Genomic DNA, 56,547 nt, shown 5'->3' with positions numbered 1-56,547 from the left:
ATGTCGCCCGTGCCGCCCGCGAGGTCGAGAGCGATCTCGCCCGGCCGCGGCGCCGCAAGCGCAACGAAGTCCGATTTCCAGAGCCGGTGAATGCCCATGCTCATGAGGTCGTTCATCAGGTCATAGCGCGGCGCGACCTGTTCGAACGTTCGCCGGATCAGTTCTCGCCGCTTGTCGATGGAGACCTCGGTGGCGCCAAAACTGCGCGCGAGCTTCTCACCGGCGCTCATGTCATCTGGCCAGCATGGAGGCGCGGATGCGGTCGGCAAGTCCGCCTCCGTCGAGGTCGTGCGGGTAGCGGCCGATGACCGTACCGGCGGGGTCGGCAAGGAAGATCGCGGCGGTGTGATCGACCGCATAGGAATTACCGTTCTTGAGCTCGACGCGGGCGTATTTGACGCGCCAAGCCTTGGCCAGGGCCGGGAGCTGCTCGGGATGAGGCGTCAGGCCGATCATGCGCGGGTGGAAGCTGGACACATATTCGGCGAGGACGTCGGGCGTATCCCGCTCCGGATCGACGGTCACGAAAATCGGATTGATACGCTCTCCGATCGGCCCGAGCGCATCGAGAGCCTGGGCCATGCTCTGCAGCGAGATCGGACAGATATCCGGGCAATGGGTGTAGCCAAAATAGACAAGTCTCCAGCCGGGAATGTCGGCAGAGGCGATGTCCCGCCCGTCCTGGCGCGTGCCGACGAGGTCGACTGCACCTGCCAATGAGGGGACGGCCGCGCAAAGCAGCGCGAGCAGAACGACGACGAGCCGGGGAGATGCGATGCCATGCCGGAAGATGCTCATGGCAAACCACAAGCCCCATCCCGGGCTTCACCGCCTTGATGCGAGTCAATTGCGGGCCGCTGCTGGCGGCCGGAGTTTCCGGCGCGTCGGCGGTTCGGAGAAGAGGCTTTACGCCGGTCTTTCGATATGAGCGCGAATGGCGTTTTTGTCGGCGTCGATCCAGCCGTGTTCACGGGCCTTGGCCAGCATGTCATCATAGCCCAGATGCCAGCTGGCATGGTCAGGTCGGCCCTCGAGTGTGGGAACCAGATCGATCGCGACGAGCGCATCGTCATCGCCGAGCAGCGTGATCCCCTTCCACGCGTGGGGATCCAGCGATGCCTTTGCATGCATCACCAGCTTGAACCTGCGAAAGTCGGACGGTTCGGAAAGCCGGACAACACCTCCGTCGAAGCATTCGATGATCATGGTGCCGCTCCCGTTGCGATCCTCGCCGATAAGGACGGTATTGCCGGATCTCGCCCGGCAAATCCAGCTAGCCGCGCGGCAGCGCGTGCAGAGCACCCTGGAAATTGACCAGCGGATCGCCGTGACCGCCCCGCGTCGCCACGATCCTGCCGATGAAGAGACCATGCGTGCCGACCACCTGGTGATGATGCAGCACGCATTCCACGGCGCCGATCGCCGGCTCCAGGAGCGGAACGTCGAGCGTGCCTTGCTCCCATTGCGCCGTTGCGAAGCGCTCGACGCCCTTGACGCTGCCGGCAAAGCGCAGTGCCAGATCCTCCTGCCCAGCACCGAGGAGGCTGACGCCGAAGCGGCCGTTGGCGAGGATGGCGCCATGGGTTTCGGAGCTCGAATTGACACCGACGAGCAGGCTCGGTGGATCCAGGCACAGCGAGGTGACGGAGCTGACCGTCAGCCCGCGCCGTGTTGCGTCCGTTCCCGTCGCCACGATGGCGACGCCGCTCGCGAGATTGCGCATCGCCAACCGAAACTCGGCGGCTTCGACCGAGCGGACATCGGGCATTTGAGGCATCTGACATCCCATCACGGACCTCCGAAGCGCGCGTCTTGCCGCCTACGCCGAAACCGCCTCGCCCGCGACCTTGCGGCCCGACTTCAGTTCCTTCCGGATCGCGGGAATGATCCTGCTGCCCCACAGCTCGATCTGGCGCAGCATCGTGCGCTGATCGAAATCGCCGAGCTGGGTCTGCAGCGCGATGTGGGTCGGCTTGAGGATGCTGATCTCCTCCAGCATGCGGTCGATCACCTGGTTGACACTGCCGACGGGCAAATTGCTCCGCATCGTCTCGAGGCTCATGTCGTTCGGTCCGGCTTCCTCCTTGATCAGGTAGCCGTCGTCGCTCTGGGCGCGGCGAAACTTGAGGCTTTCGGACAGCCGGCGCTGGAAACGCGCATTGTCCAGATAGGACTGGATCTCGCTGTCATTGTCGCTGGCATAGGCGCAGCGCAGGAAGCCGAACCGGGTGTCGTCGATGGAGCGGCCTTCCTTGGCCGCGATCCCTTCGAGACGCTCGCGCAACGCCTTGATGGCATCGAGGCCGTTGAGCAGCGCGGTGACGAACAGATTGTGATTGTCGCGAATGGCGCGGCCGAGCGTCTCGCCGTGGCCGGAGGTGACCCAGATCGGTGGCATCGGCGTCTGCACGGTGCGGACCGCGATCGCGGTCGGCGGCATCTTCAGGTGCTCGCCGGAATAGGAGAAGATGCGCTCCTTCATGCCGGCGTGGAGCACGTCGTAGAATTCGGCGAACAGCGCATGCGAATGGTCGAGGTCGACCCCGAAGCGGTCGAACTCGAACTTCTGATAGCCCGAGCCGATGCCGAGATCGAGACGCCCGTTCGAGACGGTGTCGGCAAAGCCGATTTCGCCCAGCAGGCGGGCCGGATGATACAGCGGCAGCACGCAGACCGCGGTGCCGAGGCGGATGCGCTTGGTGAGGCCGGCGCAATGGGCGACCATCATCAGCGGCGAGGGGCAGAGGCTGTAATTGTTGAAATGATGCTCGGCGTACCAGGCCGTGTCGAAGCCCGCGTGTTCGGCGGCAACCGTCTGCTCGACGGCGTTGTGGATCACCTGCTGCGAGCTCTGATGATAGCCGCGCTGCTGCGCCAGAATGAATACGCCGAATTCCATCGGTTGCGTCCTCCCACGATCGGTCGCTCTTGCGACGCGTTCTCATGACGATAGGGGCTTGAGCATTTTCGAACAATTGGCGTAATCTGAGCATGTCTTTTGCAAAATTTGAAAAGATCGATGAATCGCCTCCAGGCCATGGAATTGTTCGTCAGCGCCGTCCGCGAGGGCAGCTTTTCGGCGGCCGGGCGCCGCGTCGGGCTCTCGCCGGCCTCGGTGTCGCGCTATGTCGGCGAGCTCGAGGCGCAGCTCGGCGTCCAATTGCTGAACCGCAGCACGCGCCACCTCGGCCTGACCGATGCCGGCAAGATCTTCTTCCAGCGCACCGAGCAGGTGCTGCACGGCATCGAGGATGCCGAAGCCGCCGCGCTCGCGCTGCAGACCGCGCCGCGCGGAACGCTGCGGGTGCATTCGCGAACGCTGTTCGGCATCAAGGTGCTTACGCCGCTGATTCCTGGCTTCCAGAAGCTCTATCCGGAGCTGAAGGTGGAGCTGCGCCTGTCGGAGCGACGGCCTCAGCTTCGCGAAGACGAATTCGACATCGACTTTCAGATCCAGGCGCCGACGGATCCCGGTCTGATGCAGCGCCGGCTGCTGCGAAGTGAGCGGATTCTGGTGGCGTCACCGGATTACGTCAGCCGGATGCCGAAGTTGCGCGAGGTGGAGGACATCACGCGCCACAACTGCCTGACCTACTGGATGGGCCCGGAGGACGTGGTCTGGAAGTTCATGCGCCGGAACCGGCTGCGCGAGATCGTGGTGCCGTCGTCTTTCGCCAGCAACAACGGCGTGGTGCTGTGCGATCTCGCCATCGCCGGGCACGGCATCGCTCTGCTCGACGACTACACCGTGGCAGAGGAGTTGAAGAGCAAGCGCCTCGTCCGCCTGCTGCCGGGCTTCCGGGTGACGAATTCGACCTTCGACGAGGGGATCTACGCGGCGTTTCTCCAGAGCAGCTATCTTCCGGAGAAGATCAGGGTCTTCGTGGACTATATGGCGGAACACGTGCCGAAGCAGGTCAAGAGATCCGCGTAGTCGCTGCAAGTCAGTCCGGCGCGTACCGCAATGCCGGCCGCCCGCAAACGCCGAGGCCTTCGACGGCGAACAAGCCGCCGGCATCGGGATGATCGTCGCCGAGCGCGTGGCTGCGCGAGATCGAGGTCACGTAGAGAACGTCGAGATCGGGGCCGCCGAAGCTCACGCTGGTGGGGTGACGGACCGGCATGTCGATGGTCCGCACCAGCGTCCCGTCAGGCGAAAATCGCGCGATCTTGCCGATGCGCACGAGCACCGACCAGAGATGGCCGTCCGCATCGACCGTTGCGCCATCGCAGCCGGAACCAAGCGCCTCCGTGTCGATGAACACGCGCTTGTTCGCGAGGGGCCCATCCGCGCTGTAATCATAGGCCCAGATGATCCGTCTTGCACTGTCAGCGAGGTAGAACGTCCGTCCGTCCGGGCTGAAGCACGGTCCGTTGCTCACGGCGAGGTCGGTCTCCAGCAGCTCCACGGAGCCAGATGCGCCCAGCCGGTAGAGGCCGCCCAGCGGTGTCTCGTCCGGAGCGCGATCGCCGTGCATCGTGCCTGCGAGAAAACGGCCGTGAGGATCGGCCTTGCCGTCGTTCAGCCGCACATTGGGATGGTCGAGCCCGATCGACGGGCCCTCCGTGAGGCGGCGCGCCTCGAAATCGTAATGCCCAAACCCGTTGCGCAGCGCCAGGATGGCGCCGCCGTCGCTCCGCAGGGCCAGGGAGCCGATCGGGGCGGGGACGCTGAATTGCTCGACGACGCCGGTGAAGGGATCGAGCCTGTGGATCGTTCCGGCGAGCGCGTCGATCCAGATAAGGCGCCGCCGCCGCTCGTCCCACACCGGGCTCTCGCCGAGCCGGTCCTTGGTCGCGCCGATACGCCTGATTCGCAGTACGCTCATGAATCCTCGCGGGGCAATCGCCGGGCTTGACCGATCGGTCGGTGAAAACCTAGTTTCATTCCAAAGGCCTCCGGGCCGGCCAACGGATTGCGGAGTTCATGACTGAACTGTCAACGATGAAGGATGGCGTTGCGAACCAGGCCGAGGCCTCGGACCGCGTGCTGCAGATCCTGGCCGAGGCCGGGCGGCTGTTCGCCAGCAAGGGTTTCGAGGGCACCTCGATGCGCGACATCGCGCTCGCCTGCGGCATCTCCAAATCGCTGCTCTATCATCACTTCTCCAACAAGGACGAGATCTACGCGCGCGTCGCGGTCGGCTCCACGCTCGAGCTTTATCTGTTCGTGCGTGACCGCATTCCCGACGGGCCACCTTCGCAGAAGATTCGCGCCTTCATGGTCGCTACGGCGGAGTATTTCCGCCGCTATCGCTGGGCCTGGATCGCGTCCACCACCGCGTTCTGGAACGATCCCGACCGAAGCAGGCACAAGGAGCGGCTGACGCGCCGCGACCGCTTCGAGAATTTTCTGCGGGGCCTGATCCAGGAGGCGATCGACGCCGGCGAGATCCGAAAGGTCGATGTTCCCATGACCGGGCGGCTGATCCTGTCTTCGCTCAACTGGATGCATCGCTGGTACAATCCCAACAAATCCGCGACCCCCGAACAGATCGCGGAGGTCTTCTTCGACATGATCTTCAACGGCCTGCGAAGCGGCGAGCTCGTCGCGCTTCCGTCGCCGGAGCCGCCCAAGAGCGGCCGGCGCAAGTCGCGCTGACCGGCGGACGGCGGCCGCATCTCATTCCAGAACGATGTTCTGCGCCTTGATCACCGGCCCCCACAGCGCCGCATCGCTGGTCAACTGGGCATCGAGCCGTTCCGGCGCGCCGGTATCGACCATCAGGCCGTCGGTCTCGAGCTGCTTGGCGATCTCCGGCTTCTGCATCGCGGCGTTCGCGGCCGCGTTCAGCCGCGCGATAACATCGCGCGGCGTGCCCGCGGGCGCGTGAAGCGCGGTCCAGAACGAGGCCGTGAGGTTGGGATAGCCGGATTCGGCCAAGGTCGGGATGTCCGGGAAGCTTGCCATGCGTTTTTCCGCGGAGAGCGCGAGGATGCGAAGCTGACCGCTGCGCGCATGCTCGATCACGGCGGCAGGCGTTGCGAAGTTGAGATCGCATTCGCCCGACAGCGTCTCCATGATGGAGGCGGGATTGTTGCGATAGGCGACCTCGGTGACGGCGAACCCCATCGACTTGCCCATCATGATCCCGAACAGATGGGTGACGCTGCCCGGACCGAGCGTGGCGTAGAACAGCGGCTTGTCGCGACCCTTGGCGTAGGTGACGAAGCTCTTGACGTCGGTCGCGGGCGTGCGCGCGTTCACGGTCAGCGACAGCGGCCCGTTGCAGAGCATGGCGACGGAGGCGAAGTCCTCCAGCTTGTAGGGCAGGCTCTTGCGCAGCAGCACGTTCAGCGAGATCGGGCCGGTGCCGCCGGCGAGCAGGACCGATCCGTCCTTCGGCGCGCGCGCCACATATTGCGATCCGACGATGCCATTGGCCCCGGGCTTGTTGTCGACCAGCACCGGCTGATCCAGGGTTTCCGCCATGGCCTTCGCGATCGATCGCATCAGGCTGTCGATCGAGCCGCCGGGCGCATAGGGCACGATGATGAAGATCTGCGATCCGCGGGCCCTCACGATGGCGGGCGCACTGAGCGGAGCGGCGAGGGCACCGGCGATCAGAGCTGTCGCCTGGCGTCGGCTGATCCTGGGCATGAGAGTCCTCCTCAAGGTCGTTTTTGCTTGTCTCGAAATTAGTGACTGACCGATCGGTCGGTCAAGAGGGGTACGGTAGGATATTGCAAGGCGCGGGAGTTGGTGCTATCAGCGCAAAAAGCTGACCGATCGGTCAGGCGCAACGATGCGCTCTCAAGCGAGCCAAGCACAAGCCAGGAGGAAACCCCCATGTCAGCAGATATCGTCACCCTCGAAGTGTCCGACAACATCGCGCTGGTGACGCTGAACCGGCCTCCGGTGAACGCGCTCGACCGCGCCATGCGCGACCGCATCGTCGCCGTGTTCGACGAGATCTCCGAACGCACCGACGTCAGGGTTGCGATCCTGACCGGCGCGGGAAAGGTGTTTTGCAGCGGCGCGGATCTGAAGGACCGGCCGGACCCGACCAAGATCGGCGCGTTTCATAGCCACAACCGCATCACGCGTGAGACCGGCAATTGCATTCGCGAATGTTCGAAGCCTGTCATCGCGGCGATCAACGGCGTCGCGCTCGGTGCCGGCGTCGGCCTGATGGCGTCCTGCGACATCTTCTACGCCTGCGAGGAAGCCGTGTTCGGCATGCCCGAGATCAATGTCGGCCTCGCCGGCGGTGCGGCCATGCTGAACACGCTGTTCGGCCGCTCGCTGATGCGCCGCATGTTCTTCACCGGCTACCGCGTGCCTGCCGCCGAGCTCTACCGCCTCGGCATCATCGAGGCTTGTACCACCAAGGAGAACCTCATTCCCGAAGCGATGAAGCTCGCGCGCGAGATCGCCTCGAAGAGCCCGATCGCGATGGAATACGCCAAGAACGCGGCGAACATGGTCGAGCTGATGCCCCCGCGCGATGCGTACCGATTCGAGCAGAACATCACCATGGCGCTGTCCAAGACGGAGGACGCCAAGGAAGCGCGGATGGCGTTCCTGGAGAAGCGCGCACCGGTGTTCAAGGGGCGCTGAGATGCGGCCGGGAGAAGGTCTCGACGCGCTGATGTCGCCGCGCTCGATCGCGATCATCGGCGCCTCGCAGGAGGCGACCAAGATCGGCGGCCGGCCGGTCGACCTATTGCGCCGTCACGGCTATGCGGGCCGGATCTACCCGGTCAATCCCAAGGCCGCGATGGTGCAGGGGCTGCAGGCCTATGCTTCCATCGCCGAGGTGCCGGAGGCGCCGGACCTTGCCATCATCGCGGTCGACGCGGAGCGTGCGGGCGAGGCGGTGGAGCAATGCGCCGCTCGCGGCGTCCGCAGCGTCGTCGTGTTCTCCTCGGGCTTTGCCGAGCTCGGCGAGCAGGGGCGCGCCATGCAGGAGCGGCTGCGCGTTGCCGCACGCAATAGCGGTATGCGCCTGCTCGGGCCGAACTGCCTCGGCGCGGTCAGCGTTGCCGAGAAGAGCATCGCGACGTTCTCGATCGTGCTCGAGCACGGCATGCCGGCCGCCGGCTCGCTCGGCATCGTCTCGCAGAGCGGCAATCTCGGCAGCTACACGATGCGCCTTGCCAGTGAGCGCGGCGTCGGCGTCAGCCGTTTCATCACCACGGGCAACGAGTGCGACATCGACATCGCCGACGGCATCGCCTGGATGGCGCGTGATCCCGCCACCAAGGTGATCCTGTGCTGTCTCGAAGCCTGCCGCGATGCCGGCCGCCTGATCGCCGCGCTGGACCAGGCGCGCGAGGCCGGCAAGCCCGTCATCGCGATGAAGATCGGGACGTCCGCCGCCGGGCAGGCGGCCGCGGCCTCGCACACCGGCGCCATGGCCGGATCGGACGCCGTGTTCGACGCGCTGTTTGACCGCTGCGGCGCCGTGCGCGTGCGCAGCATCGACGAGCTGATCGATCTCGGCCATGCGGCCTCGATCCTGCTGCCGGACCGGCTGCCGAGGGGGCCGGGCATCGCCATCCTCACGGCGTCGGGCGGCTTCGGCGTGCTGCTCGCGGATGCCGCGCAGTCGGTCGGGCTGACGCTGCCTGAGCTCGGCGAGGAGACGCAGCGGAAAATCCTGGAGCTGGTGCCCTTTGCCTCGGCCCGCAATCCCGTCGATGCCACTGCGCAGATGTCGAGCCGCCCGGACCTGCTGGAGAAGATCATGACCGCCGTCGTGGCGGACGCGCGAGCCGACACGGTGATCCTGCCGCTGCCGTTCTCGCTGCATTTGCCGCGCCTGCGCTCGATCTACATGGACACGCTGCGCAACATGCGCGCGCAGTTTCCCGCGCGTCCCATCGTCCTGTGCGTGGACGGGCCGGATGACGCGCTGACCGAGCTGCACGCGCTGGGCTTTCCGACGATCGCTAGTTTCGACGGTTGTTGCGCGACCGTCGCCGCGCTGGTGCGGTTGCAGGCCGCGGCGGAGCGTCCGCAGGACAAGCCCGAGGCTGTTGCGAAAGCAGGGCCGCTCGCGGCCGACGCGTTCCGTCATGAGCTCGGCGCCAAGCGCGCGCTTGCGGAAGCCGGAGTTCCAGTTCTCGCCGAACGTCTCGTCCAGGACGCGGATGCGGCGGCTCGCGCGGCCGGCGAGATCGGCTATCCCGTGGTGCTGAAGATCGCCTCGCCCGATCTGCCGCACAAGACGGAGGTCGGCGGCGTTGTCGTGGGCGTCGGCTCGGAAGCCGATGTCCGGCGCGCCTATGCAAAGATGCGTGATCGCGTCGCCACCAGGGCGCCCAACGCGGCGATCGACGGCGTGATCGTGGCGCCGATGGCCAAGGGCGTCGCCGAGCTGATCCTCGGCAGCCGCATCGATCCGGTGTTCGGACCGGTGGTGATGGTCGGCCTCGGCGGCATCTTTGCGGAGATCCTCCAGGACTCCGCCGTGCAAATGGCGCCCGTCAGCGAGACGCAGGCGATGGCGATGCTGAGATCGCTGAAGGCCTTCGCGGTGCTCGACGGCGCACGGGGGCGGCCACGCGCCGACCTCGAAGCCGGCGCGCGTGCTGTCGCCGCGTTGTCGCGCTTTGCTGCGGCGCATGCCGACACGATCGCGGAGATCGACGTCAACCCGCTGTTGCTCCGCGCGAGCGGCGAGGGCGCCGTGGCGCTCGACGCGCTGCTGATCCCGCACGGTGAGCGGGCGATTCCCAGCCACTGAACCAAACGACAAGAGGCCGCAGAAGCGAGCCCAGAGGAAACGCTGAGAACGGGAGGATGACATGAGAAGACTGACGATCGCGGCGCTCGGCATCATGGCCTTGCTGCTGACGAATGCACCGCTGTCGGCGCAGGGCATCTCCGGCGACGTGATCAAGATCGGGATCATGAACGACCAGAACGGTCCCTATGCCGACAATTGCGGCCTCGGCTCCGTCGCGGCCGCCAAGCTTGCGGTCGCCGATTTCGGCGGCGCGGTTGGCGGCAAGAAGGTCGAACTCGTGATCGCCGACGACCAGAACAAGCCCGATGTCGGCGTCGCCATCGCGATGCGCTGGGTCGACAATGAAGGCGTCGATGCCATCGTCGGCTGCTCGGCCTCGTCGATCGCGCTAGCCGTGCAGGACATCATGAAGAACCGCAAGAAGCCGTACATGCTGGCCGGCACGGCAGGTTCGTTCTTCACCAATGACAAATGCTCGCCGATGACCACGCAATGGGTGGTCGACACCTATGCACAGCCGAAGGCCACGGTGAAGGCGTTGCTCGCGCAGGGCGTCGACAGCTGGTTCTTCCTGACGGTCGATTATGCCTTCGGCAAGGCCTGGCAGGCGGATGCGACGAAGTTCATCGAGGCCGGCGGCGGCAAGGTGGTGGGCTCGGTGCTGCATCCGCTGAATGCGTCGGATCTCTCGTCGTTCCTGCTGACGGCGCAGGCCAGCGGCGCCAAGGCGATTGCGCTGGCCAATTCGGGCGCGGACTTCGCCAATGCGATCAAGCAGGCGCAGGAGTTCGGCCTGACCAAGTCGCAACTGCTCGTCCCGCTCGGTCTCATGATCAGCCAGACCCACGGGATCGGCCTCAAGGATCTGCAGAACGTGCGTCTGACGACGCCGTTCTACTGGGACATGACCCCGGAGAGCAGGGCTTTCGCCAAACGCTATGCCGAGGCGACCAATGGTCAGCTACTCAACGAGGGCAAGTCGGCCACCTATAGCGCCATCACGCATTACCTGAAGGCGGTGGCCGCGGCCGGTTCCGACGATGGCGATGCGGTGATGCGGCAGATGAAGAACACGCCGGTCAATGATTTCGAGATGAAGAATGTCGCGATCCGGGCCGACGGCCAGGTGATGCGCCCGCTCTATGTCGCGCGGATCAAGACGCCCGCGGAATCCAGATACACCTACGACTATTACGAGATCACCGGCACGATCGCGCCCGAGGATGCGTGGCGGCCCGCCTCGGAGAGTGCCTGCGATCTGCTCAAGTCGCAGTGAAGACGGCGGATGTGGCGAGAACGGGAAGCACAATGAGTGTAGTTGAAGCAGTATCGGCGCAATCCACCGCAAGCGAGAACCTGACCGACGAGGCCTATCGCGATGCGATGCATCGCTGGCTTCACGCCAATCTGCCTGCCGGCTTCCGCAGCGACAGCGCCGCCTTCGCGGCGCCCACGCTGCAGCAGTCCGTTGCCTGGGAGGCGGCGATGTACCGCGCCGGCCTCACCGGCATCACCTGGCCGCAGGCCTATGGCGGTCACGGCCGCTCCTTGCGCGAACATCTCATCGCCAATCAGGAGATCGGCCGGCTTGCGATGCCGGAGAGCGTCAACTCGATCGGCAAGGAGCTCGCCGGTCCGATCATCCTGGCGGTCGGCACGGAGGAGCAGAAGCGGCGCTTCCTGCCGGCGATCCTCGAGATGCGCAACATCTGGTGCCAGGGCTTTTCCGAGCCTGAAGCCGGCTCCGATCTTGCAGGGCTGCGGACGCGCGCGACGCGGGACGGTGACGGTTGGCGGATCAACGGCCAGAAGATCTGGACCAGCGGCGCCTACCGGTCGCAGCGCTGTCTCGTGCTCGCCCGCACCGGCGCGCTGGAGGATCGCCATCGCGGCCTCGCGATGTTCGCAGTGCCGCTCGACGCCAAGGGCGTGCGTGTGCGCACCATCAAATCGATCGACGGCCGCGAGAGCTTTTGCGAGGTGTTCTTCGACGAGGTCGAAATTGCCCAGCAGGATGCGATCGGCGCGCCCGACGAGGGCTGGGCCGCGGCCATCCGCGTGCTGGAGATCGAGCGGGCGACCAACCGCATGTATCGCGCCTGGCGGTTCGAGAACGAGCTGCGTCATCTGATCTCGGCCTGCAAGGCGGATCCGGCGCTGTCGGCCATGGTCGCGAACCGACACTACGCGGTCAGGCTCGGCGAGGTCGCGGTCGAGATCGAGGTGCTGAAGGCGCATGTCGAGACTGCCGTGGAGGCGCTGGTCAGAGGTGACAAGATCGGCGCGCGCGGCAGCCTGGCAAAACTCTATTGGAGCGAGTCGCATCAGCGTTTTGCAGCGCTCGCCCTCGAGCTGCTCTCGCAGGCTTCGCTGCCGCAGAAGGCGGCGATCGCGGTGGCGCGACGACGGTTCGAGGCCATCTATCTCCAGGCGCGCGCCGAGACGATCTATGCCGGCACGACCGAGATTCAGCTCGGCATCATCGCCGACCGTATTCTCCAGCTGTCGCGAGGCAAGTGATGGTGTCCGAGGGCCGGAGCCCTCCAGCGGGGCTGCTCAGCAATCGCCTCGTGGTCGTGACGGGCGCGGGACAGGGCATCGGCCGCGCCATCGCCCTGGGCGTTGCCGCTGCCGGGGCCAGGGTCGTCGTGACCGATCAGCGGCAGGACAAGGCAGAGTCGGCCGCGCAAGCGATCAGGGACGCAGGCAAGGAGGCGCTGGCCTATTCGCTCGACGTCACCGATGCTGCCGCGTGCAGTGAGCTGGCGAAGCGTGTGGACGATGAGATCGGCCCGGCGGACGTCCTGGTCAACAATGCCGGCATCATCATTCGCGAGCCGATCGACAGTCCGCGCGCCCATGAGAACTGGCGGCAGGTATTCGACGTCAACGTCAACGGAACCTTCAACGTGATCCATGCCTTCATCCCCGCGCTGCGCCGTACGCGCGGAACCATCATCAACGTCGCTTCCGTTGCGGCCTTTGGCGGCATGAACGGTGCGCTCGGCTATTCGCCCTCCAAGGGCGCGGTGAGGCTGTTCACGCAGGCGCTCGCCCGCGACCTCGCGCCCGACGGCATCCGGGTCAACGCCGTCGCACCGGGCATCATCGCGACCGAGATGAGCGAGACCACCCGCGACAATCCCGCGAGGCTGTCCGGCCTGATGGCGCGCACGCCGATGAAGCGGGTGGGACAGCCGGACGAAATCGCGGGGCCTGTGGTCTTTCTGGCGTCTGCGATGGCGTCCTATGTCAACGGCGTCATCTTGCCGGTGGACGGCGGATATCTCGCCTAGTGAACGATTGAAGGGTTTCGAAGAGGACGATGATGAGCATGGCCGAAGGACTTCAGCCCGACGAGTTCGCGGCAACCGCGGCTCGCGCGGTCACCGCATGTGCGGGCCTGGACGTGCGCGAGCAGGCGCACAATCTCGCAGGCGACGGGCTGCTCGGCGTCGTCGCGGATGAGCAGGTGGGGGGACTGGCCCTGCCGCTCGGCTTCGCGGTGCCGGTGATCGCGGCTGCCCATTCCGGATTGCTCACCTTTCCGCTTCTGGAAACCATCCTCGTCGCCCGGTCACTCCAGTCGTCGCTGACGCGACTTGCCGCCGCGATCGTGTCCGGCAAGACATTGGCGACGATCGCCTGGCAAGGCGAGGCCGGCGCCGCGCGCGACGGCGGGCTGCTGGTGCTGAGCGGCATGGTGGCACGCGCGCCCGGCGCAGCGTGCGCCGATTACATCCTGGTGCGAATGAGCGGCGGCGCCGCGGCGCTGATCCCGACCGATGCCGACGGTGTCGTGGTGGAGGAGGCCGCCGGCCTCGATCTGACGGTGCCGGAGCATACGGTGCGGCTTGAAAAGGTCGAGGTTTCCATCGGCTCGATCCTGCCCGCGGGCACGTGGGATCTGCTCAATTCGGACGCCAACGTGCTGCGCGCCGCGGCGATCCTGGGATCGGCCGAAGCGTGTCTGACGCTCGCGCAGGAACACGCATCGACGCGCCGCCAGTTCGGCCATGCGCTGTCCTACAACCAGGCGATCCGCCATGCGCTGGCGCGCCAGAAGCTGGCATTGGAGAGCATCCGCCATGCGATCACGCGCAGCCTCTCCGGTGAGGGCGGTCCGGTGCAGCGCGATGCCGCGTTCCTGGCAGCGGTGACCTATGGCAGCTCGATCAGCGAGGGCGCGCTGCAGATCCACGGCGGCATGGGCTTTACGTGGGACGTGCCGGTGCATCGCCATCTGCGCCGCATCCGCAGCCTGCAGGCACAGGGTGATGCCAGCGGCCTGATCAGCACGTTCGGCCGCCGTTACGTATCGGAAGTTGCTCCGTTCGCCGAGGCAGGAGCTTGAAGGACAAGAGCTTGAAGGAGATTGCCATGACCGAAACCAGGGATCAGACGCTCACGGGCCGCGTCGCACTCGTCACCGGCGCCGGAAACGGCATCGGCCGCGCGACCGCGCTCAGGCTCGCCGCGCGCGGCGCGATCGTTGGTGTCAACGATCTGAAGCCCGAATTCGTGGAAGGCACGGTGGGCGCCATCAAGGCCGCAGGCGGCAATGCGGTCGCGGTCACGCAGGACGTCTCCAGCCGCGACGGCATGCGGCAGGCGGTGCTCGGATTGGCGCAGCAGCAGGGGCGTCTTGATATCCTCGTCAACAACGCGGCCTGGGTCCGCTATCAATCCGTCCCGGACATCGCGCCGGAAACCGTCGATCGCATGCTCAACATCGGCTTCAAGGCGATCATCTGGGGAATCCAGGCCGCCGCGGAGGTCATGGATGCGGAGCGCGGGGGTGCCATCGTCAACGTTGCGTCTGTCGCGGGTCTGATTTCGGCCAAGAACAGCATCGTCTACAGCGGCATCAAGGCCGGCGTCATGGGCGTGACCCGCGCAGCCGCAGCCGAGCTCGGCGAGCGCAACATCCGCGTCAATGCGGTGGCGCCCTCGGCGATCCCGACCGAGGGAACGATGCGCAACCGCAATGCCGAGCTCGACGCGCGCCGTGTGGCGCGAACGCCGCTCGGGCGGCTCGGGACGGTCGACGACATCGCCAAGGCGATCTGCTTCCTCGCCGGCGACGAGAGCGGCTTTATCACGGCGCAGGTGCTCGCCGTGGATGGCGGCATCGTCGTGACCAACATTGCCTGATGGGATCATCGCGATGTCCGATCTGACGCCGGAACAGCAGGCTCTGAAAGAGGCCTATGTCAGGGCGCGCGGCTATTGGCGGCCTTGGACGGAAGGCCTGTTGCGGTTTGATCCCGAGTTTCTTCAGGCCTACGGCAAGTACGGCGGCTATGCCGCAGAGACCGGACCGCTGTCTCGCAAGATGTGCGAGCTGGTCTACGTCGCGCTCGACGGCTCGTCGACGCATCTGTTCCGCTCCGGCCTCGCGCTGCACCTTCGGCTCGCGCTGCAGGAAGGCGCCACGGCGCGGGAGATCATTGACGTCTTTCGCCTCGCGACGATTCAAGGGCTGGACGGTTGCAACGTCGGCATTGGCATCCTCACTGAGGAGCTGGCGAGCGCCGGAATTCAGGCCGATCGCGTCGAACTTACGAAAGAGCAGCAGGCGTTGCGCGATGTCTACGTCGCGCAATTCGGGGACTGGCCGGAGTTCTGCGAGCAATGGCTGCGCTCCGATCCCGGCTATTTCGCCGTCCTGCTCGATCTCTTGGCGGACCGGCGCGCAGGCGACGGTCTCGACCGGCGCTCGCAGTGCCTGATCTCGCTGGCCTTGAATGCCTGCTTCACCGCGCTCAATCCGCAAGGGCTGCGTGTGCAGATCAAGAGAGCGCTGCGGCTCGGGATCGACCAGCGGGAGATCCGCCAGGTTCTCCAGATGACGGCGCATCTCGGCGTGCACGCCTGCGCGATCGGCGTGCCGGTTCTGATGGAAGCGCTCGAAGAGCGGTCCGCGAAGGTCGGCTCGGACGAGAACGGAGGGCCGGAATGAAGGGATTGGCAATCCGCAATCACAGGGCCTTTGCGTCCGGCGCCCTGTTCGTTGTCTTTGCGGTCTTCTTCTTCGCAACCGCGCTGCAATATCCCGCAGGCTCGGCGGCGAAGATGGGGCCGGGTTATTTCCCGCGCCTGCTCGCGATCGTGCTCGCCGCCATCGGACTTGTCGTGATGTTCGGCGCGATGAAGCCGGCCGCGGACCGGCAGACGCTGCGCAAATGGGACCTCAAGGGGCTCGCCTGGATCACCGGTTCGGTGATCCTGTTCGGCGCCCTCTTGTTTCCGCTCGGTCTGGTCGGCGCGCTGTTCGTGCTGATCGTGGTGTCGAGCAGGGCGAGTGCGGAATTCACCTGGATCGGAGCACTGACCAACGCCGCGGTGCTGATCGTGTTGTGCCTTGCCGTCTTCGTCTACGGTCTCGGGCTGCCATTGCCCGTCTGGCCGTCCCTTCTCAACTGAACGAGCTGGCCGATGGATCTCTTTCATAATCTGGCGATCGGCTTTGCCACGGCGGCCCAGCCCGCCAATCTGCTCTACGCCTTCTTCGGCTGCTTGCTTGGTACCCTGATTGGCGTGCTTCCGGGCCTCGGTCCGCTCGCGACCATCGCGATGCTGCTGCCGATCACCTATGCGCTGCAGCCGGACGCCGCGCTGATCATGCTGGCCGGCATCTATTACGGCGCGCAATATGGCGGTTCGACCACGGCCATCGTGGTCAATCTGCCCGGTGAGTCCTCGTCCGTCGTGACCACGATCGACGGCTACCAGATGGCGAAGCAGGGCCGCGCCGGGGTGGCGCTCGCGACCGCCGCCATCGGCTCCTTCTTCGCCGGATGCGTCGCTACGCTGGCCTTGGCGGCGCTCGCGGGCCCGCTGACCGCAACCGCGCTGCTGTTCGGCCCCAAGGAATTCTTCGCGCTGATGATCCTCGGCCTGATCCTGGCCTCGGTGCTGTCGAGCGGCCCGTTCATCGAGGGCATCGGCATGGTCGTGCTCGGCATGCTCCTGAGCCTCGTCGGCACCGATTTGAACAGCGGCAGCCAGCGCTTTGCCTTCGGCATTCCCCAACTGTTCGACGGGCTCGATTTCGTGCCGCTGGCGATGGGCATCTTCGGCTTTGCCGAGATCGTCAAGAATCTCGAGCAGGACGACAAGCTGTCGCTGGTCACCCAGAAGATCACCAATCTGTTTCCGACCCGCGAGGATTTTCGGCGCATGGTGCCGGCGATGCTGCGCGGCACGGCGCTCGGCACCTTGCTGGGCGTGCTGCCCGGCGGCGGCGCGGTGCTGTCGTCCTTTGCGTCCTATACCCTGGAAAAGAAGCTGTCGCGGCATCCCGAGCAGTTCGGCAAGGGCGCCATCGAGGGCGTCGCCGGCCCGGAGTCCGCGAACAATGCCGGTGCGCAGACCTCGTTCATCCCGCTGCTGACTCTCGGCGTTCCCTCGAACGTCGTGATGGCCCTGATGGTCGGGGCCATGAACATCCACAACATCCATCCCGGCCCGGAGGTGATGACGAAGAACCCGACCCTGTTCTGGGGCCTGATCGCCTCGATGTGGGTCGGCAATCTCATGCTGCTGATCCTCAACCTTCCGCTGGTCGGCCTCTGGGTCAAGCTGCTCACCATTCCCTATCGCTATCTGTTCCCGGCGATCATGGTGTTCTGCTCGATCGGCGTCTATTCCATCAACAGCGGAACGTTCGAGGTCTATGAGGCGGCTGTGTTCTGCGTGTTCGGCTACGCCCTGATCAAGCTGCAGCTGCCGGCGGCACCGCTGCTGCTGGGCCTGGTTCTCGGCCCGGCGATCGAGGAGAATTTCCGCCGCGCCATGGTGCTGTCGCGGGGCGACGCCACCGCGCTGCTGACGTCGCCGATCTCGGCCGGCCTCCTGGCCGCCGCCGCCATCGCGATCCTCCTGATCACGCTGCCCACGATCCGCGCGCGGCGCGAGGAGGCGCTCCAGGAATGACACGGCAGCGTAGCCAGGCCGACGTTCAATTCCACTGGCATGGCGGTCGGAACCGCGCCGACTTGGATCCCTAAATCGATTCCAGCTTCAGAAGGTCGCGGCTAATGCAGCGAGGCGATGATGGGCCCTCTCACGCGCAGCCTCGATCGGCTGTTGCGGCCCGGTGGTCGGGCCGACGGGCACGAAGCTGACATTGCTGATGCCGACAAAGCGCAGGATTTCGCGCAAGTAGGGCGTCGCCATGTCGATGCGTCCGCGATTCATGCCGGTGGAAAAATCGCTGCCGCTGGCGAGAATGACGAGCGTCGGCCGATCCTTCAGCAGCGGGAGATAGCCCAGCGAAGGATCGAATCGAAAGGTCAGCCCGGGCTGGACGATGATGTCGAACCACTGCTTCAGCTTGTAGGGAATGCCAAAATTCCACATCGGCGTGGAGATCAACACCCGATCGGCCAACGAAAAACGCACTGCCATTCGCTCGGCTTCCGCAAAGCTGTCACGTTGCGCCTCGTTGAAGGCCTGAGCGTTCATGCGCGCATATTTGGCCTCAATGATGGGGCCGGTGAATTCCGGCATGCGCTCGCGCCAGATGTCGACGATATCGACGTCCCAATCCGGCCGGGCCTTGCGGAAGCCGTCTAGAAACACGCGTGCGCCGGCGTTCGACTCGGACTCGGCGCGGGGCGAGCAGGACAGATGCAGGAGCTTCGCCACGGCTCATCCCAATGCTCTAATCACGGCATCGGCCCTGGTCACCACCGCAACATTCTGCATGGCGAAATTGATCGAGGCGTTGTGCCAGTCGGCATTCATGGTCGAGCAGCAATCCTCGGGCACGATCATGAAATAGCCCTTGTCGGCGCCTGTCCGCGCTGTGTGCTCGACCGACATGTTGGTCCAGGCGCCGGTGTTGATGATCATGTCGCGGCCGGTCGCCTTGAGGATCGTCTCCAGCCGGGTGCCTTCCCAGGCGCTCATGCGCATCTTCTCGACGACGAAGTCGCCGGGCCGAGGCTCCAGGCCGGAGACCGGCGCGGCACCCCAGCTGCCGCGCACCATCGCCTTGCTGTCGACGAGGCCCTCGAACAGCGGTGCGTTCAGCGTCACGCCGGGCGCGCCGGGCTCCACGACGAACCAGACATGGATGATGACGACGCCGCGAGCCCGCGCGGTCTCTGCCAGGCGCCGGACATTCTCGACGACATGCTGCTGCTGCGCATGTCCGGGCGCGCCGGACTCGGCGAAGGCGCCGCCGTCCATGATGACGTCGTTCTGCAGGTCCTGGATGATCATGGCGCAGCGCTGCGGATCAAGCCGCATGTCGCCGTCAGCGAGGTTGGGCGCCGCCGGCGCGGCGCTGGCCGTCTGGCCACCTCCGCTTCGCCGGCCACTCATATAAGGCTCATGCCGCGGGCCGACCTTGGTCGGGATCGCATAGACCGAATGGGTCGCGGTCAAATACAGCGTGCGGAAATCCGGCCCGCCCCAGGCGAGGTTGGCGACCATCTCGGGCACCCGGACCTTGCCGAGCACTTCGCCGCGCCGCGAATAGACCCAGACCCCGCCGGGCGCGGTGACCCAGACATTGCCATGCTGATCGCATTTCATGCCGTCGGGCAGGCCGGCCTCCAGCTCGGAGCGGATGCCGCTTGCGAAAACCCGCGCATTCGAGAGCGAGCCGTCGGCATTGACGTCGAAGACGCGGATCAGCGCCTGCACGGTGTCGTTGACATAGAGCAGCGTCTCGTCCGGCGAGAAGCAAAGCCCGTTCGGCTGGTCGAACAAATTGCGCTCGACCACGAGCTTCGGCTCGCCCCCGGGCACGACGCGATAGACGCCCTGGAAGCCGAGCTGGCGCGGCCGCTCGACGCCATAGACCGGCATGCGGCCGTACCAGGGGTCCGAGAAATAGATCGCGCCGGAGGAGTGCACGCAGACGTCGTTCGGGCTGTTCAGCTCTTGGCCCTGGAAATGCGAGGCCAGCACCTCGCGCCGCCCGTCCGGCCGCTCGCGGATCAGCGACGAAGTCGCGTGCTCGCAGACGATCAAATTGAGCTCGGCGTCATAGGTCATGCCGTTGCACTTGTTGGAGGGACGCTTGACCTCCACGACTCCGCGCCGCGCATCCCAGCGCCGGCGCACGTCGCCCGGCATGTCCGAGAACAGCAGATAGCGATCGACCGGATGCCAGATCGGCCCCTCCGTGAAGTCGAAGCCGGTGCCGACCTGCGCGACCGGCGCGTAGGGGTCGATCAGGGTTTCGAATTCGCTTCGCAAGGTGACGTGCGTCATCGGTCGATCCCTCAGATCATCTCAGGCCGGGAACCAGTTGCGCGCGGGCAGCGATTGCACGATCGGTCCGGGGACCTGATCGTGCAGGCGCCCGACGACGTTGCCGCCTTCGATCTTGGCGGGGCGGTCGTGCACCGGCAGCAGATAGCGCGAATTGCTCAGCAGCTTCTTGATCGAGGCCTTCTCGGCGCGCTTGCTGGTGCCGTGGTTGCCCGTCGTGCGCGGCTCCCAATCATTGATCTCGTTGAACGGCGTCACGATCTGGTCGTTGAAATCGTAGATCACGTCGCCGCAGATGGTCGCAATTCCATCGGCCGTCTCGACGATGACGTTCATCGAGCCCTCGGTGTGCGCGTTGGCGGCGTCGCAATAGACGCCGGGCATCAGCTCGATCGGGCCGGTGATCTCGAGGTCGAGGAAGCGCAGCGCGCTCTTGGTGTGCAGGCGGTCGATCAGGTGCTTGATGTCGGGTGCGGGATACTGCGGATGCATCAGGCCGGAGACGGAATATTCGAGCTCCTTGCGGTTGAGCACGACGGTCGTGTTCATCGGGAACAGATCGTCCTTGCCGGCATGGTCGATGTGCAGATGGGTGTGGCAGACGAAGCGGACGTCGCCCATGCGCACGCCGTGGCGCGCGAGCTGGTTCTCGATCATGTTCTCGTGATACTGCAAGCCCCGCATGCCCAGCGTTTCCATGATCTGGTTGGAGCGGTAGCCGGTGTCGACCACGACCGGATATTTCCCCCCGAGGATCAAAAAGCCGAGGGTGAGGACGCGGCGGGTGCGGCCGCAATCGCGGCCGAGCACCAGAAAGCTCGATTCCAATTCGATATCACCATAGTCCAGGATCTTGATCTCCAGCGCCATTCGTTTCCCTCCCTCATCCGTTTTCTTGTCTGTCAAAGCCGATAAACACGCGTCGCCGTCGTCCTGAAGATGGCGTCCTGCTGTTCCGCACTGAAGCGCGCGGCGGCGCTGCGAAAGGCCTCCACGAGCTCGCGATAGCTGGTCCACAATTTCTCGATCGGGAAGTTGGAGCCGAACAGGCAGCGCTCGGCGCCGAAGATTGCGACGGTATCGGTGAGCACGGCGGCGATGTGCGCGGGATCGTTGCGATGGATGAAGGTGCCGAGCCCGGATAGCTTTGAGACCACGTTCGGGCAGGCTGCGAGCCGGGCCATCCCACCGCGCCAGGCGGCGCGGCCGGCAGGCGAGAGATCCTCCAGCATGCCGGCATGCTGGAGGATGAAGGTCACGTCGGGGCAGGCTTCGGCCAGCGCTGCGGCGTCTGACATCTGCGGGGTGAACACCTGCAGGTCGAAGCTCCAGCCATAGCCGGCGAGACGCGCGACGTTGCGGCGGATCATCGGGTCGGTGCAGAGGTCCGGGCGGGCGGCGAAGCGATACAGCGGGTTCTCGTGCCAGTGCAGCTGCATGCGCACGCCGCGCACCAGGGAATAGCGCCGCAGGCGATCGAGCTGCGGGCGTACGTCGTCGACGGCAAAATCGGCATAGGCGACGATCGCGTGCGGCCAGCCGTGCTCGTCCGCTGTCTGTTGCACCCAGGCCGCCTCGTCCTCGAAGCGGTCGTTGGCCCAGTTGGTCTGCACATAGACCGAGCGGGTGACGCCGGTGCCCTTGAGGTCGTCGAGATATTCTTGAATCGGATAGTCGCGCCGGATCGGCTCATACGGGCCGAAGATGCGGGGCTGCATGGGGCCGGTCAGCCAGGGCAGGTCGGCCTGCCGCCAGATGTGATGATGGCCGTCGACAATGTCGCTCACGCCGCTCTCCTTCGTCCCAACGCCAGAATATGTGCGACGATCGATGCGCTCGAACCGCCATCCACGAGGTCATCGACGAAGCGCTCGATGGCGACGAGCGCCTCGGTCTGCGGGCGGAATCCGGGGCTTGTCGCCAGCGGCGTCAGCCAGCTCAGGCGCCAGGCCCGGCGCGACAATTTCGCGACGGCGTCGCGAAGTGCGTCCGTCTCGCCGCGCTCCAGTCCGTCCGAGACGACCACTACGGCGGCGCCGCGGGCATAGCCGCCGAAGCGGGGCACGGCGAGGAATGCTTGCAGCGCATCTCCGATGCGGGTGCCGCCGTCCCAGTCGCTGACCAGATGCGCGGCGGCGTTCATGGCCTGCTCGCGGCGCTTCAGCCGCAACGGGCGGGTGATGCGGGTCAGCCGCGTGCCGAAGGTGAACACCTCGACATTGGGCGCAGCCTGCACCAGCGCATGCGCGAGCTTCATGTTCTCCTCGGTGCGGCTCTTCATCGAGCCGGAGACGTCGATCAGCAGCAGCATCTTGCGCGGGCGTTGGCGCCGCTTCATGTGACCCAGCCGCAGGATCTCGCCGTCGCTGCGGACAGAGTCGCGTAGCGTGCGGCGCAGATCGGCAAACGGCCCGCGGCGGGCGCGCATGCGGCGGTGGCCGCGCCGTCGTGGCAGGCGCCGCGAGGCCTCGCGCGTCAGGCGCCGCAGCGCATCGGTCGTGGAAATCTGCGCGAAGCGGCGCTCGACCAGGGCCTCGGTGCGCGTCGCGGTCAGGCCGGACTCGTTGGCGTCGTCGGAGAGCAGGGGCTCCTCGTCGCCGCGGCCTTCCTCCTGCAGGCGGACCGTCTCGTCGTCCTCTCCATCTTCGGCATGCTCGATCGCCTCGCTGCCGCGAAAATGAAGGTCGAACAGCCGGTCGAAGGTGGCGCGGCGCTCGGGCGGCGGAGCCAGCGTCGCCAGGGCAGCCTGCCTGATATGCTCGATGCTGCGCGGGCCGAGCAGCTCGATCGCTGCCAGGAACGTCGTGGTCTGCTCAGGTGCCACCGCAAAGCCGTTCGCGCGCAACAAGGGCACGAAGGCAACGAAGATGCGGGCGGCGCGCGGGAGTTGCGGCTCGGTGGTCATGCGGTCGCCTCCGCGAGCATGGCATCGAGCCGCGGCGAGATGAAGTGCAGATCCTCTTCGTCCTTCAGCGCCACGCCGATCGAGCGCTTGAATGCATCCGGCCAGCGCGCGCCGCCCTTGTGCAGCAGTGTCGCGGCCTCGGCCCAGTCGACGGCCTCGGCAATCCCGGGCGCCTTGCTGAGGGGCTCGCGCCGCAACTTCTCCACGGCTGCGACGACGGCGCGGGCGGTGGCCTCGGCGACGCTGGAAGCGCGCATCATGATGATCCGCGCCTCACGCTCGGCGGTGGGATAGTCGATCCAGTGATAGACGCAGCGGCGGCGCAGGGCTTCGTGCAGATCGCGCGTCCGGTTCGAGGTCAGCACCACGACGGGACGTTCGGCGGCGCGAACCGTGCCGCGCTCGGGAATCGAGATCTGGAAGTCGGAGAGGAATTCGAGCAGGAACGCCTCGAACTCCTGGTCGGCGCGGTCGATCTCGTCGATCAGGAGCACGGTGGAATCGGGCGCGCGGAGCACGGCCAGCATCGGCCGCTCGATCAGGAAAGTCTCGCCATAGATGTCGATGCTCTCGTCGCCGGCCTGGCGGATCGCCAACATCTGGCGCGGGTAGTTCCACTCGTAGAGTGCGGCGGAGGCGTCGATGCCCTCGTAGCATTGCAGGCGGATCAGGCGGCGGCCGAGCACGGCGGCAATGGCTTTGGCCGCTTCCGTCTTGCCCACGCCGGGCGCGCCCTCCAGCAGCAAGGGCTTGCCGAGCGCGAGGCCGAGATAGGCTGCGGTCGCAAGGCCCTCGTCGGCGAGGTAGTAAGCCGCGCGCAGCGCCTTCTCCAGCGCCTCCGGGCTGTCAATGCCGACGATGTTGCTGCGAACCGCCACGGAAAATCCTCTAGCGCCGTGCCTGCGGCCGCGCGCCGCCCTGGGCCTTGATCGCACGCAACACCTTCTCGGGCGTGATCGGCAGATCGTCGATGCGGACGCCGACGGCGTTGAAGATCGCATTCGCAACGGCCGGCAGAACAGGGTTGGCGCACATCTCGCCGGGGCCCTTGGCCCCGAACGGCCCGTCAGGGGCAGGGCGTTCCAGCACCGCGATATCGTGCGGGCAGATGTCGCCGGGGCCGGGCATCAGATATTCGACGAAGTCGCGCGGTCCGTGCACGGGATCGGGATAATACGGCTCTGGTGTCTCGTAGAGCGCGTGGCTGACGCCCATCCAGGCGCCGCCGACCAGCTGCTGCTCGACCAGCCGCGGGTTGAGGGCACGGCCGAGCTCATAGGCAGAGTCCATGCGGACCATCGCGACCTCGCCGGTCTCGTCGTCGACCTCGACCTCGGCGACGAGACAGGCATGGGCGTAACAGGTTGCCGGCGACATCTCGCCGGTCTCCGGATCGACGTTGGAGAGGGGAACGAGAAAGATGCCGCGGCCCGAGATGGTTTTGCCCTGCTTGAACTGCGCGGCAATCGCGACATCCTTGGTCGAGATCGAACGGTGTGGCGCGCCCCTGACGTGGATATTGCCGCGGCCGTCGGTTTCGAGATCGGCGGCGTTGACCTCGAGCTCCTCGGCCGCCGCTTCCATCATCACGCCGCGCGCTTCGCGGGCAGCGGCCATCACGGCGTTGCCGACGCGGTGGGTGCCGCGCGAGGCAAACGAGCCCATGCAGTGCGGACCGGTGTCGGAGTCCGCCGTGTCGACATAGACGTCCTCGACCGGGACGCCCAGCGTCTCCGCGCAGATCTGCCGCGTCACCGATTTCATACCCTGGCCAAGGTCGATCGACGACAGCGCAACCGTGAATTTGCCGCTCGGGTTGGAATGCACCAGCGCCTGGCTGGGATCGCCGCCGAGATTCATGCCGATGGGATAGTTGATCGACGCCATGCCGCGTCCGCGGTGCCTGGTCATCTCAGCGCCTCCTGGTCCCGAACACGGAGGAGAACCGCGTCGCGCCGTGGGACGGCCCGGCCGGGCGCGGCGGAGCAGGCGGCGGCGCGGGTGGGGGCGGATCGCGCGGCGGTTCACGGGTGACGGTGGGCGGAAGACGGTCATAACTCGTGCGCTGCTGGGCCGGCGCGGCTGCCCTCGTGCGCGAGGAGTCTGTCGGCGTCGGCGGGATGGCCGCTCGGCTGCCGCCGCCGTCCTTGCGCGAGGAGGCCCGCTTGAACTCTTCGCGGATCGGCCATTTGGCCTTTTCGGCCGCAACCTGGACGCATTCGATCAGCGCGGTGTTCTTGGCCTCGCGCCGGTGTGCCTTCATGTCGCCATCGCGATAGGCGTTGAGGATGCGAAACTCCATCGGGTCCATGCCGACGAGATTGGCCAGCTTGTCCATCTGGCACTCGATCGCAAAATCCATCGCCGTGACGCCGAAACCACGCATGGCGGTCGCAGGCGTGCGATTGGTGAAGACGCAATAGACGTCGCCATAGACGTTCGGGATGGTGTAGGGACCCGGCAGATGTGCGGCGCACTTCACCGCGGCATAGCTCGACAGCCGCGTATAGGCGCCGCTGTCGAAATAGGCGTGGATCTTGCGGGCGACGATGCGGCCATCGCGCATCACGCCGTCCTTGATGTAGATGCGTTCGGCGCCGCGCGGCGGCCCATACTGCATCTCCTCCTCGCGCCCGAACACGTAGCGCACGGGGCGTCCCGTCAGCATCGCGCCGAGGATGGCGAGCGGCTCGGTCAGCGTATCCACCTTGCCGCCGAAACCGCCGCCGACGGTGCCGCCGATGAAGTGGAACGTGTTGGAGGGCACGTCCAAAATCTTGGCGCAGGTGTCGACCGAAAAGAACAGCGCCTGAGTCGAGGTGTAGACGACGTAGCGGCCGTTGGTGTCGGGCGCTGCAATGGCCCCGTTGGTCTCGGTCGGCGCATGCTCGATCGGCGACATCTGGTAGCGTTGTTCCAGGACGTGATCGGCGCTCGCGAGCGCGGCATCGGCGTCGCCGAAGCGCAGGCGCTGGTGATCGTAGACGTCGTGATAGACGAAGGCGTTCTTCGGATAGGTCTCGTTGACCACGGGCGCGCCGGGCTTCAGCGCGTCTTCGACGTCGAATACGGCCGGGAGCGGCTCGTAGTCGACCTTGACCTTCGCGATGGCCTCGAACGCTTCGCGCTCACTGTCGGCGACGATGGCGAGGATCGGCTCGCCCTTGTAGCGGACCTTGTCGACCGCCAGCGACGGCTCGTCGTCCTTGCCGAAATTGATCAGGCTGAGCAGCGTGTTGAGATTGACCGGCACGTCGGTGCCGCGGATGATCCGGCGCACGCCGGCCGAACGCTCTGCGTCCGTGGTATCGATGCGGCGGATCCTTGCATGCGCCTGTGTCGAGCGCACGACCTTCAGATGCAGCATGCCTTGCAGCTTGTGGTCGTTGAAGTAGCTCGAGGTACCCGTGACATGGCCGAGCATGTCCTGGCGCTGGGTGCCCTTGCCAATTTCCTTTAAGTTGTCGTCGCGCTCGTCGGCGAAGATGTCCTTGCGCAGTTCCAGCATGGTTGACCTCAGGCGCTGACCCGGCCGCTCGCTGCGGCCAGGATGGCATTGATGATCGGCTCGTAGCCGGTGCAGCGGCAGATGTTGCCGGAGATCGCCTCAATGACCTCGTCGCGGGTCGGAGCAGGGTTGCGGTCGAGCAGCGCCTTGGCGGCCATCAGCATGCCCGGCGTGCAATAGCCGCACTGGGCCGCAAAATTGTCGGCGAAGGCCCGCTGCAGCGGGTGCAGGTTCGGGCCTTGCTTCATGCCGTCGAGCGTCTCGATGGACCGGCCGGCGACAGTCTCCGCCAATGTCAGGCAGGAGAGGTGGAGTTCGCCGTCAACAAGCACACTGCAGGCGCCGCAGCCGCCCTGGCCGCAGCCGAATTTCGGTGTCATGTCGCCGATCAGTTCGCGCAGCGCGACCAGCAGATTGGTGCCGCCGTCGACGAAGATCGCGACGTCGCGGCCATTGTGTCGAAACTGCAGGGGTGTCGTCGGCATGGGCTCTATTCCTGTCCCGACAGCAGGCGCCGCAGATGGACGCCGACGATCTCGCGACGATACCAGGCGCTGCCGAGCGCGTTGTCGGATGGCGATGTTCCCTCGGTCACCGCGGATGCGGCGGCCGTAATGGTCGCGGCGTCCAGCGAGCGGCCCTCCAGCGTGCGCTCGGCGGCGCGAGCGCGGATCTGTGTCGGCGCCATCGATCCCAGCGCGATCCGGGCGCCGGCAATCCGTCCGCCGCTGATCGGTAGATGCGCGGCAAGGGTGATCACAGAACCGCCCTTCGGCTTGATCCGCGCGATCTTGCGATAGCGGAACGCCTCGCTGTTTGCCGGCCGGGTGCAGGATACCGACAGCACCAATGTTCCGGCCTGACGCTCGCGCGCCTGCAAGAACTCCTCAATCGGGATGTCGCGTGAACCAAAGCCGCCGGCGACGGCGACGGTGGCGTCGAGCGCCAACAGCGCCACGGTGAAATCGCCATAGGGACTGGGCGCGAAGAGGTTGCCGCCGACCGTGCCCATGTTGCGGACAGCGGGACCGCCGATCGAACGGGCCGGGGCATGCAGGAAGCCGAGGTCCCGTTCGGCGAGGACGCGTGCGAAGGTCACGCCGGCGCCGAGCGTGATGCGAGGCCCCGATGCATCGATCCGGGTCAGCGCCTGGTCGCTCGCACGAACGACCGTCGAGATCGCGACATCACCCTCGTTCAGCGCCCGCATCACCAGCGTGCCGCCGCCGAGATAGCGCGCGCTGCGGTCCGAGGACAGCGCCCCGGCCGCCTCGCTGGCGCTTGCAAATGTCTTGACTGTTACGGCCATGATTATGCGGCCTCCTTCAGATGTCGACGGATCGCCTCGAACCCGGCCTGGTAAATGTCTTCGGCGACCATATGCGTGATGCGGTCGCGATCTTCCGGCTTGGTGGTGAAGCGGGATTCCCAGTGCCAGAAGGTGCGGTCGCCGTCGGTGACCGGCAGCAGCCGGACATGGGCGACATAGTTGAACATCGGAACCGGCGTATCGAGCAGGCAATAGCTGAACGACTGTTCCAGGTCGGACAGCGCCAGCAGTTGCTCGCGCAGCTCCGCACCGTCCTTCAGTCTGAACCGCCTGACACAGCCGATCTTGTCGGAAGATTGCGCACGCTCGATCGAGGAGGTCGCAACAGCCGGATGCCAGCGATCGTGCCCGTTGAAGTCGCGCAGCACGGTCCACACCGCGTCGGTCGGTGCGTCCAGGATCGTGCTCTTGACGATATGCGGCACCGCTAGCCTCCAAACACACGCTTCAGGGCGTCGAAACCACCCTGGAACACGCCGCCGCCGATATTGTTCACGAGCTCGGTCTCCCGCTCCGGCGCGCAGTCGAATTCGGCGGTCCACTCCACAAATGTCTGGTCGCCGTCGGTGACGGGGGTCAGCCGCAGGGTTGCGACGTAGTTCTCGACACCCATCGGGGATTCCAGGATCGAGTAGGTGCAGAACATGTCGTAGTCGGAGAGGCCCAAAAGCTTCTCGCGGATGCGGTCGCCGTTGCGCAGGCGGAAATCCCTAACGCAGCCGATCTTGTCCGAGGGCTCGCCGCCCTCGATGCGGCTTTCGGCGATCGCCGGATGCCAGTTCGGCAAGCCGTTGAAATCGCGCACCCGCGCCCAGACGCGGTCGTTGCGGGCATTGACGACGGTTGAGACATAGACGCGGGCCATGGCGCGACCTCAGCTCTTCTTTCTCGGTCCGCGTTCGGTCGGAGGTTCGCCACCCTCGGCCGCAGGCGGAGAGGCCGCCGGCTTGTCGCCGCCACCTCCGCCTCCGCCACCCTTGCGGGCGGACTCCTTGATTCCCTGCATGTCGCGCGCTTCGCGGATCAGGCCCGGCATCTTGGCGAGGCTGCCGCCTTCGACGCCGATATCGGCCAGGATCGAGTCGATCAGCGGCGCCTGGACGCGATAGCGCAGGGCGGAGTCGATGACCTCGTCGGTGGCGCTGCGGCCGCCATTGCCGCCATGGCCGTTGCCGTTGAGGCCGTCGACCTGGAGGATGCGGATGCCCTCGATCTTCTCCATCGGCTTGACGCTCTCGCGCACGATGCCCTCGATGCGGTCGAGCAGTTTTCGGCGGAACAGCGAGTAGCGGGCCTGGTCGGTCAGCACGTTCTCGGCCTCGTTCAGCATTCTCTGCGCCTCGGCCTCGACGGCGGCGCGCACGCGCTCGGCCTCGGCAGCGATGCGGGTCTCCTCGGCCTGTTTCTCGGCGATCAGGATTTCCACCGTCTTGCGCCGCTTGGCGATCTCGCTCTCGCGCGCGGTGATGACGCGCTCGGTCGCTTCGGTGGCGCGCATCCGCGCTTCCTCGGCCGACGCCTTGGCGGCGGACTCTTCCAGGGATTTCGTGTGGATCGCGATGGCCTTTTCCATCAGGACGGTCTCGACCTCCTTCTCGCGGTTGACTTCGAGCTTGCGCAGCTCGCGCTCGCGGCCGATGCGGGCCTCATCCAGGCCGCGGTCGGAGGCGATGCGGGCGCGCTCGACCTCCTCGCGAGAGGCGATCTCGGCCTCCTGCAGCGATTGGACGCGGGCGACCTCGAGCTGCTCGATGGCACGCCGCCGCTCGATGCGGGCGGCTTCCAGCGCCTGCTCGCGCGAGACGTCGGTGGTCTCGACCTCCTTGCGGGCAACGATCTCGGCCTGCCGGACCTGGCGGTCGGCATCGATCCGTTCGGACTTCTTGGTGGACAGCGCGATGACGCGGTCCTCGTCGGCGATCTCGATCGCCTTCTTCTGCTCGATGTTGAGCACCTCGCGCTTCTTGGAGGAGTTGATCCGCTCGGCCTCCAGCGCCAGATCGACCGTGATGCGCTGGCGCTCGATGGCGTCGCGCCGCTTCAGCTCGGCCGCCTCCAGCACGCCGGTGCGCTCGATTTCGAGCGAGCGGGTGTCGCGCTCGGCCTGGATACGCTCGGCCGCGACCGCCTTCTCCTGGGCGATGCGGGCCGCTTCGATCGCCTCGCGGGAGGCGATGTCGGCTTCCTCGACGGCACGGTTGCGGGCGATCTCCAGCGAGCGCACGCGCTCCTCCTGGGCGATCCGGCTGGCCTCCGTGGTCTCGCGCGCGACGATGCCGGCGACGTCGAGCGCCTGGTTGCGCTCGATCTCCAGCTGCCGGGTGTTCTGCTCGGCGGCGATACGCTCGGCGGCGAGCGTTCGCTCGCGGGCGATGCGGGCGGCCTCGACCGCGCGCTGGGCCTCGATCTCGGCCTCCTGGATGGTACGGACCTGCTGGATCTCCAGCGCGCGGGTGCGCTCGTCGGAGGAGATGCGCTCGACATTGACGATCAGCGTCTGGGCGATACGGGCCTTCTCGGTCGCCTCGCGGGCGGCGATCTCGGCCTCGTCCACGGCGCGGGTGCGCTCGATCTCGCGGCGCCTGGTTTCCTCCTCGTTGGCGATGCGGGCGTCGGTGACGACGCGGTCCTGCTGGATCCTCGCTTTCTCGATCGCTTCGCGTGCGGCGATCTCGGCTTCCTCGACGGTGCGCATCCGCTCGATCTCGCGCTGGCGCACCTCGCGCTCGGAGGCGATGCGGGTCGTGTCGATCGAGCGCTGGTTGGCGATCCTCGTCTTCTCGATCTCCTCGCGCGCCAGCAGCTCCTTTTCCTCGATGGTGCGGGTCCGCTCGATCTCCTTCTGGCGGGTCTCGCGCTCGGAGGCGATGCGGGCCTCGGCGATGGCCTGGTCATTAGCGATACGGGCGCGCTCGATGGTCTCGCGTGCGGAAATCTGTGCCTGTTCGGCCTCGGTTTCGCGCAGCGCCCGTTCGCGGGCGACTTCCGTACGCTGGAGCGCGCGGCGCATCTCGATGTCGCGCTCCTGCTCCAGGCGCGCGGTCTCGCTCTCGCGCTCGATCTCCAGCGCCTGGCGCTCGGCCTCCAGATTGCGGGTGCGGATCTTGATCATCGAGTCCTGCTCGATGTCGTTGCGCAGCTTCCGCTTGGCCTCGATATCCTGCATCAGCTGGGTCAGGCCTTCGGCGTCGAACCGGTTCGAGGGGTTGAAGAATTCGAGGTCGGTCTGGTCGAGATCGGTAATCGCGACCGATTCCAGTTCGAGACCGTTCTGGGCGAGGGCCTCAGTCGCATTGGCCTTGAGGCGGGCGACATACTCGCCGCGCTGCTCGTGCATCTGCTCCAGCGTCATCTCGGAAGCAACCGAGCGGATCGCCGAGATGAACTTGCCGGCCAGGAGAGCGTGGAGCTGCTCGGGCTCCATGGTACGGCGGCCGAGGGTGGCGGCTGCAATCGACACGGCCTCGCGGGTCGCCTGCACGCGGACATAGAAGTCGGCCTCGATGTCGACGCGCATGCGGTCGCGGGTGATCACGGCATCCTGCTTGGAACGCACGATGCCCATCGGCAGCACGTTCATGTTGACCGGCGTGTAATCGTGGATGAACGGCATCACGAAGGCGCCGCCATTGATCACCACGCGTTCGCCGAGAAAACCGGTGCGGACGAACGAGGTCTCCTTGGAAGAGCGGTGATAGAGCCAGTTCACGATGTAGACGCCGACGACGATCACGACGATCGCGACGATCAGCCAGAGGATCAATTCACCGACCAGCATCCCTGACATCTTTCCCTCCTTCGAACCCTCACGGCGTTATCGCGCGCCGATCGCCTTGAATTGACGTACCTGTTCCGTCAGCGCCCGCTCCACGGGAAGGCGTTCCATCGAGGACGCTCCGTAGAAGCCGTGGCAATGGCGGGTGTTCTTCATGATGAAATCGGCGTCGGCGGGATCCGCGATCGGGCCGCCATGCGCCAGCACCAGAATGTCAGGATTGACGCTGAGCGCAGCCGACGCCCAGGTGTCGATCCGCGCCGGACAGTCCTTCAGCTTCGGTGCCGTCTGCGCGCCGATCGAGCCGCCGGTCGTCAGCCCCATGTGGCAGACGACGATGTCGGCGCCGGCGATCGCCATCGCAGCGGCCTCCTTCTCGCTGAACACATAGGGCGTCGTCAGCATGTCCTTGTCGTGCGCCTTGGCGATCATGTCGATCTCGAGCGCATAGGACATGCCGGTCTCTTCGAGATTGGCGCGGAAGGTGCCGTCGATCAGGCCGACGGTCGGAAAGTTCTGGACGCCGGCGAAACCGAGCGCCTTCAGCTGGTCGAGGAAGACGTCCATGTCGCGGAACGGATCGGTGCCGTTGACGCCCGCGAGCACCGGCGTCCTCGTGACCACGGGGAGCACTTCGCCGGCCATTTCCAGCACGATGGCATTGGCATCGCCGTACGCCATGAGACCTGCGAGCGAGCCGCGGCCGGCCATGCGATAGCGGCCGGAATTGTAGATCACGATGAGATCGACGCCGCCGGCCTCCTCGCATTTGGCCGATAGCCCGGTGCCGGCGCCGCCGCCGACGATCGGCTCGCCGCGCTTCGCCATCTCGCGGAATTTCTTCAGCAGTGCTGCGCGTTCAAACCTGGCCATCGGTCACCTCGCTAGTCTCCGCCGCGCGCCGGGTCGCCCGAACAGGGTTCGGAACGCACCGACGATGGCGGCGGCGAAGTCGGGATCGTTGATGTTCTTCGGCGTGCGAATGAGCTGGCGATGACCGGTCTGCCGCACGGTCCGCTCCAGCGCGCGGAACAGCGCGGCGTCCGCATCGGGATCCCAGAACGGCTGGCCGCGGGCATCGAGCGCGGAGACGCCGCCCTCGGGCAGGAAGAAGCGCACGGGTCCGTCCATCTGGTTGAGCCGTTCGCCGATCCAGCGGCCGATGCGCTCGTTCTCCTCCACGGTCGTCCGCATCAACGTCACCTGCGGATTGTGGACGTGGAATTTGCGGCCGCGGTAGCGCTCGGGAATGGTGTCGGGCGCGCCGAAATTGACCATGTCGAGTGCGCCCACCGAGCCGATATAGGGGACGCGCGTGCGGATGATCGCGCCGAGGCGGTCATCGGTTGCGGGAAAAACGCCGCCCATCAGGAGATCGCAGACCTCCGTCGTGGTGAGGTCGATGACGCCTGCGAGCTGGCCGGACTCGACGAGTTTCTCCATGGAGCGGCCGCCGACGCCGGTGGCATGGAAGACCAGGCATTCGAAATCCTCGCGCAAATCGGTGGCGATCTTCTGCACTGCCGGCGTCGTCACGCCGAACATGGTGATGCCGACTGAAGGCAGGGCGGCAGCTGGGCGGGCCGCGCGCTGATCGAGCCTGGCCTTGACCATGCCGGCCAGCGCATTGGCGCCGTTGGCCAGCACCGCGCGCGAGATCGAGTTAAGCCCCTGCACGTCGGTGACGGAGTACATCATGGTGATGTCGGCGGGACCGACATAGGGCCCGACGTCGCCGGACGCGACGGAGGAGACGATCAGCTTGGGCACGCCGATGGGAAGCGTGCGCATGCCGGGGGCAACCAGCGAGGCCGCGCCCGAGCCGCCCGCCGAGATCACGCCGGCGACATTGCCCTGGCGCCGCAGCCAGCTGGCAAACGCATCGGCCATCGCCGTCACGGCCGCGCCGCGGTCGGGGCCGAATACGGCGGAGCCGCCGCGGCCGTGGTTCAGCGCGATCTCCTGCGCCGAGACATCGCAGCTGGAATGCCTGCCGCTGGTGGAGACGTCGACCAGCCGCGTGTGCAGGCCGGCTTCGGCGATGATGTCGCGGATGAAGCGCAGCTCCAGACCTTTGGTGTCGAGCGTGCCGACCACCAGCACGACGGGCGGACCGGCGGTCTGCGCCGCCACCGGTTCACGCTTGCGCCGGGCGGCGTCGTCGAGTCGCGCGACTTGCGTCGAGAGCGTGCGCGCTGCCGCCTCGATGCGGGCGATCGGCACCGGTTGCGACCACCGCGTCGGGAGTACCGGATTGGAGATGTAGATTCTGACGGGTCCGTCGCGGCGCGGCGCCGGGGCCGGCTTCGATTCGGCCGCGGGCGCGGATATATCGATATCGTCTTCGAGTTCGGCGTGAAGCCCGACCCCGAGCAGGCGCTGCTGCAAGTTGCGGTCGGCGGCGAGCCGTGCGGAGTCGATGATGCGGTTGATGCGGCCGTTGACCATGATCGCGACGTTGCGCGAGACCGCGGTGGCGACGCCGATATTCTGCTCGATCACGAGCACGGACATGTCGCCGTCCTCCCCGAGCCGCAGCAGCATCTCCTCGACCTGCGCCACGATGACTGGAGCGAGGCCTTCGGTCGGCTCATCCATGATGAGCAGTTGGGGATTGGTGAGAAGCGCCCGCGCGATCGCCAGCATCTGCTGCTCGCCGCCGGAGAGCTGGCCGCCGCCGTGGTCCTTGCGCTCGGCAAGGCGCGGGAAGGTGTCGTAAATGCGCTCGACGGTCCAGGCGCCGGACCGCAGCCCGCCGGCCAGCCGCAGATGCTCATCGACGCTGAGCGAGCGCCACAGGCGGCGTCCCTGTGGGACATAGCCGACGCCAAGCCGGGCGATCTGGGCGGAAGGCCGCCGCGTGACGTTCTCGCCGCGGACACGGATCGAGCCGCCGCTCACGGCGACCAGCCCCATGATCGCCTTGCACAGCGTGGTCTTGCCCATGCCGTTGCGGCCGACGACGGAGAACACGCCGCTCTCGAGCGTGAGGTCGACGCCTTGCAGCGCGTGGGAGTGACCGTAATAGACGTCGAGCCCGCGGACCTCGAGCGCGGCGGCGGAGCGGCGGGCCTCATTCATGGCCGCCTCCGAGATAAAGCTCCTGCACTTCCGGATCCGACTGGATCTCCTGCGGCACGCCTTCCTTGAAGACACGGCCGTTGTGCATCATCGTGACGCTCTCGACGACGCGCAGCGCCACGTCCATGTCGTGCTCGATGATGATGTAGCCGATATGCGCCGGCAGGGAGGTCAGGATCTCGATCAGCTCGGCGCGCTCCGTCGGCGACAGGCCCGCGGCCGGCTCGTCGAACAGGACGAAGCGCGGCGCGCCGGCGAGCGCCAGCGCGATCTCGAGCTGGCGCTGCTGGCCGTGCGCGAGTTCGGCCACGCGCTGGTCCTTCACGGCGGACAGATGCACGGCCTGGACGAGGTTGTCGGCCGCATGCATCAGGGCATCGTTTTGCCCCGGGCGGAGGAACGAGAAGCGCCCGCGCGAGACGCCGCGGCAGGCAAGATAGACATTGTCCTGCACTGTGAGGCCGGGGAACAGCGCCGAGATCTGGTAGGTCCGGCGCAGCCCGCGGCGGATGCGCTCATAGGGCGGGAAATGCGTGACGTCTTCGCCGAAGAAGCGGATGGTGCCGGAGGAGGGCGCGAAATCTCCGGTGATGCAGTTGAACAGCGTGGTCTTGCCGGCGCCGTTGGAGCCGAGCACGGCGCGGCGCTCGCCGGGGCGCACGGTGATGGTGACGTCGGTCAGCGCCGCGAGGGCGCCGAACAGCCTCGTCACGCCGCGCAGTTCCAGCGCGGCGCCGGCGCCGACGGCCGAGAGGCGTTGCGCGACGCTATCCATGGCCGCGTCCTTCGCCTTGGCGACCGTCTCGGGAACGCTGTCCCTGGCGCCAGCGCTGCCAAAGGCCGATGACGCCGTCCGAGGACCAGAACACGATGGCGAGGAAGCCGAGCCCGATCAGCAGGCGGAAACGGTTGCCGTCGAGGCCGAGCCGGACCAGGAAGTCGAGCGCAAAAGTGCGCAGCAGCACGAAGATCAGCGCACCGATGAAGGGGCCGATCGGGCGCGTGATGCCGCCGACGACGGCGATGATCAGCACGTCGATGCAGGCCCCGACGCTGACCGAACCCGGCGAGATCTGGCGATAGTTCCAGACCTGGAGCACGCCGGCGAGCGCAGCGATGAAGGAGGCGAAAGCATAGGCGGCGACGCGGTGTGCATTGACGTTGAAGCCCAGCGCGGCCATGCGGCGGGGATTGTCGCGCACGCCTTGAAGAGCGAGGCCGAAAGGGGCCCGCGACAGATATTCGACGGCGAAGTAGCAGAGCGCGGCAACCGCGAGCACGACGTAATAGAAAGGAATGTCGGCGCGCCAGTTCACGCCCCAGAAGTGCGGCGTAGCCACGGTGTTGATGCCGGTATGGCCGTTGAAGATCGCCCAGTTCTGATTGGTGAAATAGTAGAAGGCAGCTCCAATCGCGAGCGTGATCATGATGGTGTAGATGCCCTCGGTGCGTACCGCGAGCGCGCCGCCGAGCGTGCCGAAGGCGGTCGCCAGCGCCAGCGCCATGGGGACCGCGAGCCACCATGGCCAGCCCAGGCTGATATTGGCGTTGCCGCTGACGCCGAACACGGCGACCATGTAGGCCGAGAAGCCGGCGATGGTGAGCTGCATCAGGCTGACCATGCCGCCATAGCCGGCGAGGAACATCAGGCTGAGTGCCATGATGCCGAGGATCAGCGTGGTCGCGAAGATCTCGATCAGGAAGAAACCGTTGGCGACCAGCGGCATCACCACGAGGATGGCCGCGACGATCCAGGCGGCGGGGTTGTTGATCTCCGGCCATGTCCGCACGGGGCGCTGCGCGACAGCGGCGGGACGAACGGCAAGGCGGGCATCGTGCGTGAGCGACATGTCAGCGCCTCGCCAGCAGGCCTTGCGGCCGGATCGCCAGCACCAGCACCATGATCAGGAAGGTCACGACGATGGCATAGGTCGGGATGTAGACCGAGCCGAGCTGCTCGGCGAGGCCGATGATCAGCGCGCCGAGCGCGGCGCCGGGGATCGAGCCCATCCCGCCCACGATCACGACGACGAGGGAGGCGAGCAGGAAGCGGATGTCCTCGCCGGGCGACAGCGACTGGAAGGTGCCGCCGACGACGCCGGCGATGCCCGCAAGTCCAGCGCCGAATGCGAACACGCCGACGAAGACGAGCTGGATCCGCACGCCGGTCGCGGCGAGGATATCGCGGTCGTCGACGCCGGCGCGGATGATCATGCCGATGCGGGTGCGGTTGAGCGCGAGCCACATCGCCACGCCGATGACCACGGAGGCCGCGAAGATCACCAGCCGTACCATGGGATATCTGAGATAGACCGGCTCGCCCGAGGATTTCACCGCCGTGATCAGCGGCAGCTCCACGGGGCCGATCAGCCAGTTCGGGGTCTGGACCTGGTAGAAATCGCCGCCGCAGGCCCACAGCATGAGGTCGGCGAACACGATCGAGAGCCCGATCGTCACCATGGTCTGCCTGAGGTCCTGTCCCTCCATCCGGCGGAACACGATCAGCTGGAGCAGGACGCCCACCAGCGCGGTCAGGACGAAGGCGACGATGAAGCTGAGGAGCCAGGAGCCGGTCGCTGTGCTGATGGCATAGCCGACATAGCCGCCGAACAGATAGAGCGAGCCGTGCGCGAGATTGACGTTGCGCATCAAGCCGAAGATCAGCGTGAAGCCGCTGGCGACGAGGAAATAGAGTCCCCCCAGCGTGATGCCGTTGAAGACGGCGTTGAGGAAGACGCGCTTGCGGCCGATGGCTTCTTCGAGGCCCGGCGGCCAGACCGCGAAGATCAGCCAGAGCGCGACGGCAATGGCAATGATGGCGATCAGCGCCCAGGCCGGATGGCGTTCGACAAAGCGGCTCATATGCGTAGCCTGCTCTTCACCTCTGCCCGCAAGCGGGAGGAGGTGGCAGGCCGACCGTCACCGGCTGCTAGCCTCACCATGAACGCACGCTCCCGTCGACTGCGACCCTCTATCGGGATCGCTTTGCCCGCATCCTAGCCCGGCTGCGAGGGTGACGTTTGATCGTGAGTATCTTTTCGTGGCCGGTGCTCAGGCGCGCAAAATCTTGGCCGCGCGACGATAATCGGTCGGGGCCATCCCCACATTCGCGGCGAAGAAGCGGGTGAAACCGCTCTGCGAGGAGAAGCCGAGATCGAAGCCGATATCGGCGATCGGGGTCTCGCTTGCCACCAGCGCTTCGAGCGCCTGTTCCATGATCAGCGTGTTGAGATAGAGATTCGGCGTCACGCCGGTCTGGACGCGGAACAGCCGGTAGAAGTGCGGGCGCGACAGGCCGGATTCCCGTGCGATGGTGTCGAGCTCGATCTCGGCGCCGGGACTTTCCGACATCATCTTGATGCATTTGCGCACGCGAAAATCGGTGACGGAGCCGTTTGCGCGTGGATCGCGCGCGATCTCGGCCTGCTGCCAGCTTTCGTCGTAACAGATATCGATCAGTCTCCGCAGCTCGGAATCGAGGCTGGAGAGCGAGGGGGCGCCGCACACGAGCGCGGCGGTCCGCCTGATGTGCTTGTCGAGTGCCGGCGTGCGCTTGAACTGGGTGCGGCCGAACCGCAGCCGGTGGGTGCCCGATGCATCGGGCGCAAACCATTCGGCATTGACGTAGAGCACGAAGAAGATCGCGCCGCCGTCCAGATCGGCAGGCAGAAAATTGTGCGGCTCCCAGGGATTGACCGCGACGACGGACGTCTCGGTGAGATCGTAGTGCCCCTCGGAGACGTCGATGCATGCGGGCATGCCGCCGACATGGAAGATCAGATGACCTTCACGATGGGCGTGGATATTGAAAGGGCGGTTCAACTGATAAACCGTCGCCCGACCGAACCGGCCGTGGAAGACGGCGAGCGCACGGCTCATGCCTTCCCCTCCCGAATGTTCTTGTCTTTTCGCTCAGCGTTCAACAATGCCGACGAGATTGCAAGAGCGGAGAGCGACCGCGTCAGCAAGTCGCTCCCCGGTTGCGTGTTTGCTGCCGCGATGCGTCAGTACTTCTTACATTCCGGTACGGTGCGGCTCGGCAGCCCGATCTTCGAGAACACCGCGGGATCGTATCCGAGGGTCTGGTTCACGTTCGGGATCACCTTCACGACCTTGCTGAACAGCGCGCCCTTGCCGTCGTCGACGACCTCGGTGACGAAGTTGGTTCCGATCGCCTGGCGGTTGGAGTCGAGCTTGATCTTGCCGTTCGGCGCATCGAGCTCGGTCTTCGCCAGCGCTTCCCTGAATTTCCCCTGGTTGTTGGAGAGGTCGCCGTTGACCTGGCGCAGGGCGAGGATCAGCGCCATGGTTGAATCATAGTAGTTGGTGGCGAGCAGCGACGGGCTCGGGAAGCGCTTGTTGGGTGGGAAGGCGTCCTGATAGGCCTTCACGAATTTCTGCCAGCCCGGATCCTCCCAGGTGTCAGCCTGGCCGCTCGCTGCGATGGTGCCGACCAGGGCGTTCTTGGCGTTGCCCTTGGACGACAGGATGGTCTGGTCGATCATGATGGAACCGCCCATCAGATGCGCCTTGCCGCCCGCCTGCTGATACTGGTTGAGGAAGTTGACGGCGTCGGCGCCGCCGAGGCCGAGATAGATCGCATCAACGTCGTCGGGCAGCGCGGCGATCACCGAGGCGAAATCCTTGGTGCCGAGCGGCACCCATTGCCGGTTGGTGACCTGTCCGCCGGCGCCGCAGAATTCGAGCACGAGGCCGAACACCTGGGTGTAGATGAACGAATAGTCCTCGCCGACGGTTGCGATCTTGCGATACTTCTTCTCCTCATAGGCGTATTTGCCGAGGCCGACCTGCCACTGCGCGCCGTCCATGTTGTAGCGGAAGAAGTTCGGGGCAGGATCGACATAGGTGGTTTCCTGCGCGCCCGAGGCTGCATTGATGAAGGTCAGCTCCGGATGGGTTTTTGCGAAGTTCTTCACCGCAATGCCCTCGTCGCCGGAGAGCGGCGAGAGCAGGATCTGCACCTTGTCCTGCTCGATCAGCTTGCGCACCGCGCGCACTGCCGAATCCGGCGTCGCGTCGGTCGAGGCGACGATGAATTCGAGCTCCTTGTCGCCGATCTTCTTGCCGAGCACGTTGAGCGCCGTCTGGTGGCCGCGCATGCCGTCCTCGCCGAGAACGGTGTAGGTGCCTTCGAGCGTCGCGGTCACGCCCACCTTGATCTTTTCCTGGGCGATCGCGGCGCTTGAAAGAAACAGGCTGCTCAGCGCGAGCAGTCCGATACTGCATTTCGACATTGTGCTCCTCCCTGTGACGTCGATTGTTGCCGCGCCAAAACTGGCGCGACGCCGCTGGCTCTCGAACGGGCCGCAGCTTTGCAGGGAAGCTAGCCGAAGTCGGATGCGGTGCACGCGTGGACGCCTCGTCCGGCTTGACGGGCAGTCTCATTTTTGAATGTTGCGGCGCAAGTGGTTTCGCGGTGCAGCAGGCGCAGGATCACATGTCACACCCAGCCGCCATCGACGATGTAATGTTGGGCCGTGCAGGCCGAGGCTTCGTCGGAGGCGAGAAAGACGGTGAACTTCGCGACCTCGTCGGGGACGAGCTTGCGCTTAAGGCATTGCCTCTGCATCAACTCGATCTCGCCCTGCGGCGTCATCCATTTCTCGAGCTGGCGCTCGGTCATGATCCAGCCCGGCGCGATTGCGTTCACGCGGATATTGTAGGGGCCGTAGTCGCGCGCCAGGGAACGCGTGAGGCCGATCACGCCCGATTTGCTGGCGGTGTAGGCGGCCATGCCGCCTTGTCCGGCGATCCATGACACGGAGCCGAAATTGACGATCGCGCCGGCATTCGCCGCCCTCATGTCGGGCAAGACGGCTTGCGCAGCGAAGAACTGGTGCTTCAGGTTCACCGCGATGCGGTCGTCCCAATATTCCGGCGTCATCTCCTCGGTCGGGTGCCGTTCGTCATGCGCGGCATTGTTGACGAGGATGTTGATCGCGCCGTGCGCCTCTCGCGCCTGTGCGATGCCGGCGCGCAGGGCCGCGATGTCGGTGAGGTCGACGCGCTGGAAATGTGCGCCGAACCCGTGATCCGACAATTCGCGTGCAAGGCGCTGGCCTTCGTCGGCCTTGATGTCGAAGAACACGACCTTGCTCTTCTGCTGCGCGAAGCGCCGCACGATCGCAGCACCAATTCCCGATGCGCCACCGGTGACGAGAACGACCTTGCCGGCGAGGTCAGAATAAAGGGCAGCCATGGACACCTCTCGACTTGCTTGCGGGCGGTGCGAAGCGCCGTCCGTTTTCGTCGCGAAGCTTAGTCATTTCCGGCGTGAGGGTCATAGATCAGAATTTCAGTTGCGTACCTCAAAAATTGAAGGCAGGATTGCAGCCAAAGAATAGAAGCCGGTTGGGAGGAATGTGATGAGGCTGCTCGGGAAGCTGGGACTCGCCGTTGCCGCATGCCTGCTCGGGGCCAATTGGGCCGCTGCCGACACCACTGTGAAATGGCTCCACATCGAGGCCAATCCGGCCCAGGTGAAGATCTGGGAGGAGGTCGCGCGCAGCTATGAGGCGTCGCATCCCGGCGTGAAGGTCGAGATGCAGTTCCTCGAGAACGAGGCCTACAAGGCCAAGTTGCCGACCATCCTGCAATCGAAAGATCGGCCGAACATCATCTACAGCTGGGCCGGCGGCGTCCTGAAGACGCAGATCGAGGCCGGCGTGCTCGACGACATCACCGATCAGGTGAAGGGCTATAGCGATAGCCTGACGCCGGCGGCACTCGCGGCCTTCACCAGCAATGGGAAGGTCTACGGCCTGCCGACAGCGCTGTCTCAGGTCGGCTTCCTCTGCAACAGGGAGCTGATGGCCAAGGCGAAGATCGATCCGGCCGCGATCAAGACCTGGGACGATCTGCTGTCCGCAGTGAAGACGCTGAAGGCGGCCGGCGTGACGCCGATCGTGGTCGGCGGTGCCGACAAATGGCCGCTGCATTTCTACTGGACGCATCTTGCAGTGCGCATCGGCGGCAAGGGGGCGTTCGACGCCGCGCTGCGCGGCGAGAACGGCGGCTTCGCCGGCGAGACCTTCCAGAAATCGGGCGAGCTGTTCAAGCAGCTCGTCGATCTCCAGCCGTTCCAGAACGGCTTCCTCGGCTTCAAGAATCCGCAGGCCGTCGGCTATTTCGGCGACGGCAAGGCGGCGATGACGCTTGCGATCAGCACGGTCTATCATCTGCAGCGCGCGCTCGCCGCCGACAAGGCCGGTCTCTCCGAGGACAAGATCTGCTGGTTCGACTTCCCGGTCGTGCCGGGCGGCAAGGGCGCGCCGACGGATACGCTCGGCGGCATCACCGGCTGGCTGATCACCAAGGGCTCGCCGAAGGAGGCTGTCGATTTCCTGAAATACTTCGTCTCCAAGGATGTGCAGACGCGCCTTGCCGCCGGCAATTTCATCATCCCGGTGGTGCAGGGGGCGGATGCCGGCTTCAACAATTCCTTCATGAAGCTGATCGCGGCCAATCTGGCGAAGTCGAACTATCACCAGAACTTCTATGACCAGAGCCTTGGGCCCTCGGTCGGCCGCGTCGTCAACGACGTCACCGCCGAGATCGCCGGCGGCAGCATGAACCCGCAGGATGCGGCGAAAGCGATTGAAGCGGCCTGGAAGCAGGGCAATTGACGGTGGCCCGGCGGATCGCGAGCTCGCCGGCGATCGATGTCGCGGAGACATCGTTCGCGCCGATCGCGGTCCGGGGCCCGCGGTGGGACGGGCGCTTCACGGTGCTGATCCTGTTCCTCCCGCCGGCACTGTTGTTGTTCACGCTGTTCGTGGTGGTGCCGATCGGCGAAGCCGCCTGGTACTCGGCCTTCAACTGGAACGGATTCGGCAAGCCGACCAACTGGATCGGCCTGGACAATTACCGTTTCGTGCTGGAAACGCGCGCATTCTGGCTCGCCTTGCGCAACAACGGCCTGATCATCGCAGTTTCGCTTGCGATCCAGCTGCCGCTCGCGCTCACCCTGGCGCTGATGCTCGCGGAACGCTTTCGTGGTGCGGTGGCGCTGCGCATGCTGTTCTTCATGCCCTATATCCTGGCCGAGATCGCGACCGGGCTGATCTTCTCGTTCGTCTATGACGGCGATTATGGCCTGGTCGCTTCGGTCTGGCGCACCTTCGGCGCCGAGCCGCCGCATCTGCTGGCCTCGACCGACACCGCGATGCTGGCGGTGCTGATCGTCGTCGTCTGGAAATATTTCGGCTTCCACATGATGCTGTTCATCGCGGCCCTGCAGAGCCTCGACAAGAGCCTGGTCGAAGCCGCCCGCATCGACGGTGCGACGCGGACGCAGACCCTGCGTCACGTCGTCGTCCCCTTGCTCTACCCGACCATCCGTCTCTCGGTGTTCTTCGCCATCATCGGCTCGCTGCAGCTATTCGACCTGGTGATGCCGTTGACGCGCGGAGGACCTGCGGATTCCTCCAACACGATGGTGAGCTTCCTCTACAACAACGGCATCTCCCGGATGCGGGTCGGCTATGGCAGCGCCATCGGCGTCATTCTGTTCATGATCTGCCTAACCTTTGCCTTCACCTACAAGCGATGGTTCATGCGCGATGAGTAGCACCGGGACCTCCCGCGCTCCGTTCGATCCGGCGGCCCTGTTCAAGGCGCTGTTCCTCGCGGCCGTCGCGGTCTTCGTGCTCGTGCCGCTGCTGGCGACCGTGCTCGGCGGCTTCAAATCGCTCGGGGAGTTGCGCGTCAACCCGTTCGGCCTGCCGCAGCGCTGGGAGTGGCAGAATTACGCGGACATCCTGCTCTCCGCGCGCTACTGGCAGCTGTTGCGCAACTCGCTGGTCATCTCGACGCTGGCGGTGACGTTGACCCTGATCGTGGCCTCGATGGCGGCGTTCGCCTTCGCTCATGTCAGGTTCTACGGCAGCTCGATGCTGCTCAGCTATTTGACGCTCGGCCTGCTGTTTCCTGCCGCGACCGCGGTGCTGCCGCTCTTCATCAAGGTGCGCGATCTCGGGCTGCTCGATACCTATTTTGGCGTTGCGCTGCCGCAAGTGGCCTTCAGCCTCGCGATGAGCGTGCTGCTGCTGCGGCGCTTCTTCAAGGACATTCCCTACGAGCTGCTCGAAGCGGCGCTGGTGGATGGCTGCAGCTACATCAAGTTCTTCCGCTACGTGACGTTGCCGCTGTCGCGGCCGATCCTGGCGACCGTCGGGACCATCACCTTCGTCAACAGCTGGAACGCCTATCTGTTGCCGCTGGTGATGCTCAACACCGATGCGCTCTATCCCTGGCCGCTCGGCATCATGGTGTATCAGGGCGAGTATTCGTCCGAATGGCATCTGATCCTGGCTTTCATCACGCTGACCATCCTGCCGACGATCATTCTCTTCCTTCTGGCTCAGAAGCATATCGTCGCCGGTCTTACCGCAGGCGCGGTCAAGGGATGAGCGGACCCTTACGGAGATCACAATGAGAAAAGTGGGTGTCGGAATCATCGGCTGCGGTGTCATCAGCACGGCCTATCTGAAGGCGGCGCAACGTTTCCCGGTCATGGAGGTCAGGGCGCTCGCGGACATGCGCAGCGACGTCGCCGAACGCCAGGGGGCGGCCTTCGGACTGCCGGCGATGCGGGTGGATCAGCTGCTCAAGCGCGATGATGTGGAGATCGTCGTCAACCTCACGGTGCCGCTGGCTCACACTGATGTCAGCCTTGCGGTGCTGAACGCCGGAAAACATGTCCATTCCGAGAAACCGCTCGGCATCAATGTTGGCGAGGCGCGCAAGGTCATGGAGCTCGCCGGCCAGAAGAATTTGCGCGTCGGCTGCGCACCCGACACGTTCCTCGGCGGCGGGCATCAGACCGCGCGCAAGCTGATCGACGATGGTGCGATCGGCATGCCTGTCGCGGGCAGTGCGTTCTTCGGCTGCCCCGGCCACGAGCGCTGGCATCCGGCACCCGGTTTCTACTACCTGCGCGGTGGCGGGCCGATGCTCGACATGGGGCCGTATTACATCACCGATCTGGTGCAGCTGCTTGGACCGGTCGCCAGCGTGATGGGTTCGACCGCGCGGCCGCGATCCGAGCGCCTGGTCACCAGCCAGCCGATGAACGGCTCCCTGATCCCGGTCGAAGTCTCGACCCATGTCGCGGGCACCCTCGAATTCGAGAGCGGGGCGGTGGTCTCGATCACGATGAGCTTTGACGTGCCGAAGCACCGGCACGCGCCGATCGAGATCTATGGCGACAAGGGCAGCATGCTGGTGCCGGACCCGAACCGCTTCGGCGGCGAGGTGCAGGTCGCCAAGACCGGCGGCGAGTGGGAGACGGTGCCGCTCACGCACGGTCACGTCGAGGGCGAGTTCCGTTCCATCGGTGTTGCCGACATGGCTTCTGCGATCCTGGCGAACCGGCCGCATCGCGCCAGCGGCGCGCTGGCGTTCCATGTGTTGGAGGTGATGGAGGCGTTCCAGACCTCGGCCGACGAAGGGCGGCGCGTCAGAATCGAGAGCCGCGTCGAGCGGCCGGCAATGCTGCCGGCCGGACGCGAAACCGGACAGATCGACTGAGGACATGACCATGCGCAAGGCAATGATTGTTTGGGGCGGCTGGCCGGGTCACGATCCTGATCTCTGTGCGTCGATGATCCGCGGCTGGTTGAGGGCTGAGGGCTTCGAGGTCCGGATCGAGACCACGACGGCGGCGTTCGCCGATCCGGCGATCCACGATCTGTCGCTGATCATCCCGATCTACACCATGTCGAAGATCGAGAAGGCAGAGGCGCTCAATCTCTGTGCGGCGGTGCGCAGCGGGGTTGGGCTCGCCGGCCACCACGGCGGAATGTGCGATGCGTTCCGCGATTCGGTCGACTACCAGTTCCTGTGCGGCGGGCAGTGGGTTGCCCATCCCGGCAACATCATCGACTACAAGGTCGACTTGACGAAGCCCGATGACCCCATCATGAAGGGTCTGAAGAGTTTCGAGCATCGTTCCGAGCAATACTATATGCATGTCGACCCCGCCAACGAGGTGTTGGCGACGACGACCTTCAGCGGCGAGCACGCGTCCTGGATCGAGGGCGTGGTCATGCCCGTGGTGTGGAAGAAGCGTTACGGCGAGGGCAGGGTGTTTTATTCCTCGCTCGGCCACCGCGCCTACGAGCTCGATGTGCCCGAGATCCGGACGCTGATGACCCGCGGCATGCTGTGGGCGGCGCGCGAATGACAGTGGGCGCGGCCCAGCCGGTCGTTCGCGCCACGCTCGAGGATGTCGCGCGGGCGGCGGGCGTTTCGCTCGCGACCGTGGACCGGGTCGTCAACCGGCGCGACGGTGTGCGCGCCAAGACGGTCGCCCGTGTCGAGGCTGCGGTGGCGAAACTCGGCTATCGCGCCGATGTGGCGGCCGCGCGGCTCGCGCGGGGACAGAGTTTCCGCCTTGCTTTCGTGCTGCCGAGCGGCAGCAACAGTTTCATGACCAACTTGACCGAGCAGGTCCAGCGCACCGCGGAGTGGCTCGCCGGCCAGCGCGGCTTCATCGACATCCTTCATGTCGACGTGTTCGATCCGGACGTGCTGGCGGGAGCGCTGGAGACCCTGTCGCCGGCCTATCAGGGCGTCGCCGTCATCGCACTGGATCATCCCAGGGTGCGCGCCGCGATCGACGAGCTCGCCTCCCGCGGGGTCGCCGTGGTCACTCTCGTCTCGGACGCGCCGAGCGCGCGCCGTCTCCATTACGTCGGCATAGACAATCCGGCCGCGGGCCGGACCGCGGCGACGCTGATGGGACGTTTCCTCGGAGGTCGCGAGGGCACGGTCGCGGTGATCGCGGGGTCGCTGTCGCTGCGCGACCACACCGAGCGGCAGTACGGCTTCCATCAGATCCTCTCCAGCGAGTATCCGAAACTGCGCGCGCTCCCGGTGCTCGAGGGCCGGGACGACAGTGACCGCACGCGCGAGCTGACAGCCGCGCTGCTCGCACGCCACGCCGATCTCCGCGGCATCTATTGTTGCGGTGCCGGGAACCGCGGCATCGCCGATGCGCTCGAAGCCTCCGGCCGCGCCCGCGAGGTGGTCTGGATCACCCATGAGCTGACCCAGCATACGCGACGCTTCCTGGTCCGCGGCACGCTCGATGCGATCATCAACCAGGATGCCGGCCACGAAGCGCGTTCCGCGGCGCGTGTCCTGTTGGCGCATTGTTCGGGCGAGCCCATCAGCCCGGACCAGGAGCGCATCCGCATCGACATTTTTCTGCGCGACAATCTGCCATAGTCCATCCGCCTGATGCCAGGACGTCCGTGCGGCTTCGCTGGCGCAGCGCCGCTTGGGGGCAGCTCAGTCGAGCGTGAAGGCCGAGCGCACCGCGCCGAGCTTGTCGATGCCGAACAGGGCCTGCTCCTCCGCGCTCATCATGTGACGTCGGTCGCTCCTGACGCCGGCAACCAGGAGCATGTCCGGACTGTCGCCATCGAGCTCGAACCCGTCCGCAACGTCCCCCGCGCACCCGTCTGGACCGTAAGGCTGCGGGTCAAACGAAGCGGCTTGCGAAGGGATCATGCTCAAACAATAACCTAAAGCGCGATGACGACTTGGCCCGCTGCATGTCGGCCCCGTGACTGCCTCTGTCGCGAGCGGCGCGGTGGCGCTTTCCGGTTCGACCGGATAAGAGATGAACACCGTATTAGGCTAGAGGAGAGGGTTCGGGTCGGTAGCGGACCCACCACCCGCAACATTCATGCGTCAGCCAGCTTTTTCCCTCTTGCCAGATCTGTATCGGCTCGACAGGCGGCTGGAGCCGCTGCCTTGCCCTGTCTGCAACGCGCGCAAGCCGCTACAGGTGCTGCGCCGCGATCGATATCTCCTGCGCGTCGACCTGTCGATTTGCGAGGAGTGTGGAACGGTCTATCTGGCACGGGGGCTCGCGGGCGACACTGCAACCCATTTCTACGCCGATCTCTATCCCCGGCTTATGGGCGTGGGCGCCTATTCGGCTCCCGTGCTCGGCCAGTCGAGCCTCGCGGCGGGCTATCGCGTCAATGCCATTCGCACCGTTACGGGCGCGGTCGACGACATCGTGGATATCGGTGCCGGTCACGGCTTCTTCCTGGCAGCCTGCCGCGATGCCGGCAGCCGGAATTATTGGGGCGTCGAGCCCGGCCCGCTGCAGCGACGTTATGGCGAAGACAATCTCGGGCTCCGCGGCCACATCCTTGCAGGCGATTTCGCATCGCCGGCCGCTGCACCGTTCCAGCCGCTCATGGTCACCATGTTTCACGTCCTGGAGCACCTCGAGCAACCCGGCGCAACGCTCGATGTGATCGCCGGCTGGTTGCCGCGCGATGGCTGGCTCGTCATCGAGGTTCCCGATCTGGAAGATTGGTCGCAGATCGGACTGCAATATGTCCATGTGTCGCATCGCAGCTATTTCACCGGTGCGACATTGACTGCGCTGTTGGCGCGGCATGGCTTCCGCGTGCACACCATGCAACGGGAGCTCTACGGCATTCACCCGACCAATCTCAGAGTTTTCGCACGCGTTGGCGGCGCCGATCCCGGCATTCCCCGGCCTCCCGATGCGGTTCGGTTGCGGCAGGAGATACGCAAGCAGATGCGGCCATGGCGGCTCACCGACGGTTACCCCAAAACGGCCTGGCGGCTTGGAAAGCTGGCGATCAAGGGGAGCTGACCCCGCCGCCAATCATGTCTTGGCCCGCTCGGCGAGCACGTCGCGGTAAAGATCGATATAGGCGTCGGCCATCGCCTCCGCTCCGAACAGCGTGCGGCAACGTTCGAAAGCACGTTGGCCCATCTGGGCCGCAAGGGGCGGATCGTCGTTGAGGCGGCGCATGGCGGCGGCGAGCGCCTGCGAATCGGCAGGTGGCACGACGAGGCCGGTGATTTCGGCCAGGTTGATGTAGCTCGTGCCGGTGCCGATCGCCGTCGTTACCAAGGGCTTGGCGTGCAACCCGCCCTCAAGCAGCGCGACGCCGAACGCTTCGGCGCGCAGATGAGAGGGAAGCACAAGCGCGCCGCAGAGCGACAGGACGGCCGCCTTGTCCTCTTCGGACAGGCTCCCGAGAAAGACGATGGGAGATCCGCCTTGAGCTTGCTGCCGGAGGCGAAACTCCATCGGCCCGGATCCGACGATCACGGTTGGAAGTCCGGTCAGTTTCGCCGCCTCGATCAGGAACTCGAGGCCCTTATAGTATCGCAGAACGCCGATGAAGAGGAAGAAGCCCTCACCAAGCCGCTCCCGCCACGCTTGCACGACCTGCGGCCTGGGAGAAGGATAGGATTGCCGGTCGATTCCGATCGGGATCACGCGGACCTTGTCCGCATGCCGCTTCAGCACCGCGCTCGTCTGCAGATAATCCGGCGAGGTTGCGACGATGCGGTCGACCTGCCGGAGGAAGCGGTCGGCGAGCGGTCTATAGATCTTGAGCAGGTACTTCTGGCGAATGATGTCGGAGTGATAAGTGACGACGCTCGGCTTGCCCTGCGAAAGCAGCAGATGGATCACGTCCATGAACGGCCACGGATAATGGAAGTGCAGGATGTCGGCGTCTTGCATCAGATGCAGAAAGCGGCGCGGCGCGGCCAGCGAGAAGTCAGTGGAGGCGATCTCGAAGCTCTGGCGGACCCGGTGAATGCGGTAGCCGTTTCGATCCAGTGGCGCGAGCTCGCCGGGTTTGGTCGACAGCGCCAGCAGGTCGACGTCGACACCGCGGCGGGCGAGGCCCGTCGCGAGCTGGTCGATGCAGAGCTGGACACCACCGACCGTGTCGGGGAGGCAGGTCTTGTAGAAGTGCAGAACCTTCACGGCAGACGGCCCGCCATCATACAGCCAGTTCCCGATAGATCGCGCACGTCCCTTGCGCACACCGGTCCCAGCGGAAGCCGGCAGCACGTGTCGGGCCGCGCACTTTCGCCTGGGAACGCCAGGCTTCGTCGTCAAGCGCGCGTTCAATCGCGCGCGCAAGCGCATCGGCGTCTTGCGCGGGTGCGGTCTGTGCGACGTCGCCAACTGCTTCCTTGAGTGCTGCGGCGTCCGAGCAGACGACGGGAACGCCGGAAGCCATTGCCTCGATCGGTGGCAGGCCGAAGCCCTCATAGAGCGACGGATAGACGAACAGGCGTGCGCCGGCGATCAGCGCCGGAAGCTGCGATTCCGGGACGTAGCCGAGATAGGTCAACCATCCCTCACGCACGGCCTTTGCAATGCGCGCATGCAGTTCCGCGCTCTCCCAGCCGCGATAGCCGGCGAGGACCAGCGGACATTGCGAGCGTCGCTGTGCAGGCAGTTGCTCGAAAGCATCCAGCAGCGTCCGTAAATTCTTGCGTGGTTCGATGGTGCCGACATAGAGGCAGTACTTGTCGGGCTGCAGGGCGAACGCGGTCAGCTCCTTGGCCACCTCAGCCGGTTCACGGGGATGGAAATCCACGCCAATGCCGAGCGGGATCACCCTGATGCGATCGGCATCGACTCCCAGAACGCGCGTGATCTCGGCCTTCGAAAACTGTGAGACCGTGACGATGAGTTCGGCGCGCTGCAGGGACAGGGCGACCTCCTTGTGCATGTAGCGGACCCGGTCAGGCCGATGATATTCCGGGCTCGTGAACACGGAGACGTCGTGGATCGTCACGATGCTCCGTCCGGGAAAAGCAGGCAAATAGTAATTGGTTCCGTGCAGCAGCGCGTTGGTTTCGCCACGCAAGGTGCGGGCTCGGCGGTATCCCTGATAGCGGCGATAGATCGACGTGGGCAGGCTGAAGCCGGACAGCAGGTCTCGTACGACAGGGACGAGCGGATGGCCCGATGCCGCTGCGGGAAGCGTGTCGAGAAGGGTGTCGCCTTGCAGGAAGGTGAGCTCGAGTTCGGGAATGGCGGCGAGATGGCGGGCAAGCTCAAGTGTGTAGCGACCGACGCCGGTCAGTGGTTGCCTGATCGCATCGACAGAGAGAATGACCTTCACCTGACAGCTCGCTCGTCCTGGCGTGCGGCCGGCCGTGCGCCTCCGACCTTGAGCGCCGCAGCCTTGCGGATGGCCCAGGACACGGGGCGCAACACGGCATAGGCGAAGGCCAGGTATTTCGGCAGCCGGATCAGCTTGAGATCTTCGCCGCTCGCGAGTGCGAGGAGGGCCTGCGTCCGCCAATGGCGCCAGCCGCGGCCGAGCGCGAAATGGGACAGCCGCACGCGCGTCGTTCCCAGTGCGGTCTCTTCCAGTTCGGTGGTGCCATCTCCGGTCATGATCGTATCGAGCGCAACCTCGCCGAGATTCCGCACCGTACGGTCGCTAGCGAGCGCGTCGCGCGTGGATGCGTCGAGTGGCATGTCCAGCAACTCCGACGCCAGCCAGAGCGCCTGTCCGACCGGTCGCTGCAGACCGACCCGGTCTGCCAGGGCGAGCAGGCGCTGCGGCGCGCCCGGGTCGGCGCTCATCAGGACGTCGATGTCCGCCAGCCATTTCAGGCGGCTCCAGGCGTGGAGCCCGCCGTGCAGGCAAAGATAGGCGGCCAGCAATTCGCCGCTCAGCGTGCGAACAGTTCGTCCGCTGCCGATGTCGGCCGCGCTCCACACGAGCGCGGCGGCGAGCGGGCCGGCCAGTTCGGCATTGGGGCAAAGCCGCCAATGGAGTTCGATCAGCGTTCCGTTCTCATTGTGCCGGAAGTCCCACTGGTTGAGCCGCTGAACCCAGTCGCCGACGTCGTCCACGGCCATGCCGCCGGCCGCGTGGTAATCGAGGCGTTGCAAGACGCCGATCGCCGCGGTGAGGTCTGCGGGATCGACGAACAAATCGAGGTCTCGGCTGTGGCGTCTTCCGATGTCGCCATACAGCTGCATCGAGAGCACCGGTCCCTTGAGAAAGCCGACCTCGATGCCGGCGGTGCGGAACGCCGCGTCCAGCTTGATCGATTCATTCGCCAGCATCAGGCCGGCCCGGGCGATCGCGCTGGCCCGGCGGGCGAGAGTCTCGCGCACGGCATCGGGGATTGGTGCCGCGCTCGCAGCCAGGGCCTGGTGCGCTAGGCCGGCGATGCGGTGACGACGGATCACGCGCAGCACGTGATCCCAGTCCTCGACACGGCGCGCTGCCTGGTCGACCGCTTGCGCGGTCGTCGGGCGATTTGGCGCGCGTGCGCAAGACAGCACCAGATCGAATGCTACGCGTTGGGACGACGGGATCGTCACGAGGGCCATGCCGCGGAGGCTCGAGGAACCGGCACCGTGGCGCGAATCCGCGGCCCTCGGCCTTTGCGGCAGGATGCGTCCGCCGCGGCGGCCTTCCCGGCGACGACCGGCCTTTGCAATCTACAGGTCATCAACGCCACATCACGAGCCGCAAATCGAAAAAACCTGCCACAGAAGGTCGCAAGCAGGCACTTTCTGTGTTTCCGCGAAGCCGCATGCGGGAAAGTGCGCTTGCGCAAGGCCAGTTCATAGGGCAAGGCCGGACGCGGCACAAGCAAAGCAGACTGTCCGCGAAACCCTGTCCGCGGGCCGTGTGCATTGCTGCGACCGCCGAAGTTTTTTCTTGATGCGTCTGTTCAAAGGTTCGATGATAAAGCTGGAAAATCGATGCATGCGTCCAAGTCAGATTTCCCGGCGAGATCGCTGGCGGAACGCCCAGGTCCTGCCGGGCCGCGGCCGGCTTTCCTGCCGCAGTTGCGGGGCGCGGGCGAGTTTGCCGCTTGCGCCGCGATCTATGCGGTAGGCCAGTGCTGCAATTTATTGTTCCAACTGCTTCTGCTGCGGCATTTTGGAGCGGAGGGCTACGGCCGGATCGGGCTCTCGCATCTGGTGTTCCTGCTTGTCAGCTTCGTCGGTGATCTCGGCTACAGCACGTTGTTTCTGCGCGAGCGACCCAGCTCGGCGGGCTGGGACCGGCAATGGCGGCTCGCGCTCGGTCACAGGCTCATGGTGACGGTTGCGCTCTATGCGCTCACTCTCGCCGGCCGGAGCATGCTATATGGGTGGAGCGGCGAGGGGTTCGACTATCTCGCCGCGACCGTTCCGGCGGGCCTCATCGGCCTCGCCAGCCTCGCGTCCGCTCTGCTGGCGCAAGGGCGGCGCATTCCGTCACTGATCGTACAGCAGATGCCTTGGCCGGCCGCGCTTGTTGTCTGGTGGGTCGTCGGCGGTGCCGATGGCTCTGCGGTCCGCGCAGGCCTGATCGTCAGTGCCGGCTTTCTGGTCCAGCCCGTCGTGGCGCTGTGCCTCGGCGGGCGGGCACGGCTGCTGCTTCCCGCCTTCGGTGCCGGCAGTGCGATGTTTGCCGCCGCTCTGAGGTTGTCGGTGATGGGCGTGGCCGGCGCCCTGCATGATCGCCTGACACCCTTCCTCGTCGCGAGGCTCGCGCCGGATTTCCTCCCCGCGATGCTGCTGCTCGGCCATGCCATCAACGGCGCCTCCGGCGTCCTCATGCAGATCAACAGGCTGCTGTTGCCGCATTTGGGCACACGAGAGGGCCTCGCGTGGTCGTGTCGTCTGCTGGCGCTGATATCGATTGGCGTCGCCGTTGCGCTTCAGATGCTGTGGCTTGCCATGATGGCCCGTAGCGATGGCGGCGTCGCATTTCATCCGAACCTGCTGCTGCCCTCGCTGATGGCCGGATGCATTTCATTCATAGGCAGTGTGCTGGCGACGGAGCTGATCGGGCGGCACCTCGAGGGGCAATTGACGAGGATCATCCTCACCGGTATTGCCATCAGCACCGCGTTGCAGCTGCTGGGAGCTATTCAATCATCCGCCGATGGTGTGCTCTGGGCGCGCGTGATCGCCGCGGCCGGGATAGCCGCGGCTTGCTTGCGAAGCTGCGGGATCAAGCCGGAAGCGGCGGGTTGGGCCCTTTGCGGTTCACTGGTATCTGCCGCACTTGGTGTCATGAATCAGCTGGCATGGCTCGGCAGCGTATTGCTGCTCGTCGGTGTCGTGATTGCCATGGCCTTTGATCGACCGCTGCTTCGTCGCCAGCCGGCGATCGCCGTGGAGCCCTTGCCGTGACGCGAGACTGCGCGCGGAAGCATCCGGTCCCTGCCGTGCGGAGGAACCGATGTGCGGGTTGATCGCAGTCCGCGGCCACCATGGTGACGCGGCGATGATCGTTGCCCGGCGTGGTCTGGATGCGATCGCGCATCGCGGCCCGGATGGCGAAGGTCTGCACGCCTGTGATAGAGATGCCGTGACGGTCTTCGGACATCGCCGGCTGTCGATCCTCGACCTCAGTCCGGCGGCGGCGCAGCCCATGACCTGCTCCGAGACCGGCAACGTCGTCGTCTTCAATGGCGAGATCTACAATTTCCTCGAGCTGCGCGAGCAATTGGAGGCGAAGGGCCATTGCTTCCATGGCAACGGCGATACGGAAGTCCTTCTCGCTGGGTGGCGCGTCTGGGGCCGCGAGCTGTTCGCGCGTTGCAATGGCATGTGGGCGCTTGCGATCTGGGAGCGCGCCTCCGGCGACTTGATCGCCTGTCGAGACAGGCTTGGCGTGAAGCCGCTCTATATCCACCGGACCCGAGACGGCTTGATGCTGGCGAGCGAGATCCGGGCGATCGCAGCGATGCGACGCAGCTATCCCGAGCCGAATCCGGACGCCATCTTCGATTTCATGACGCTCGGCCAGTCGGAGCATGCGTCGCAGACGTTCTTCCGGGACATCGATGCGGTGACGCCGGGACAGGTGTGGCGCATCGCGCAGGATGGCACGACCACGACCTGGCCATATCATCGCTGGCCTGGTGCAGGCGCGGCGCAGACGCTCGAGGCTAAGGATGTGCGTGAGCTGGTTCGTGACGCGACCGCGTTGCGGCTGCGCTCCGACGTTCCGACCGTTTCGCTGCTCTCGGGCGGACTCGACAGCTCGATTCTGACGGCGACCGGGCTCGCCTGTGATGGCGGGCCACGCGTCGCATTCGCGGGCGCATTCACCTATGGCTATGCGGACGAAGAGTCCGCGCGCTTCGATGAGACGGCTTCAGCGATCGATTTGATGCGCGAGCTGGGCGCGGCAGGCCGCCATCATGTCCATAAGGCGCGGGCGCTTCCGGAGGCGGATGAGCTCGACGATCTCGTCCGGGTCCAGGAGGAGCCGTTCAATACACCATCGATCCTTGCCAGCTACCGCACATATCGCGCGGTGCGCGAAGCGGGATACAAGGTCGTGATATCAGGCGAAGGATCGGACGAGACGTTCGGTGGCTATCCATCGCGCTATCAGGCGCTAGCCATTCGCGAGGCGCTGCGGGCGGGGCGATTGCCGTCGGCGCTGCGCCTGCTGGCTCGCAGCGGCGTCGGACCCTCGCGCGTTGCCAACAGACTGGCCTGGGATCTGCCTCTGCCCGTGCTGGCGAAGCTCTTGCGCCGGCGTCGCCCGAGCGTCGGTCTGATTTCGGATGCACTATGGGCCGCGTCACGGAGACGGCTCGCCGCGCTCCAGGACGATATGCGCTCGGGCGTCCGTGAGAGGCTTCGCCGCGATGTGTTGACGACCAGTCTTCCCCATATTCTTCGCATGACCGACCGGAATTCCATGCGGTTCGGCGTGGAAGTGCGCTCGCCCTTTCTCGACTATCGCCTCGTCGAGCGCGCGCTGCTGACACCGGTTCAGCGGCTGATGGATGACACGCACGGCAAAGTCTTGTTGAGGCAGGCCTTTGCGCGCGACCTTCCCGAGCGCGTGGCGTGGCAGCCCAAGACCAGGGGCTTTGGCCATGCCGAGCAGTTCCTGGTGTCCCGCATGCCGCTACGCGAGATGCTCGATGAGGTCCCGGAGAGCATCGGTGCCTATCTCGACATCGCGCGGCTGCGGCGCGACGCCGCCTTCGGCGATCTGCATACAACGTTCTGGCTGGCCGTGTCGGTCGCCCTTTGGTATCGAAGCATCTATGCCTGAGGTCTTCCGTCGCTTGTCATCTCGCCTGGTCTCCCCCGTGCGGCTCGCGCTGGCGATGGATACCGGTCGGTGCCGGTCGTGCGGAGCGATCGACCTGCAGCGAACCGTCTGCCGCGAATCATATCTCGGCGGAGGCCAGACGCTGCGCCGTTGCGGCATCTGCGCCGCCGTCTACCTGGCACCCGATTTCACGCCCGAGAGTCTCGACCTCTTCTATCGCGAGCATTATCGAAGGCTGTTTCCGTCCGAGACGATCTGGCGCAGCGAACGACGCTTCTTCGCCTGGCGCGGTGATCGCCCGGTGGCCGAAATTCGGCTCGCGAGGATTGCGCCGCATCTGCCCGCCGGGGCTCATCTGCTGGAAGTGGGTTCGGGCTTCGGTGCCTTCCTCGGGGCCGCCGCGACGTTGCAGGGCGTCCGGCTTTCCGCGGTCGAACCCGATGTCGCCAACCGGCTGCGGCTCCTCGACAGCGCGAACGTGGAATTCGTGTCCGGCATCGAGGCCGCGTCGCCTGATAGCATCGATGTCGTCGTCGCGTTCCACGTGCTGGAGCATCTGGCCGATCCGCTTGCGTCCCTCAGGCACGTCTACGCCGCGCTGAAAGTCGGAGGACGGGCTTTCGTCGAAGTGCCCGACCTCATGCAGGGATCGCTCTCCGCGAGCTACTTCCATCCCGCCCATCTCAGCTATTTCACGGTCTCGACATTGTCACGGCTGGCCTGCGCGGCGGGCTTTCGGATCGCGCATGTCGGTCCACATCCCAATGGCGGGATCCTTGCGGAGAACATCTGGCTCGAAATTGAAAAGCCGTCGACTGCCGCCGTTGCTCCGCCGGCGCTTGCCGCGAAGCCGGAGGAGGTTGCGGCGGTCGACGCGCGGCTCGATGCGGTCGATTGGCAGGCATCGCTGGCGAGGCACGGGCGACGCGCCGCAAAGCATCTCGCACTGGCGATGTTCGGTCCGGGGGCGGTCGGAGAGCTGCAGCGCTTTCGGCAGTGGCGGGAGCTGCGTCGGGTCGGCTGGATCTGAACGATGCGCTTTGCCGATTTCGTCGCTGAGCTTCGGGATCGCTATGGTGAGGAAGCCTTGGGCGCCCGCCACGAGATCTTCTTCACGTGCGCGCGGCCGTCACCGCTCTGGCCGGCCGTG

The 56,547-nt window shown here is 65.7% G+C and carries 54 protein-coding genes (2 of these 54 cut by a window edge); 23 read left to right on the top strand and 31 right to left on the bottom strand.

The features are described 5' to 3' along the window. The 5 genes from CO669_RS07210 to CO669_RS07190 all read right to left on the bottom strand — a co-directional run. Nucleotides 1-230, bottom strand: partial view of a class I SAM-dependent methyltransferase gene (locus CO669_RS07210; RefSeq protein ID WP_097659084.1) — the start only. The gene continues 508 nt to the left of window position 1, outside the view; the window shows 230 of its 738 coding nt (coding positions 1-230); its start codon is at nt 228-230; its stop codon lies off the left edge, out of view. Between the two features lies 1 nt (nt 231). Next, nucleotides 232-798, bottom strand: coding sequence for an SCO family protein (locus CO669_RS07205; RefSeq protein WP_097659083.1), 567 nt, complete (start codon nt 796-798; stop codon nt 232-234). Between the two features lie 108 nt (nt 799-906). Next, the gene (locus tag CO669_RS07200) at nt 907-1,206 is read right to left on the bottom strand and encodes a hypothetical protein (protein ID WP_097659082.1); all 300 of its coding nucleotides are present in this window, start codon (nt 1,204-1,206) and stop codon (nt 907-909) included. A gap of 67 nt (nt 1,207-1,273) precedes the next feature. Beyond that, nucleotides 1,274-1,777 carry a flavin reductase family protein gene (locus CO669_RS07195; RefSeq protein WP_245444212.1) on the bottom strand — a complete coding sequence of 168 codons (504 nt, stop codon included), beginning with the start codon at nt 1,775-1,777 and terminating at the stop codon, nt 1,274-1,276. Between the two features lie 42 nt (nt 1,778-1,819). After that, complete coding sequence (locus CO669_RS07190) at nt 1,820-2,899, bottom strand: LLM class flavin-dependent oxidoreductase (RefSeq protein WP_097659080.1); 1,080 nt, start codon at nt 2,897-2,899, stop codon at nt 1,820-1,822. Between the two features lie 120 nt (nt 2,900-3,019). Between CO669_RS07190 and CO669_RS07185 the strand changes: the two genes are divergently transcribed. Next, the gene (locus CO669_RS07185; RefSeq protein ID WP_097659079.1) at nt 3,020-3,934 is read left to right on the top strand and encodes a LysR family transcriptional regulator; all 915 of its coding nucleotides are present in this window, start codon (nt 3,020-3,022) and stop codon (nt 3,932-3,934) included. Between the two features lie 10 nt (nt 3,935-3,944). Here CO669_RS07185 and CO669_RS07180 read toward each other — a convergent pair whose 3' ends face one another. Next, nucleotides 3,945-4,829, bottom strand: a complete 885-nt coding sequence (locus CO669_RS07180; RefSeq protein WP_097659078.1) for an SMP-30/gluconolactonase/LRE family protein — start codon at nt 4,827-4,829, stop codon at nt 3,945-3,947. A 98-nt stretch (nt 4,830-4,927) separates the two neighbouring features. On the opposite strand from CO669_RS07180, the gene CO669_RS07175 reads away from it, so the two are divergent. Beyond that, the gene (locus tag CO669_RS07175; RefSeq protein WP_097659077.1) at nt 4,928-5,602 is read left to right on the top strand and encodes a TetR/AcrR family transcriptional regulator; all 675 of its coding nucleotides are present in this window, start codon (nt 4,928-4,930) and stop codon (nt 5,600-5,602) included. A gap of 21 nt (nt 5,603-5,623) precedes the next feature. On the opposite strand, the gene CO669_RS07170 is transcribed toward CO669_RS07175, so the two are convergent. After that, nucleotides 5,624-6,601, bottom strand: coding sequence for a tripartite tricarboxylate transporter substrate binding protein (locus CO669_RS07170; RefSeq protein ID WP_198963883.1), 978 nt, complete (start codon nt 6,599-6,601; stop codon nt 5,624-5,626). Nucleotides 6,602-6,790: 189 nt separating this feature from the next. Between CO669_RS07170 and CO669_RS07165 the strand changes: the two genes are divergently transcribed. From CO669_RS07165 to CO669_RS07120, 10 genes are all read left to right on the top strand, one after another. Continuing rightward, nucleotides 6,791-7,561, top strand: coding sequence for an enoyl-CoA hydratase/isomerase family protein (locus tag CO669_RS07165; RefSeq protein WP_097659075.1), 771 nt, complete (start codon nt 6,791-6,793; stop codon nt 7,559-7,561). Between the two features lies 1 nt (nt 7,562). Then, the gene (locus CO669_RS07160) at nt 7,563-9,692 is read left to right on the top strand and encodes an acetate--CoA ligase family protein (RefSeq protein ID WP_097659074.1); all 2,130 of its coding nucleotides are present in this window, start codon (nt 7,563-7,565) and stop codon (nt 9,690-9,692) included. A gap of 61 nt (nt 9,693-9,753) precedes the next feature. Beyond that, nucleotides 9,754-10,971 carry an ABC transporter substrate-binding protein gene (locus CO669_RS07155; RefSeq protein ID WP_097659073.1) on the top strand — a complete coding sequence of 406 codons (1,218 nt, stop codon included), beginning with the start codon at nt 9,754-9,756 and terminating at the stop codon, nt 10,969-10,971. 32 nt (nt 10,972-11,003) lie between these two features. Continuing rightward, complete coding sequence (locus tag CO669_RS07150) at nt 11,004-12,215, top strand: acyl-CoA dehydrogenase (protein WP_097659072.1); 1,212 nt, start codon at nt 11,004-11,006, stop codon at nt 12,213-12,215. Next, nucleotides 12,215-12,991 carry an SDR family NAD(P)-dependent oxidoreductase gene (locus tag CO669_RS07145; RefSeq protein ID WP_198963882.1) on the top strand — a complete coding sequence of 259 codons (777 nt, stop codon included), beginning with the start codon at nt 12,215-12,217 and terminating at the stop codon, nt 12,989-12,991. Before CO669_RS07150 ends, CO669_RS07145 begins: the two co-directional genes overlap by 1 nt. 113 nt (nt 12,992-13,104) lie before the next feature. Then, nucleotides 13,105-14,049 (top strand): acyl-CoA dehydrogenase family protein, encoded by a 945-nt coding sequence (locus CO669_RS07140; protein WP_245444210.1) that lies wholly within the window; start codon nt 13,105-13,107, stop codon nt 14,047-14,049. A gap of 26 nt (nt 14,050-14,075) precedes the next feature. Continuing rightward, nucleotides 14,076-14,849: an SDR family NAD(P)-dependent oxidoreductase gene (locus CO669_RS07135; protein WP_097659379.1), complete on the top strand. Its 774-nt coding sequence runs from the start codon at nt 14,076-14,078 to the stop codon at nt 14,847-14,849. Nucleotides 14,850-14,862: 13 nt separating this feature from the next. Next, on the top strand, nt 14,863-15,657 hold the full coding sequence (locus CO669_RS07130; RefSeq protein WP_097659070.1) for a carboxymuconolactone decarboxylase family protein: 795 nt from the start codon (nt 14,863-14,865) through the stop codon (nt 15,655-15,657). Next, nucleotides 15,654-16,121, top strand: a complete 468-nt coding sequence (locus CO669_RS07125) for a tripartite tricarboxylate transporter TctB family protein (RefSeq protein ID WP_097659069.1) — start codon at nt 15,654-15,656, stop codon at nt 16,119-16,121. The genes CO669_RS07130 and CO669_RS07125 overlap by 4 nt, the downstream gene beginning before the upstream one ends. A gap of 12 nt (nt 16,122-16,133) precedes the next feature. Beyond that, nucleotides 16,134-17,633, top strand: a complete 1,500-nt coding sequence (locus tag CO669_RS07120; RefSeq protein WP_097659068.1) for a tripartite tricarboxylate transporter permease — start codon at nt 16,134-16,136, stop codon at nt 17,631-17,633. A gap of 87 nt (nt 17,634-17,720) precedes the next feature. Here CO669_RS07120 and CO669_RS07115 read toward each other — a convergent pair whose 3' ends face one another. From CO669_RS07115 to CO669_RS07015, 21 genes are all read right to left on the bottom strand, one after another. Continuing rightward, entirely contained in the window at nt 17,721-18,347 is a 627-nt protein-coding gene (locus CO669_RS07115) for an FMN-dependent NADH-azoreductase (protein WP_097659067.1), read from the bottom strand. A gap of 3 nt (nt 18,348-18,350) precedes the next feature. Then, complete coding sequence (locus CO669_RS07110; RefSeq protein WP_097659066.1) at nt 18,351-19,925, bottom strand: isochorismatase family protein; 1,575 nt, start codon at nt 19,923-19,925, stop codon at nt 18,351-18,353. A 21-nt stretch (nt 19,926-19,946) separates the two neighbouring features. After that, nucleotides 19,947-20,795 carry an N-acyl homoserine lactonase family protein gene (locus CO669_RS07105; RefSeq protein ID WP_094891173.1) on the bottom strand — a complete coding sequence of 283 codons (849 nt, stop codon included), beginning with the start codon at nt 20,793-20,795 and terminating at the stop codon, nt 19,947-19,949. A gap of 32 nt (nt 20,796-20,827) precedes the next feature. Next, on the bottom strand, nt 20,828-21,712 hold the full coding sequence (locus tag CO669_RS07100) for an amidohydrolase family protein (RefSeq protein ID WP_097659065.1): 885 nt from the start codon (nt 21,710-21,712) through the stop codon (nt 20,828-20,830). Beyond that, nucleotides 21,709-22,830, bottom strand: coding sequence for a vWA domain-containing protein (locus CO669_RS07095; RefSeq protein WP_097659064.1), 1,122 nt, complete (start codon nt 22,828-22,830; stop codon nt 21,709-21,711). Before CO669_RS07095 ends, CO669_RS07100 begins: the two co-directional genes overlap by 4 nt. After that, entirely contained in the window at nt 22,827-23,708 is an 882-nt protein-coding gene (locus CO669_RS07090; RefSeq protein WP_097659063.1) for an AAA family ATPase, read from the bottom strand. Before CO669_RS07090 ends, CO669_RS07095 begins: the two co-directional genes overlap by 4 nt. Before the next feature lie 10 nt (nt 23,709-23,718). Further along, a complete protein-coding gene (locus CO669_RS07085) occupies nt 23,719-24,741 on the bottom strand; it encodes a xanthine dehydrogenase family protein molybdopterin-binding subunit (protein WP_097659062.1) in 1,023 nt (340 codons plus the stop codon). Nucleotide 24,742: 1 nt separating this feature from the next. Continuing rightward, a complete protein-coding gene (locus tag CO669_RS07080) occupies nt 24,743-26,338 on the bottom strand; it encodes a xanthine dehydrogenase family protein molybdopterin-binding subunit (protein ID WP_097659061.1) in 1,596 nt (531 codons plus the stop codon). Between the two features lie 8 nt (nt 26,339-26,346). Then, complete coding sequence (locus CO669_RS07075) at nt 26,347-26,823, bottom strand: (2Fe-2S)-binding protein (protein WP_097659060.1); 477 nt, start codon at nt 26,821-26,823, stop codon at nt 26,347-26,349. A 5-nt stretch (nt 26,824-26,828) separates the two neighbouring features. After that, complete coding sequence (locus tag CO669_RS07070; RefSeq protein WP_097659059.1) at nt 26,829-27,647, bottom strand: FAD binding domain-containing protein; 819 nt, start codon at nt 27,645-27,647, stop codon at nt 26,829-26,831. 2 nt (nt 27,648-27,649) lie between these two features. Continuing rightward, the gene (locus tag CO669_RS07065) at nt 27,650-28,093 is read right to left on the bottom strand and encodes an SRPBCC family protein (RefSeq protein ID WP_097659058.1); all 444 of its coding nucleotides are present in this window, start codon (nt 28,091-28,093) and stop codon (nt 27,650-27,652) included. A 2-nt stretch (nt 28,094-28,095) separates the two neighbouring features. After that, nucleotides 28,096-28,533: an SRPBCC family protein gene (locus CO669_RS07060; protein WP_097659057.1), complete on the bottom strand. Its 438-nt coding sequence runs from the start codon at nt 28,531-28,533 to the stop codon at nt 28,096-28,098. A 9-nt stretch (nt 28,534-28,542) separates the two neighbouring features. Continuing rightward, nucleotides 28,543-31,455, bottom strand: a complete 2,913-nt coding sequence (locus CO669_RS07055; protein WP_097659056.1) for a flotillin family protein — start codon at nt 31,453-31,455, stop codon at nt 28,543-28,545. Between the two features lie 27 nt (nt 31,456-31,482). Beyond that, nucleotides 31,483-32,316 carry a phosphoenolpyruvate hydrolase family protein gene (locus tag CO669_RS07050; protein ID WP_097659055.1) on the bottom strand — a complete coding sequence of 278 codons (834 nt, stop codon included), beginning with the start codon at nt 32,314-32,316 and terminating at the stop codon, nt 31,483-31,485. Between the two features lie 3 nt (nt 32,317-32,319). Then, nucleotides 32,320-34,524, bottom strand: a complete 2,205-nt coding sequence (locus CO669_RS07045; protein WP_097659054.1) for an ABC transporter permease — start codon at nt 34,522-34,524, stop codon at nt 32,320-32,322. Next, a complete protein-coding gene (locus CO669_RS07040) occupies nt 34,517-35,299 on the bottom strand; it encodes an ABC transporter ATP-binding protein (protein WP_097659053.1) in 783 nt (260 codons plus the stop codon). The genes CO669_RS07045 and CO669_RS07040 overlap by 8 nt, the downstream gene beginning before the upstream one ends. Then, complete coding sequence (locus CO669_RS07035; RefSeq protein WP_097659052.1) at nt 35,292-36,374, bottom strand: branched-chain amino acid ABC transporter permease; 1,083 nt, start codon at nt 36,372-36,374, stop codon at nt 35,292-35,294. The genes CO669_RS07040 and CO669_RS07035 overlap by 8 nt, the downstream gene beginning before the upstream one ends. Before the next feature lies 1 nt (nt 36,375). Beyond that, on the bottom strand, nt 36,376-37,386 hold the full coding sequence (locus tag CO669_RS07030) for a branched-chain amino acid ABC transporter permease (RefSeq protein ID WP_097659051.1): 1,011 nt from the start codon (nt 37,384-37,386) through the stop codon (nt 36,376-36,378). 189 nt (nt 37,387-37,575) lie between these two features. Next, on the bottom strand, nt 37,576-38,403 hold the full coding sequence (locus CO669_RS07025) for a helix-turn-helix transcriptional regulator (RefSeq protein ID WP_097659050.1): 828 nt from the start codon (nt 38,401-38,403) through the stop codon (nt 37,576-37,578). A 125-nt stretch (nt 38,404-38,528) separates the two neighbouring features. Beyond that, nucleotides 38,529-39,779 (bottom strand): ABC transporter substrate-binding protein, encoded by a 1,251-nt coding sequence (locus CO669_RS07020; protein ID WP_097659049.1) that lies wholly within the window; start codon nt 39,777-39,779, stop codon nt 38,529-38,531. A 206-nt stretch (nt 39,780-39,985) separates the two neighbouring features. Beyond that, nucleotides 39,986-40,744 (bottom strand): SDR family NAD(P)-dependent oxidoreductase, encoded by a 759-nt coding sequence (locus CO669_RS07015; protein ID WP_097659048.1) that lies wholly within the window; start codon nt 40,742-40,744, stop codon nt 39,986-39,988. Between the two features lie 166 nt (nt 40,745-40,910). Here CO669_RS07015 and CO669_RS07010 point away from each other — a divergent pair, with 166 nt between their 5' ends. From CO669_RS07010 to CO669_RS06975, 7 genes are all read left to right on the top strand, one after another. Beyond that, nucleotides 40,911-42,170 carry an extracellular solute-binding protein gene (locus CO669_RS07010; protein WP_097659047.1) on the top strand — a complete coding sequence of 420 codons (1,260 nt, stop codon included), beginning with the start codon at nt 40,911-40,913 and terminating at the stop codon, nt 42,168-42,170. A 2-nt stretch (nt 42,171-42,172) separates the two neighbouring features. Further along, a complete protein-coding gene (locus tag CO669_RS07005) occupies nt 42,173-43,114 on the top strand; it encodes a carbohydrate ABC transporter permease (protein WP_097659046.1) in 942 nt (313 codons plus the stop codon). Beyond that, the gene (locus tag CO669_RS07000) at nt 43,107-43,955 is read left to right on the top strand and encodes a carbohydrate ABC transporter permease (RefSeq protein WP_097659045.1); all 849 of its coding nucleotides are present in this window, start codon (nt 43,107-43,109) and stop codon (nt 43,953-43,955) included. Before CO669_RS07005 ends, CO669_RS07000 begins: the two co-directional genes overlap by 8 nt. Before the next feature lie 22 nt (nt 43,956-43,977). Next, on the top strand, nt 43,978-45,075 hold the full coding sequence (locus CO669_RS06995) for a Gfo/Idh/MocA family protein (RefSeq protein WP_097659044.1): 1,098 nt from the start codon (nt 43,978-43,980) through the stop codon (nt 45,073-45,075). A gap of 10 nt (nt 45,076-45,085) precedes the next feature. Beyond that, nucleotides 45,086-45,730, top strand: coding sequence for a ThuA domain-containing protein (locus CO669_RS06990; RefSeq protein WP_097659377.1), 645 nt, complete (start codon nt 45,086-45,088; stop codon nt 45,728-45,730). Further along, nucleotides 45,727-46,776, top strand: coding sequence for a LacI family DNA-binding transcriptional regulator (locus CO669_RS06985; protein ID WP_097659378.1), 1,050 nt, complete (start codon nt 45,727-45,729; stop codon nt 46,774-46,776). The genes CO669_RS06990 and CO669_RS06985 overlap by 4 nt, the downstream gene beginning before the upstream one ends. 487 nt (nt 46,777-47,263) lie before the next feature. Continuing rightward, nucleotides 47,264-48,190: a class I SAM-dependent methyltransferase gene (locus CO669_RS06975; protein ID WP_158228748.1), complete on the top strand. Its 927-nt coding sequence runs from the start codon at nt 47,264-47,266 to the stop codon at nt 48,188-48,190. 12 nt (nt 48,191-48,202) lie between these two features. On the opposite strand, the gene CO669_RS06970 is transcribed toward CO669_RS06975, so the two are convergent. Genes CO669_RS06970 through CO669_RS06960 form a run of 3 tightly spaced genes read right to left on the bottom strand, consistent with a single transcriptional unit; the run spans nt 48,203 to nt 51,706 of the window. Beyond that, nucleotides 48,203-49,384: a glycosyltransferase gene (locus CO669_RS06970; RefSeq protein WP_245444208.1), complete on the bottom strand. Its 1,182-nt coding sequence runs from the start codon at nt 49,382-49,384 to the stop codon at nt 48,203-48,205. Then, on the bottom strand, nt 49,341-50,477 hold the full coding sequence (locus tag CO669_RS06965) for a glycosyltransferase family 4 protein (RefSeq protein WP_097659040.1): 1,137 nt from the start codon (nt 50,475-50,477) through the stop codon (nt 49,341-49,343). Before CO669_RS06965 ends, CO669_RS06970 begins: the two co-directional genes overlap by 44 nt. Then, on the bottom strand, nt 50,474-51,706 hold the full coding sequence (locus CO669_RS06960; RefSeq protein WP_097659039.1) for a nucleotidyltransferase domain-containing protein: 1,233 nt from the start codon (nt 51,704-51,706) through the stop codon (nt 50,474-50,476). Before CO669_RS06960 ends, CO669_RS06965 begins: the two co-directional genes overlap by 4 nt. Nucleotides 51,707-52,084: 378 nt before the next feature. On the opposite strand from CO669_RS06960, the gene CO669_RS06955 reads away from it, so the two are divergent. The 4 genes in view from CO669_RS06955 to CO669_RS06940 are tightly spaced (at most 49 nt apart) and all read left to right on the top strand, a layout consistent with a single transcriptional unit that may run on beyond the window. Further along, entirely contained in the window at nt 52,085-53,509 is a 1,425-nt protein-coding gene (locus CO669_RS06955; RefSeq protein WP_143278629.1) for a hypothetical protein, read from the top strand. Between the two features lie 49 nt (nt 53,510-53,558). Further along, nucleotides 53,559-55,397 (top strand): asparagine synthase (glutamine-hydrolyzing), encoded by a 1,839-nt coding sequence (gene asnB / locus CO669_RS06950; protein WP_097659037.1) that lies wholly within the window; start codon nt 53,559-53,561, stop codon nt 55,395-55,397. Nucleotides 55,398-55,434: 37 nt separating this feature from the next. After that, on the top strand, nt 55,435-56,427 hold the full coding sequence (locus CO669_RS06945) for a class I SAM-dependent methyltransferase (RefSeq protein ID WP_198963881.1): 993 nt from the start codon (nt 55,435-55,437) through the stop codon (nt 56,425-56,427). A gap of 3 nt (nt 56,428-56,430) precedes the next feature. Beyond that, on the top strand, nt 56,431-56,547 hold the start of the coding sequence (locus CO669_RS06940) for a hypothetical protein (protein WP_097659036.1). Its footprint extends 1,137 nt past the window's final position; only the first 117 of its 1,254 coding nucleotides appear in the window; the start codon lies at nt 56,431-56,433; its stop codon lies beyond the right edge, outside the window.

The organism is Bradyrhizobium sp. Y36 (assembly GCF_002531575.1).
Lineage (GTDB): Bacteria > Pseudomonadota > Alphaproteobacteria > Rhizobiales > Xanthobacteraceae > Bradyrhizobium.
The sequence above is the reverse complement of the archived record's forward strand: the minus strand, read 5'-3'. Positions and strand labels throughout refer to the sequence as shown.

Coding starts and splice junctions, on each gene's coding strand:
- CO669_RS06990 (WP_097659377.1), top strand. CDS start 45,086: ATGCGCAAGGCAATGATTGTTTGGGGCGGCTGGCCGGGTCACGATCCT.
- CO669_RS06985 (WP_097659378.1), top strand. CDS start 45,727: ATGACAGTGGGCGCGGCCCAGCCGGTCGTTCGCGCCACGCTCGAGGAT.
- CO669_RS07045 (WP_097659054.1), bottom strand. CDS start 34,524: ATGAATGAGGCCCGCCGCTCCGCCGCCGCGCTCGAGGTCCGCGGGCTC.
- CO669_RS07025 (WP_097659050.1), bottom strand. CDS start 38,403: ATGAGCCGTGCGCTCGCCGTCTTCCACGGCCGGTTCGGTCGGGCGACG.
- CO669_RS07200 (WP_097659082.1), bottom strand. CDS start 1,206: ATGATCATCGAATGCTTCGACGGAGGTGTTGTCCGGCTTTCCGAACCG.
- CO669_RS07150 (WP_097659072.1), top strand. CDS start 11,004: ATGAGTGTAGTTGAAGCAGTATCGGCGCAATCCACCGCAAGCGAGAAC.
- CO669_RS07190 (WP_097659080.1), bottom strand. CDS start 2,899: ATGGAATTCGGCGTATTCATTCTGGCGCAGCAGCGCGGCTATCATCAG.
- CO669_RS07185 (WP_097659079.1), top strand. CDS start 3,020: ATGAATCGCCTCCAGGCCATGGAATTGTTCGTCAGCGCCGTCCGCGAG.
- CO669_RS07180 (WP_097659078.1), bottom strand. CDS start 4,829: ATGAGCGTACTGCGAATCAGGCGTATCGGCGCGACCAAGGACCGGCTC.
- CO669_RS07050 (WP_097659055.1), bottom strand. CDS start 32,316: ATGGCCAGGTTTGAACGCGCAGCACTGCTGAAGAAATTCCGCGAGATG.
- CO669_RS07170 (WP_198963883.1), bottom strand. CDS start 6,601: ATGCCCAGGATCAGCCGACGCCAGGCGACAGCTCTGATCGCCGGTGCC.
- CO669_RS07130 (WP_097659070.1), top strand. CDS start 14,863: ATGTCCGATCTGACGCCGGAACAGCAGGCTCTGAAAGAGGCCTATGTC.
- CO669_RS07030 (WP_097659051.1), bottom strand. CDS start 37,386: ATGAGCCGCTTTGTCGAACGCCATCCGGCCTGGGCGCTGATCGCCATC.
- CO669_RS07070 (WP_097659059.1), bottom strand. CDS start 27,647: ATGGCCGTAACAGTCAAGACATTTGCAAGCGCCAGCGAGGCGGCCGGG.
- CO669_RS07080 (WP_097659061.1), bottom strand. CDS start 26,338: ATGCTGGAACTGCGCAAGGACATCTTCGCCGACGAGCGCGACGACAAC.
- CO669_RS07020 (WP_097659049.1), bottom strand. CDS start 39,779: ATGTCGAAATGCAGTATCGGACTGCTCGCGCTGAGCAGCCTGTTTCTT.
- CO669_RS07110 (WP_097659066.1), bottom strand. CDS start 19,925: ATGACGCACGTCACCTTGCGAAGCGAATTCGAAACCCTGATCGACCCC.
- CO669_RS07015 (WP_097659048.1), bottom strand. CDS start 40,744: ATGGCTGCCCTTTATTCTGACCTCGCCGGCAAGGTCGTTCTCGTCACC.
- CO669_RS07145 (WP_198963882.1), top strand. CDS start 12,215: ATGGTGTCCGAGGGCCGGAGCCCTCCAGCGGGGCTGCTCAGCAATCGC.
- CO669_RS07120 (WP_097659068.1), top strand. CDS start 16,134: ATGGATCTCTTTCATAATCTGGCGATCGGCTTTGCCACGGCGGCCCAG.
- CO669_RS07035 (WP_097659052.1), bottom strand. CDS start 36,374: ATGTCGCTCACGCACGATGCCCGCCTTGCCGTTCGTCCCGCCGCTGTC.
- CO669_RS07175 (WP_097659077.1), top strand. CDS start 4,928: ATGACTGAACTGTCAACGATGAAGGATGGCGTTGCGAACCAGGCCGAG.
- CO669_RS07165 (WP_097659075.1), top strand. CDS start 6,791: ATGTCAGCAGATATCGTCACCCTCGAAGTGTCCGACAACATCGCGCTG.
- CO669_RS07095 (WP_097659064.1), bottom strand. CDS start 22,830: ATGACCACCGAGCCGCAACTCCCGCGCGCCGCCCGCATCTTCGTTGCC.
- CO669_RS07205 (WP_097659083.1), bottom strand. CDS start 798: ATGAGCATCTTCCGGCATGGCATCGCATCTCCCCGGCTCGTCGTCGTT.
- CO669_RS07105 (WP_094891173.1), bottom strand. CDS start 20,795: ATGGCGCTGGAGATCAAGATCCTGGACTATGGTGATATCGAATTGGAA.
- CO669_RS07085 (WP_097659062.1), bottom strand. CDS start 24,741: ATGACCAGGCACCGCGGACGCGGCATGGCGTCGATCAACTATCCCATC.
- CO669_RS07135 (WP_097659379.1), top strand. CDS start 14,076: ATGACCGAAACCAGGGATCAGACGCTCACGGGCCGCGTCGCACTCGTC.
- CO669_RS07010 (WP_097659047.1), top strand. CDS start 40,911: ATGAGGCTGCTCGGGAAGCTGGGACTCGCCGTTGCCGCATGCCTGCTC.
- CO669_RS07155 (WP_097659073.1), top strand. CDS start 9,754: ATGAGAAGACTGACGATCGCGGCGCTCGGCATCATGGCCTTGCTGCTG.
- asnB (WP_097659037.1), top strand. CDS start 53,559: ATGTGCGGGTTGATCGCAGTCCGCGGCCACCATGGTGACGCGGCGATG.
- CO669_RS07195 (WP_245444212.1), bottom strand. CDS start 1,777: ATGCCTCAAATGCCCGATGTCCGCTCGGTCGAAGCCGCCGAGTTTCGG.
- CO669_RS07160 (WP_097659074.1), top strand. CDS start 7,563: ATGCGGCCGGGAGAAGGTCTCGACGCGCTGATGTCGCCGCGCTCGATC.
- CO669_RS07000 (WP_097659045.1), top strand. CDS start 43,107: ATGAGTAGCACCGGGACCTCCCGCGCTCCGTTCGATCCGGCGGCCCTG.
- CO669_RS06960 (WP_097659039.1), bottom strand. CDS start 51,706: ATGGCCCTCGTGACGATCCCGTCGTCCCAACGCGTAGCATTCGATCTG.
- CO669_RS07040 (WP_097659053.1), bottom strand. CDS start 35,299: ATGGATAGCGTCGCGCAACGCCTCTCGGCCGTCGGCGCCGGCGCCGCG.
- CO669_RS07060 (WP_097659057.1), bottom strand. CDS start 28,533: ATGGCCCGCGTCTATGTCTCAACCGTCGTCAATGCCCGCAACGACCGC.
- CO669_RS06955 (WP_143278629.1), top strand. CDS start 52,085: ATGCATGCGTCCAAGTCAGATTTCCCGGCGAGATCGCTGGCGGAACGC.
- CO669_RS06995 (WP_097659044.1), top strand. CDS start 43,978: ATGAGAAAAGTGGGTGTCGGAATCATCGGCTGCGGTGTCATCAGCACG.
- CO669_RS07055 (WP_097659056.1), bottom strand. CDS start 31,455: ATGTCAGGGATGCTGGTCGGTGAATTGATCCTCTGGCTGATCGTCGCG.
- CO669_RS07075 (WP_097659060.1), bottom strand. CDS start 26,823: ATGCCGACGACACCCCTGCAGTTTCGACACAATGGCCGCGACGTCGCG.
- CO669_RS07125 (WP_097659069.1), top strand. CDS start 15,654: ATGAAGGGATTGGCAATCCGCAATCACAGGGCCTTTGCGTCCGGCGCC.